The organism is Streptosporangium sp. 'caverna' (assembly GCF_003203775.1).
In the GTDB taxonomy this organism is placed as follows: Bacteria; Actinomycetota; Actinomycetes; order Streptosporangiales; family Streptosporangiaceae; genus Streptosporangium; species Streptosporangium subroseum.
The window spans coordinates 10,694,756-10,752,426 of record NZ_CP029711.1; the positions used below are offsets into that span (position 1 = coordinate 10,694,756).

A 57,671-nucleotide genomic window follows, 5' to 3' on the forward strand; every position below is an offset into this window, starting at 1 on the left:
GGTGGCCGCGGTCAGACCGAGGAGGTTGCGGATCGTGCGACGCATGGGGGGTCTCCTTGATGGGGCGGATATGGCACCTTTTTCACCGGGGCCACGGCTTATTGATAGGTCCGCCCACCTTCACTTCACTTACGACGCCTTTATCAACTCCTGCAACCCGCCGACATGTCGGGCATGGCCGCCCCCGTATGGGGCCATGCCCGACATGCCCAGCATCATCGTTATGACTCAACACCCGATTAGTGTCCGATCAACGCTTACGTTGGCGAGCAAGCCTCTACCTACGAGGTAAGCGGCGAAGGACCTATCATTTGGCCATAAAACTTTCCGTTAGGGCGGAGATTCGGGAAATGGCTGTTCAGGGCAGCGAAGGCGGGTTGTGCTTCGCCGTGCTCGGCCCTGTCCAGGCTTGGCGTGACGGAACCGAGCTCGACCTGGGTACTCCGCTGCAACGGTCCATTCTGGCGATGCTGCTGCTGCGCGAGGGCCGGGCGGTGACGCCGGCCGAGATGATCGACGCGATCTGGGGCGAGGACGCTCCGCCCCGGGCGCTCGGCGCGCTGCGCACCTACGTCTCCAGGCTGCGGTCCGTGCTTGAGCCGGGCAGGTCCCCGCGCACCCGCCCCGAGCTGCTCACCTCGGTGGGCCGGGGATACGCGCTGCGCCTGAACGACAGCACGCTCGACCTGGTCCTCTTCGACCGGGGCGTCCAGGAGGCCGAGACCGCACGTCGCACCGGGGATGTCGGAGGGGCCGCCGAGAGCCTGCGCGCGAGCCTGGCGCTGTGGGCCGGGGAGCCGCTCGCCGGGGCCGTCGGACCCTATGCCGAGCACCAGCGCGACCGGCTCGTGGAGCGCCGGATGAGCGTGCTGGAAGTCCTGATGGACCTGGATCTGGAGCTGGGAAGGCACGCGGACGTCGTCTCAGAGCTGATCGCGCTGACCGCCGACCATCCGCTTCGCGAGCGGCTCCGTGCCCAGCTGATGCTGGCCTACTACCGGTGCGGCCGCAAAGCGGAGGCGCTCACCGCCTTCGCCGACACCCGTACGGCCCTGATCGAGGAGCTCGGCATCGATCCGGGCTCCGACCTGACCGCCCTGCACCAGCGCATCCTCATCGACGATCCGAGCCTCGCGCCCGCCTCCGTCACCCATCCCGTACGGCCCGCGCCCGCCGCCCCGGAACCCGCCGCGAAGGCGGAGAGCACGGAGCTCAACCAACACAGCCAACACAGCCAACACGGCCAGTACGAGCAGCACGGAACGCACAACGCACCCGAGCTGCCGCGTCCGGCACAGCTCCCGGCGGCGGTGAACGATTTCACCGGCCGCCGCCAGATCGTCGCGCGGCTGCGCACCCTGCTGTCCGCTGAGAGCGGCTCCGAGGGCGTGCCGGTGGCGGCCATCTCCGGGATAGGCGGCGTCGGCAAGACGACCCTCGCGGTGCATGTCGCCCATGCCATGCAGGACCTGTTCCCCGACGGCCAGCTCTACGCCGACCTGCGCGGATACGGCGAGGAGCCGACCGACCCCGAGTCCGTGCTGGCGGCGTTCCTCCGCGGGCTGGGCCTGCCCGCCGACGTCATCCCCGACGGGCTGGCCGAGCGGTCCGCGCTCTTCCGCTCGCTCCTGGCGGAGCGGCAGATGCTGGTGCTGCTCGACAACGCCAGGGACGCCGCCCAGGTCCGCCATCTGCTTCCCGGCTCGCCCGGTTGCGCGGCCATCGTGACCAGCCGCGGCAAACTCGCCGATCTGGCCGCGGCCCGGCTGATCGACCTGGACGTCATGGAGCCCGACGAGGCGCTGGCCCTGTTCGGCACCGTCGCCGGCACCGAGAGGGTGGCCGCGGAGCGCGCCGCCGCCATGGACGTGGTCGCCGCCTGCGGGTTCCTGCCGCTCGCGGTGCGGATCGTGGCGGCCCGCCTGGCCGCCCGGCCCTCCTGGACCGTCGCCTCGCTGGTGCCCCGGCTGGCCGACGAACGCCGTCGCCTGGACGAGATGCGCGTGGGCAACCTCGCCGTGGAGGCGACCTTCGCCCTCGGGTACGGCCAGCTCAGCCCGGCCCAGGCCCGCGCGTTCCGGCTGCTCTCCCTGCCCGGGGGGCCCGCCATCTCGATCGGGGCCGCCTCCGCGGTGCTCGCGCTGAGCCCGATGGACACCGAGGACATCCTGGAGTCCCTGGTGGACGCCAGCCTGCTGGAGGCTCCCGCCCCCGGCCGCTACCGCTTCCACGACCTGCTCAAGCTTTTCGCCCGCCGTACGGCGGAGCGCGCCGAGGAGCAGGAGGGGCGGCGCGCCGGATCCGGGAGCGGGGACGGCGGGACGGAGCAGGCGGACCGGCGTGGGTCCGACGTGAGCGTGGTCGCCGGTGGGGAGGGAAGCGCGGCTCTGCGCCGGCTGCTCGACTTCTACCTGGCGTCCGCGCAGTCGGCGCACCGGCTCGCCTACGAGGGCAGCACGATCGCCGACCAGCTCGGGGTCACCGGGCAGGGTCACACTTTCGCCTCCGCCGACGAGGCCGTGGCCTGGCTGTCGGTCGAGGCGGAGGCGCTGTTCGCGTCGATCGCCCAGGCGACCGGCACCGACGACGCCGAGGCGCTGCTGCCCGGCGCCGATCTGCTGCTCGCCATGGAGCCACTGCTGGAGTCGGGGAGCCACGTCCGCGACTTCGACAACCAGGCGCGGGAGCTGCTCGCCACCGCCCAGCGGCTCGGCGCCACGTCCAGCGAGTTGCGCTGCCGCTACGTCCTCGGCCGGGTGCTGTTCTCCGCCAACCGGCTGACCGAGGCGGAGGAGGAGTTACGGGCCTCGTTGGAGTTGTCCGCGGGGGGCGACCGCATCGTCATCGGCGAGGTGCTCAACGCGCTGGCCGTCGTGTCCGGGCGCCAGCGCCGCCACGTGGAGGCACTGGCCTGGTACGACGCCGCGCGCAAGGTGTTCAGGGAGTTCGGCGCGCGGGGCGGCGAGGCCATCTCGCTCAGTTACTCCGCCCGCGACCACCTGTTCCTGGGACAGCCCGAGGAGGCGATCGCCGCCGCCGAGCAGGGCCTGGCCATCCTGATCGAGCTCGGTTCCAGCCCGGCCATCGCCAGGGCCCGCTACCACCTGGGGATGGTGCTGTCGCGGGTGGGACGGCTGAACGAGGCGGTCCATCACCACGCCGAGTGCCTGGCCTTCTTCCGGGCCAGTAACCAGCGGGTGTGGGAGCAGCGGGTCTGCTCCCGGCTGGCCGAGACGTTCATCGCCGCGGGCCGGTTCTCCGACGCGACCCGCCACGCGGAGCAGGCGTTGACGGTGAGCCGCGAGATCGGGCACCCGTACGGCGAGGCGCAGGCTCTGGGAGTGTTAGGCAGGGCGCTCGCGGGTCTCGGCGAGGCCGAGCGCAGCCGTGACTGCCTGGAACGGGCCCACGTCATCTTCACCAGACTCGGGGCACCCGAGGCCGGCGACCTGCGGACCCTGCTCGACCGGGACCGGGCCGAGGCAGACCGGGCCGAACGGGACCACGCCGGCCTGGGACGGCTCGAACGGGACCAGGCCGACAGCTGACTCGAGACCGTCGTACCAGTCGTCGTCGAGACGCGTCATCCAAACATGGTTGATCACTGGGATTCCCGTCGGTCTGGGACCTGAAGGTGGATGCGGGGTGCCCGGCCGACCGTCGGACCTCCGGAGTGACGCGTAGGGGGCCCGGGTCATCCGGTACGTCACCCAGAGGTCGGCCGCCTCACTGTGACGGCCGGCCGGACTCGACACGGACCCATTCCCCCCGGGTCCGTGCTCCCACAACCAGAGCTTCCCCTCCAGCGTTTGACATCGGATTGACAAGCAATAGCGCCGATATCCACAGGCTGTGGAGAACTAGCCTGTGGATATGTGGAAAAACCCTTCGGCGATCAGCGAACGGAGCCCCTCGGGGGCCTTCGCCCGCAGGTCATCGGGGTCCTCGCCGGTGAGCTCCGCGATCGCCGCGAGCAGCGGATCCAGTGGATACTGACCGTCGCAGACTCCGGCGAGGGCCGCTTCCACGGTCCCCACCTGTGCACTGCGGCGCAGCCCTCTCGTCTGCCTGAGCACGATCCTCGACGGGTCCTCGGCGCCGGGCGGGCCGATCCGCTCCTCCAGCATCCCGTCGGCCGGCGCGAGCCGGGCTCCCAGCAGCTCCGCGTCGGTCAGCCGGTGCGCCCCGGTGATCGAGCCGAGCACCTCGTCCACGTATCCGCCCACCGGGAGCTCCACCCGATGGCCGAGCTCCTCCACCCGCACGACCGGGTCGAGGCTGCCTGAGTCGTTCAGGGTGATCCAGCCGAAGCCGATCCCGGTGACGTTCGCGGACTCGAACCAGCCCAGCCAGTCCTCGTAGAGCTCGCGGTAACGCGGGGTGCCCTGCTCCGCGGCGTCCCTCAGCCAGAGCTCGACGTATTCGGCCGGATCCTGGACGTCGCGCTGGACCGCCCAGCCGTCGCACCCGGTCTCGGCCAGCCAGCCGCCCACCCGGTCCTGCCAGTCCTCGCCGCCGACGTGCAACCAGTTGGCCAGAAGCTGGCAGGTGCCGCCGGGGGCCAGGTGTCGGGGCGCCAGCCGTACGAGATCGCGGCAGAAGTCGTCAGCCTGGAAACCGGACTCGCGGTAGGAGAACCGTCCGGCAGGGGAGATCACGAACGGCGGGTTGGAGACGATCAGGTCGAAGCGCTCGCCGGGGACGGGGTCGAACAGGGAGCCCTGCCGGGCGTCCACCTCCCGGATACCGGACAGGCCCCAGCTCAGCCGGGCCAGGTCCAGCGCGCGGGGATTGACGTCGGTGGCCACGATCTCCTCGGCCCGGCCGTCCAGATGCAGCACCTGGACCCCGCATCCGGTGCCGAGATCGAGGGCGCGTCCCACCGGCCGGCGGGACACCAGCTGGGCCAGGTTCGCCGAGGCCCCGCCCGCCCCGACGACGTGGTCCGCGCGCAGCGCCGGATCGCCCGGCCTGACCTTGCGGTCGGAGACGACGTAGCCGCCGGTCTCCCAGGGCTGCAGATGGACCGTGGAGGTGATCCGGCCGCCCTCGACGGTCACCAGGCCCGCGGCGGCCAGCTCTTCCACCGGAAGGCCCCGGGGCGCCCTCCGCACGTCCACGGCGGCGCCGAGCCACCACAGGCGGATCAGCGTGCCGAGCGGGTCGTCCCCTTCGGTGGCGCGCAGGGCGGGCACCGGCTCCTCGCGGGAGAGCGCGGTGGCGGCGACGTCGCCGAGGCACTCGCGGACGCCGTCGATGGTGTAGCCGGTGTCGAGAAACAGCTCTCTGAGCCGGTCCAGCAGATCGTTCACCAGGACATCCTCGCACCGGCGACCTCCTCGCACGCCAGGCGGTGCGACGGCCTGCGGCGGACCGCGCGACGCGAGCGGCGGATCCTCCCGCCGGGGAGCATCTATCACTCCAAGTGATGAGATCGTTACCCACCGTCGCAAGCGTTCTGCAAGCGGGCCTCAAGCGGCGAGCGGTACTTCTTGGGAGCCGCACCATCCGTTCCAAAGGATCCAGGATGTTGATCCCGTGCTTCGCCTGTGAGTCTCGTTTCCGGCCTGATGAGTATTTCCTCGCCTGCCACGACTATCGCCGGGGCATGGATCTGGTCGCCTGGACCTGTCCTCGCTGTGGAAATCAGGACGAGTTACGGGTTCTTCCCGGTGAGCTCGGGTTCGGCTATTCCCAGCGTGGCAGGTTCGCCGTCTGCGACCGGGTGCGCGTGCCCGGTCTGCGGCGCCGGCGTCAGGACCTGTGGCTGGACATCTCGCTGGACAGCAAGGTCTGGCGAGTCTCCTCCCGGCCGCGCCAGCTGGTGGGAGCCCACTGAAACCGCTCCGGCCCGGAGAAGCCCCCGTGATCCGGGCCGGAGCACTCGGAAGGGCCCGGCGCCGGACGGCGCGGGTGCCAGACCCCGGGGACGGTACGGCCCCAAGAGGCACGAGTGCCAGGCAGCGCGATCTCAGGCGGTATGGACCGGCCGGGCAGTGCCATCTCAGGCGGTACGGGACCGCCAAGAGGCACGCGTGTCAGGCGGCGATCAGGAGCCCTGCTGCCGCAGGCTCTGCCAGGCCGCCTCACAGAGGCCGGCGATCTCCTCCTGGGTGGGCTGGTGCGCCCCGGCGAACCACAGGCGGCACATCTCGGTGGCCGGTCCCAGCCAGAGCACGTAACACATCGTCGGATGGACGGGCTGGAGCAGGCCGTCCTTCATGTGGGGCCGCCACCACTCGGAGACCTTCCTGAAGAACACGCGGCGCGACTCCGACACCTCGGGGCCGCCCGGCTCCTCACGCCGGGGCGGTCGCTCACTGATCAGCAGGTGGGCTCGCTCGCGATGTTCGCCGTTCCAGGACATGTGCAGGGCGACGATCGCCTCGATGCCCTCTCTCGCGCCCTCGTGCCTCCGCAGCTCGGCGAGGAACGCCTCCTGGTACATCCGCAGGGTCTCCGCGTAGAGAACGCCGAAGACGTGTTCCTTGCTGGCGAAGTGATGGTAGAAACTGCCGACGCTGACGCCGCTCTCCGCGCGGAGGCTGGCCAGCGTGGTGGCCGAGACACCATCCTGACTGAATCGGCGCAGGGCACCCTCGACGATCCGGGTGCGGCCGTCGCGTCCGTTCTTGGCAGTCTTCACAACCCAATGGTGAGGCACCAGAACCTTGTTCCGCAAATGGCGGGGACACGCCTCGGGCCGAGTTCATCATAGTTGCTTGATCACGGCGGTTCTCACCGGCTCCGGACGGCGGGTGTGACGGCGACGGCACCGGATCGGAGCGACGTCGTCGCGGCCACCTGGACCGTCCCCGAGGAGACCTTCATGGTCGCTTCCGGCCATGCCCTGCGGATCATCGCGAGCACCCTGCGGTTGTCCCCGAGCACGTCCATTCCCAACGTTCTGGCCCCACCGGCCGACGCCCGGTGGAGCAGCCTGCGGACGAGCCGGGCCCCGACCCCCCGCCCCTGCCACTCGTCACCCACCACGACGGCTATCTCGACGTCGGTCCCCTCTCCCCGGTAGCTCATCGCGTGGCCGACCAGGAGTTCTCCCCGTACGGCGAGCAGCGCGTCGCGCCGCTCGTCCACCGCGAGCAGCGTCCGGACCATGCTCGCGCTCGGGCGATTCACCCCGGTGAAGAACCGCTGCGTCTGCGTGCGCGGGGACAGTGCCGCCAGAAAGCAGCGGATCCGCTCCTCGTCGTCCATCCGCGCCGGACGGATCTCGATGACGCCCCCAAGGTCTCCGGCGCTTTCACGGTCCCCGATGCCCCCGAGATCTCCGAGGCCCTCCAGGGTTGTGACGCCTCCGATGCCCTCGCGGCCCCCGACGTCCTCCAAGCCCCCGACGATCCCGAGGCTTTCGCGGTCTCCGACGTTCTCCAAGGCTCCGACATCTGCGAAGTCTTCAAGGTTTTCGAGCTCTCCGGTCACGGTCCGCGCCGGATCGTGGTGCGCCGCCAGCTGAGTTCGCCTCATGGACTCAGATTCTCGCGAGAGAGCTGAGTCTGTCAACTAGACTTAGATGACGTTGGAGGTAACACGATGGCGACTTACGATGCCAACATGAGTGAGGCGACCCTCGGCCCCATGCACGTACGAGTGGACAACTGCTCCATCGAGCGCGCCCTCGCCGTCGTCGGCGAGAAATGGACGCTCCTGGTGCTGCGTGAGGCGTTCAACGGGGTGCGGCGCTTCGCCGACATGCAGGCCTCGACGGGAGCGCCCAGGCAGGTGCTGAGCGCCCGGCTGACCCGCCTGGTGGAGGAGGGGATCCTGCGCAAGGTCCCCTACCGCGAGCCCGGCCAGCGGCAGCGGGACGAATACCGGCTGACGCAGATGGGGCTGGACCTCTATCCGACCCTGATGGCGCTGATGCAGTGGGGCGACCGATATCTCGCCGACCCGGACGGCCCTCCCGCGCTCATCACCCATCGCGGCTGCGGAGCCCTGGTCGAGCAGCATTTCCGCTGCGCCGACGGCCATGAGGTCGCCGGCCCCCGGGAGGTCACGCCGATCCCGGGCCCCGGGTTGGCGGTCAGCGCGCCAGCGCGCGCAGGCAGCGCCGCAGGCTGAGCACCGAGATCAGCCCGACTCCGCCGAGCAGCACCGCGACCGCCGAGGTCCTGACGACGAGATAGGCCTCCGTGGTCAGGCTGAACAGCAGCCACAGGCTCAGCACCGCGTTGACCAGCTGCGCACAGCCCCACAGGACCGACTGCCGCATGAAGAAGCGACGCATCAGCGAATGCTCCAGCAGGTGCTCGGGCAGCGGTATCAGGTCGCTCGCCACCCGCTGGGCCAGCGGCCGCCGCAGCGGCGCGGTCAGCAGGAACCCCATGCTCGCGCAGAACACCCCGAGGCAGGACGGCAGAAAGAAGAAGATCGAGCTCTCCGTCACCCCGGCCAGCACCGCCCTGACCGTGACCGCGCCCGCCGCCAGCAACAGCGTGCCGGGGACCCCTCTGCGCTTGACCAGCCGCCAGACGACCCCGCCGTAGACCCAGGCCACCGCCACGGCCAGGGCGCCGTACAGCCCCAGTGCGGCCAGTGCGGCGTAGAAGACGGCGACCGGAAGGATCATGCCCTCCAGCACCCGGGGTGCCGCGTGCCGCAGCAGCGCCCCCAGACGGGGCAGCGCGATCGGGGCCACGGGGGTCGGCATGAGCACAGTCATCAGGTGCGCGCTCCGGAGGTGCTGGGACGTTCCGGGGGGTGAGCTCATCCGACCGTACGCGAAGCCCGTGGACTCCGGCAGTCTTTCAACGACTTCGGCAACTTAGACGAATCCGACAAATCCAGCGATCGAACGGTCCCGACTGCCTCGACATGGTGAATCAAACGGTCCGGCCGCCCCACCACAATGAATCGAACGGTCCCGGCCGCCTCGGCACGATGGATCGAACGGCCCCAGACGCCTCGATATGGTGAATCAGGCGGTTCCGGGCACCCCACCACGGTGAACCGAACGGTCCCGGCCGCCTCGGCACGATGGATCGAACGGCCCCAGACGCCTCATCACGATGAACCAAGCCGTTCCGGGCACCCCACCACGGTGAACCGAGCGATCCCATCACGGTGAACCGAACGGTCTCAGACGCCTCGTCGCGGTGAATCGAGCGATCCCAGGCGTCCACCACGGTGAAAGGCGCACTCGAAGGACGAGGCGACGCACACGGTGCCTAACCTTGAGTGCGTGTACCGGTTCCTGCTGACTCCTCGCTGGCTCGCCTTCCACGTCCTGGTGCTGCTGATCATCCCCTCCTTCGTGCTGCTGGGGCGATGGCAGTTCGGGCGTTATGAGGAGCGGTCCGGGACCAGCCACCAGACCGCCGGCAACCTCGCCGCCGCACCCGTCCCCGTGGAGAGGCTCACCACCCCGGGCGGCACCGTCCGTGTCCAGGACAAATACCGCTCCGTCACGGCCACCGGAACGTTCGACGCGGGGGCTCAGCTCGTGGTCCGCCGCCGCGTCCAGGACGGGGTGGTCGGCTTCTACGTTCTCACCCCGCTGACCACGGCGAGCGGGACGGGCGTGCTGGTGAACAGGGGCTGGGTCAAGGCGGGCGCCACCCCCGACTCCCTCCCCGAGGTTCCCCCGCCGGTCTCGGGTGAGGTGACTGTCACCGGACGGCTACGTCCCACCGAGACCGAGGACTCCACCGGCATCCGGGACCGGGCAGGGCTCCCCAAGGGGCAGGTCCTATTGATCAACACCGAGGCGATCGGGCGCGGCCTGCCGTACCGGCTCCTCGGCGGATACGTGGACCTGATCGAGCAGTCGCCCAAGGCCACCGCCGCGCCCGTACCGCTGCCCGAGCCGGACATCGGCGAGGGTGGCGGGCTCAACCTGGCGTACGGCGTGCAGTGGTGGCTGTTCATCGGCATCGCGATCGGCGGCTGGATCCTGCTGATCCGCCGTGAGGCCGCCGATCTCCAGGCCGCGGCCGCAGGCGGGGTGCCCGGCAAGCGCTCGGGAGACACGGGGCCCTCCGAGGACGGCGAACCCGCCGGGCCCTCGCAGTCAACCGGCCCTGCACAACCAGCCGAACTCGCACAATCGGCTGAGCCCGCACAGCCAACCGAGCCCGCGCAATCGACCGGGCCTGCGCAAGCAGCCGAATCCACACCATCGCCGGAGCCCGCCCGACCGACCGAACTCGCACAATCGGCTGAGCCCGTACGGCCGGCCGAGCCGACGCTGCCAGCCGAACCCGGCACGCCCTCGTCTTCCGGTCGATCCTCGCAGTCCGAAGAGTCCGAGGAGTCCCCGCGGTCCGAGGAGTCCGCCGAGCCCGTACGGTCCGCCAAGCGGGCCGGAACCTAGCCGACGGCGAGGTTCACGAGCTGCCCGAGGGCGAAGGTGACCCATGCGGTGATCATGCCGAACCCGATCGCCGTGAGGAAGCCGAAGCCCCCCTCCAGCCGCTTTCGCGGGGCCGGATGTTCTCCCGCCCGGAACCAGAGCGGGCGGGGTTCGAGCAGCAGGAACAGGATCGCGCCGACCTGCCCGATGCCGAACATCCAGAACCAGGCCCACCGATTGCCCAGCCGGGGCGTCGAGCCGAGCATGATCAGGATAGTGAGCACCCAGGCCACGGCGACCCAGCCGGCGGTCGGCCCCCGCACCTGGAAGGGCCAGCTGGGCAGGAACGTCCCCCCGCCCGTGTCACCCCTGATATTGATCGTCCTGACGGAGTCGTCGCCCAGGTCCCGCCTGAGGTCCGTGACGGTATAGGCACCCGAGTTCTCCACGAGCGGCCGCGGACTGATCCAACGCCAGACCAGCGGGCCCTCGGTCCACCGCACGTAGGAGAGGTCGCCGTTCTGCTCCCTGAACTCGACGGCAGTGATCCTGCCGGCCGCCGCGGCGGCGCGGAACTCCCCCTGCGTCCGGGGCACGGGGTTGAGACTCAGCAAGGTGACCAGCCCGCCCCAGAGCAGGACAACCAGCAACACGCACCGGACGACCAAGCCGACGATTCGCCAGCCTTGACGCACTTCGAGCGCATCGGAAGCCATGATTTATTTACTACCTCATGGCCGTGCGTTGTCCATGGCCATACCAAAAGAGGTGCCGCGGCGATCGCGAGCCCCTCGCACCCCGCCGGATTCGGCCCACACCTCGTACGGCTCGCACCGTAAGAGGCGCCTTTCGGCGGAACGTGGATCGGAAACCACCGTTCGCGCCCTCCGGTCCCCTGAAGCACTTCCCGCGGCCAGAGCCCAGGCTCCATCTCCGGAAAAATCTCCGATCGCGCGAGGCCCGCCGCTGGATAGGTTGGAACGCGTGATCCGGCATATCGAGTTCGCACGACTGCACAATTTCCGGGACGTGGGCGGCTACGCCACCGACGGCGGGCGGGAGGTGCGCTGGCAACGGCTCTACCGGGCCGACTCGCTGCACTGGCTCGCCGGCGACGATCTCGCCCGCTTTCACGCCCTCGGCGTCCGGACCGTGATCGACCTCCGCCATCCGGAGGAGATCAAGCGCCGCGGCCGAGCACCGCAGGGGCCGAATTATCACAATTTTTCGGTCGAACACAGATTCTGGAACATCAAGGATGACTTCCACCCCGAGAAGGGGGTCGCCAGGTTCTTCGCCGACCGCTACCACGAGGTCGCCCAGGACGGCGTGGTCGAGCTCAGGAGCGCGCTGGAGGTGATCGCCGAGGAGGAGAACGCCCCCGTGGTGATCCACTGCGCGGCGGGCAAGGATCGCACGGGTGTGCTCGCCGCGCTGGTCCTGCGGCTGCTCGGGGTGGCGGAGGAGGATGTGATCGCCGACTACGCGCTGACCGGGCTGGCGACGCCTCGGTTCATCGCGTACTGGGAGGAGGAGCATCCGGGCGAGCCGGTGCCGTGGCCGGGGCTCGGCCAGGCGCCCGCCGACGCGATGAGGATGTTCCTGGCCGAACTCGGCCCGGTGCGCGACTACTGCGTCAAAATGCTGGGCGTAGACGAACAGGTCATATCCGCCCTCCAGAATCACCTTCTAAAAAATCCCGATACTTAGAAGATCCCTGGGTAGGTGCACGTTTCAGGGCCCGCCAAGAGCAGCACCCTCCTGGCGGGCCCGCCCCGGGGCCGCCGTGTTGTCCCTCTCCAGCGGTCCCGGGGCCCTCCGAAGAGGGACAGAGATACCAAGCGGAGACCTTGCAGCTTGATGAGCGTTATGCCAGCGTCGTACGGTTTACCGCGTGACTACGCCGCTGCTGCCCGACCCCGAGCCAAGGCGGCGGGACTATGTGATTATCTCAGCCGACGACCACCTGATCGAACCGCCCGACATGTTCGATGATCGGCTCCCCGAGAAATACGCGGACCTCGCCCCCAAGGTGGTGGAGACCGATTCGGGCCACCAGGTGTGGCGGTACGGCGGAGCCACCTATCCGTGTGCCGGGATCGACGTGGGCGCCGGCCTGCCCCGCGAGCAGTGGACACTCGACCCGGTTCGGTTCGAGCACATGCGTCCGGGTTGCCACGACATCGAGGCCCGGATCGAGGACATGGACCGGGCCGGGGTCTGGGGCGCGCTCTGCTTCCCCGGCATGCTGGCCGGGCAGTCGGGGATGGTCTTCGCCAAGACCCGCGACCAGGAGCTGGGCCTGTCGGTCCTGCGCGCGTGGAACGACTGGCACGTGGACGTCTGGGCGGGCACCTACCCGGAGCGGATCATCGCCCTGCAGCTCCCCTGGCTGACCGATCCGGAGACCGCGGCCAAGGAGATCCGGGACAACGCCGCGCGGGGTTTCAAGGCGGTGCTCTTCCCCGAGTTCCCCACCCGCCTGCGCCTGCCGTCCATCCACACCGAGCACTGGGACCCGTTCTTCCAGGCCTGCGAGGAGACCGGCACCGTCGTCTGCCTGCACACCGGCGCCGCCTCCTGGGCCCCGGTGCCGTCGCCGGACACGCCCATCGAGGCGATCACCACGCTGATGCCGGCGAGCGCCATGTTCGCCTGCGCCGACTGGCTCTGGTCGGGCATCCCGCTGCGCTTTCCCGCGCTGCGGATCCTGATCGTGGAGGGTGGCGTGGGCTGGCTGCCGATGCTGGCCGAGCGGGCCGACTACGCGCTGGACCACCCGGTCGCCGGCGAGGCGTCCTGGGAGGGCGGTCTGAAGCCCAGCGAGGTCCTGCGCCGGAACTTCTTCTTCGGCACGCTCAACGACCACGCCCTGTCAGGGGTGCGCCTCGCCGTCGGCCTGGAGCACGTCCTGCTGGAGAGCGGTTATCCGCACTCCGACTCGACCTGGCCCGACACCCAGCAGGCCGTCTCGACGAACCTGGGCAGCCTGCCGCCCGCCGACATCGCCAGGGTGGCCTACGGCAACGCCGCCCGCCTGTTCGGCCACCCGCTGCCCTCCCGCGCCTGGCTCAGGATGGAACAGCTCTGACGTGCTTGCGCTCCCACTCGACGTAGCGCCCGCCCTCTCCGAGAAGGGAGCTCATCAGCCACAGGAAGACGCCGAAGTCGTCGACCACTCCGATGACCAGCAGGAATTCGGGGATGACGTCGAGGGGCGACAGCATGTAGAGCACGCCGAGCCCCATCATGGTCAGCTTGCCCTTGCCCATGCCGGGATACTGCCCGCGCGCCGTCGCGCCGATCAACCTGGGGATGGCACGCAGGCGGGCGCCGAGGCCGGGGGTGCCCGGCTTCTTCACATCCTTGTAGGTCCGCCAGACCTGTGCCGCACGCGCTGCCTTCGCCATGGGGGATCCTCCTTGGAAGCACGTTCGAATGGCGGCGTTCTACTACCCCGCCGCATCACGATATAACGCGTGATTTTCGTCCCGGGTTCCCTCGGGTCATCAGCGCGTGCAGAAGAGCTGCCCCGTCTCGTCCCGGAGGAGCCGCTCCGGCGAGCGGATCCCCACGTGGGCGCGTCCGGGGCCTCGGAAAGCCCGTCCACACTTACTCCCGGGCCAGAGACTCGTCCGCCCTCACCGACCGGGAGCCCGTCCACACCCACCCGGCGCCGGAGACCGGTCCGCAACTCTCGGGACGTCCAGGTCTCTCGGGACAGAGGCCGGTCCGCACTCGCTCCCGGTCCGAGCCGGATCGCATTCACTCCCGGAACAGAGCCCCGCCCGCATTCACTCCCGGGCCGGAGGCCGGTCCGCACTCGCTCCCGGTCCGAGCCGGATCGCATTCACTCCCGGAACAGAGCCCCGCCCGCATTCACTCCCGGGCCGGAGGCCGGTCCGCACTCGCTCCCGGTCCGAGCCGGATCACATTCACTCCCGGAACAGAGCCCCGCCCGCATTCACTCCCGGGCCGGAGACCTGTCCATGCTCACTCCCGGTTCGGGGCCAGATCGCGTACGGCCTGCGCGATCGGGACCTCACCGCCGGGGATCGGGGCGAGGACGGGAGTGTCCAGCCCGTTGTCCACATACTGCTGGATCCTGGCCCGGCACGTCGCCGCGTCGCCGTGCACGATGAGATCGTCCACGACCTCGTCGGGAATGGCCTTGAGCGCCGCCTGCCGGTCGCCGGCCGCCCACGCCTCGTGCATCGGCCGCAGCACCTCACCACGTCCCAGCCAGTCGTGGAAGGCCGCGTAGACCGGAACGGTCAGGTAACTGGCGAGCATCCACCGGCCGAGCTCACGCACCTTCTCCGTATCGGTGCTGACGCACACGAACAGCCGGGCGATCAGCTCGGTGTCGGACCCGATCTCGGCCCTGACCTTGGGCACGTCCTGCGGCGAGAGCCAGTTGGTGATCGCACCGTCGGCCTCCTCCGCGGCCAGGCGCAACATGCGGGGGCGCAGCGCGGCCAGGACGATCTTCGGCGAGACCTTGGGGGCGCGCTCCAGCTTGAAGCCCTTGATCTCGAAGGTCTCGTACTTCTCGGTGACCTTCTCCCCGGCGAGTGCCTTCTTCAGGAAGCGCAGCGTGTCTCTGGTCCTGGCGAACGGCTTGACGAACTCACCGGCGTTCCAGCGCTCGACGATGGCCGGGGAGGAGGCTCCGATGCCCAGCACGAACCTTCCGGGGGCGAGGTCGGCGAGCGTGGCGGCGGACATGGCCAGCAGGCCGGGCCCCCGGGTGGAGACCGGGACGATCGCGCTGCCGAGCCGTACTCCCGGAGCCCATTCGGCGGCCATCGCCAGAGGCACGAAGCCGTCGACGCCGTTGACCTCCGCGGACCAGGCGTCGGTGTAGCCGAGCCCGGGGAGCTCAGCGATCAGATCCCTGGAATCGGCCAGTGAACGGTCGTAAAAGGGGATCGTCATTCCCCAGCGTGCGCCCGTAGCCATCGTGTCGCCTCCGTGTCCGTGGTCGCCGCTCCGTCGATGTCCTTTAGAACGATGTTCTGATGTAGCTTGCCGCACCCGCACGGGAGCATCAACGGGTCGGCCGTACCAACCGGACGGTATGTTACCGGATAAGGATCTACGCTACCCGTCCACTTACACCTTCATCACTGTGCGTTAGGTGTTAGAACCTTTACGTGATGATTAATCGGCGGAGGAAACAACGACGGGGGCTACTGGGTGCGGCGGTCCTGGCAAGCTGTATGACGGCATCCGTGCTGGCCGGAGCGGTCGGCATCGCGAGATCCACGTACGACCGGCCGGACGCCCGCGGCGACTGCCCCGAGGCCGAGAGGGGCGCGGGCGCCTCGCCCGACGGTCTCTCCCGAGCGGAGTGCGCGAGTGCGGCCAAGCTCCACACCGAAGAACGCGTGCTGCACCCCCGGGCCATGCGGGCCGACGGGAAGCCGCTCGCCGGGACGCACCCGGACTCGGGGCAGTCTCCTCCTGAAAGCGGGCCGTCCGGAGGGTCCCGGCTACTGAAGCCGGCGGGCCGGTCGGGTTCGCCTTCCCATGACCGCTCCCCCTCCCACAGGATCACGTCGTCCTCCTCCGGCGACGCGCTTCCGGTCAAGCCCGGCTCTCGCTCCTCCCGCGATGCGCTTCCGTCCAACGGCAGGGCCGCCTTCTCCGGCGATGCGCTTCCGGCCAAGGCCGGCTCGCCCATTCCCGGCGACCTGCTTCCGGCCGGGGACGACTCGCCCTCCTCCGACGGCCTCCTCTCACTCCAGGTAGGGGAGAACAACCCACAGCCCTCTGACGATCTCCTCTCACTCCAGGTCGGAAAGAACAACCGGCCCTCCGACGGTCTCCTCTCGGTCCACGTCGGGAAAGACAACCCACCGTCCTCCGACGACCTCCTCTCACTCCGGGTCGGAAAGAACAGGCCACCCTCCGACGCCCCCCTCCCAGTCCAAGACAGCCCACCCCCCGACGACCTCCTCTCGGTCCGAGCCGGAAAGAACAACCCACCCTCCGACGGTCTCCTCTCGGTCCGGGTCGGGGAGAACAACCCAACGCCTTCCGACGGTCTCCTCTCGGTCCGGGTCGGAGAGAACAACCCAACGCCCCCCGACGACCTCCTCTCGGTCCAGGTCGGGGAGAACAGTCCACCGTCCTCCGATGACCTCCTCTCACTTCGGGTCGGAAGGAACGGACCACCCTCCGGCGGTCTCCTCCCTCTCGGGATCGGTCTCTGTCTGGATCTCTCCTTGCCCGGAGTCGCGGCACTGCACCTGGAGGCGCTGGCGCACTGCGCCCCGTTCGTGTCTCCGCCCCAGCCGCCCGTTCCGGCTCCGGCCCCGATCCCGGAGCCGTCTCTCCCGCAGCCCGCCGCGCCTCCACCGGCGACGCCTCCCGGACCGCCTCCTGGGCCGCCGGTGGCGCTGCCACCCGTACCCCCGCCCCCCGCGACCCAGCCCGTCCAGCCGCCCGCGACCCAGCCGGCCCAGCCCCCCGCGACCCAGGCCGTCCAACCACCCGTGGTCCAGCCCGTCCAACCGCCCCCGCCGGCCGTCCAGCGCCCCAGGGCGGCCGTCACACCGCCCCGCGTCCCGCAGCCTGAGCCGAAGCCGAAGCCCATGCCGGTCGTGCCGTCCAGCTCGCCTCCCGCCGTGAAAAGGCAGATGGTGCTCGACCGCTTCGCCGACCGGCGGCGAGGCACCGACCGCAGGCTGGTCCTTGTGGTGATGTTCACCGGCGTGATCTCGGTCAGCGCGGTCGCCGCGTTGAAGGGCAGGTTCCGCCGGTAGCGGCCCGCGTGAGAGGCCGCCGACGCACAACGAGAAAAGCCCGCCGGTAGAGGAGATCTCTACCGGCGGGCTTTCATCTGTCCGGGCACACCCGGCCACGGCTTTTCTCTGCCCGGGCACACCCGGCCACAGCCCCGAGCACGCACCTGGCCACGGCTGTGCCTGAGCACGCAGCCGGCCACAGCCCCGGGCACGTCCGGCCATGGCTGACCACGGCCCGGCGTGTTCGGGCGTGCCCGGCTACGGCTGCGACGGGAACTGACTGTCGATCTGGTCGTAATGCTGCTCCGCGGTCCTGAGCGCGTCAGGCTTGACCGCGCCGAGTCCGCTGAAAGGATGGCTGATCAGGATGATGAAACAGACGCCGATGACGACCACCGCCACCCGGACCAGGTCGGCGAACATCGACGCGGGCGTGGGCTTCACCCCGAGCGTCCAGGGCAGCGCGATCACCAACAGCCCGGAGAGGATCATCGAGATCACGAAGATGCTCTCCAGGCCCGCGCTCGCGTCGCTCGAACGGATGGTGCGCGCGTGGGAGACCTCGGAGGCCCGGGTGAGGGCGTCCTGCTGGAGGGTCTTGCTCTCCTCGCCGACCGGCCGGAGCCGGATCGTCGCGGAACGCAGGTCTTCGAGCGTCTTCGTGGCGACCGGCGACACCTCACCCCTGGCCATCAGCGGCCAGTCGAGATGGATGGTCTCCGCGGTGTACCGGCGGATCTGAGACCGGACCGGTGCCGCCTCGGGAATCGGGGCCACCGACCAGTACATCTCGGTGAGGGTCTCCGCCTCGGCCTTGACGTCTGTCTCGGTGACCGAGAGCCCGTCCCTGCAGAGCACCGCGGCGTAGGCCAGCACCAGCAGGTAGACGGCGAGGGCGAGGTTGGCGGAGAAGTCGACCGACGCCGATCCGCGATCCTCGCTCTCCCGCCCCCTCCGCCTGAGCACGAGAAACGCGATCAACATGATCGCGATGGACACCGCCACCAGCATGATTACCCAACCCATGAGACTCCCTTGAATTCGCCACCAAAGTAACTACTTAGAGTAATCAGTTCGATACACAAATTCTTGAAGTTCGTGGGGAAGTCATGGCCGAAACCTGGGGCGAGGTTATGACCGAAGTTCGTGGACTCCGGCGATGAAGTCCCGGGCGACCCCGCGCAGGCCCGGAAGATGGGAGAGCCCGACCAGCCGGTCCACCAGCGGCACCGTGAGTTCGATGAACCGGTAGGTCCGATGGCAGCCCTCCGAGGTGTCGTGCACCCAGAACAGGACGACCCCCAACGACATCAGCCAGAGCAGCTCGGGCAGCTCGGCCCTGAGATCGGCGTCCATGCGGTCCGTCGAGCCGTCCACGACCTTCTGGTAGATCGCGATCGACGAATCCCGGGCGGGCGACGACTCGGCGCTGAACGGGCTGAGCGGGTTGCTCGGCTCGGCAGCGTGCTTGAAGAACTTCACCGCGAACTCGTGGTACGGCTCGGAGACCCGTACCCACTCCCGCAGCACCCCGCCCAGCCGTGCGGCGAAGGAACGCTCGGTGGCCAGCAGCTCCTCACACGCGGCCTCGTGCTCGGCCTGCGCCCGGTCGTAGTACGCCTGGATGAGGGCTTCCTTGGAGGCGAAGTAGTAGTAGGCGTTGCCCACCGAGACACCGGCCTCGGCGGCGATGGCCCGCATGGTGGTGGCTTCGTATCCTCTCTCGCGAAAAAGCCGCAGGGCCGTCTCCACGATGACCTCACGGGTCCTGTCTGATCCCCGGCTTCCCGGGCTTGGTTCAGCCACCTTCGTCACTGTACGACTCACGGCCCCCTTAGGTCATCGAGCCGCACGATGATCGCCACCATGGGGCAAAATTCGGCCTCTGGTAGGGATCATCCGGGTTCTGGTGTGGGATTGATCCCCTTGCTGCTGGAAGGGCTCCCGCGACAAGGGATAAATAATGGGGACACGTCCCTGTAAACAGAGAGCCGCCTGGCTTACCGCCGGAGCGTTGCTGGCTGTGCAGATATCGTTCATCGCCTGGACCCCGGATGGCACCGCCGTGGCCGAGAGCAGGCTCCCGGCCGCCACCGTCATGATCACGAACCGGCCGGCAACGGTCCGCACCCTCGCGCTGCCCCGGCCCGCGGTCTCCCGGCCCTACGGCGTCAACGTCCCGAACGTCGCTCTCCGCCCCAGCCGGCAGGCATACCGGCGGGCGGCCGCGCTCCAGAGCCGGGTGATGGTCCAGGCCCGGCACCGGCTCCACAGCCGGTCCCAGAGCCAGGCCCGGTCCGAACCCCAGAGTCGATCCCAGACCCGGAGCCGGCCCGAAAGCCAGGCCCAGAGCCAGAACCAGCCCAAGAACCGGTCCCAGAGCCGGAAACAGAGCCGGAAACAGGCCAAGGACCTGCCCCGGAGCCGGCCCGAGGATCGGCCAGCGGGCCAGGCCCAGCCTCAGAGCCTCCCCAAGAGCCAACCCGCGGCTCAGCCCAAGGCCGCCGTTCCCCCTCAACCCAAGGCCGCCGTCCCACCTCAGCCCAAGGCGGCCGTTCCCCCGCAGCCCAAGGCGGCCGTCCCACCTCAGCCCAAGGCCGCCGTCCCGCCCCAGGTCCAGCAACGCCTGCCGGTACGGCTCCAGCACCTGCAGGCCACAGAACGGCTGAAGCAGGCCGGCCTGAACTGGACCTCCTCCGGGAAATGCTCCAACCGTCACGTGGGGCACTGCACCTCGCTGCAGGCCGTACGGGCCGCCACCGTGGACGAAGTGATCGCGCTGAAGCAACGTAGCCAGTGCCCGATCGTCATCACCGGCGGCACCGAGGTCGGCCACGCTCCCGGCCCCTACAGTCACCACGCGGGCTACAAGTTGGACATCAAGCCCAACAAATGCATCAACGACTACATCAAGCAGCTGCCCCCGCAGGGGGTGCGAGGCGACGGGGCCCGCCTCTACGGGGATCCGCTAGGGATTCTCTACGCGCGCGAGTCGAACCACTGGGACATCCTCTTCATGTCATGACCCCGTGGCCGAAGCCGAGGGCTCCTGGCGAACGCCTGCCGACGTCCGCACGGACCCCCTGTCGCAGCCCGATCGTCGCCGTGCCGATGCGGTGAGCCGTACAAGCGAGGGCTGTACAAGCGAGGGCTGTACGGCGGCACCGGCTTACGGCGAACGGGCGAAGCCCCCCGTACGGCGTGAGCGGGTGGGGGGCCGTACGGCGGCGCCAGTGCCGCCGTACGGCGAACAGGTGGGGGTGTGGTTACGCGAACTCGGCCGCGACCAGTTCGGCGATCTCAGCCGCGTTCAGGGCCGCGCCCTTGCGGAGGTTGTCCCCGCAGACGAACAGGTCGAGGGCGTTCGGGAAGTCGAGCGCCTGTCGGATCCGGCCCACGTAGGTCGGGTCGGTGCCGACGACGTCCGCCGGGGTGGGGAAAACACCGTTGGCCGGGTCGTCCATGACGACCACGGTCGGGGCGGCCTCCAGGATCCGGTGCGCGTCGGCGACGGTGATCTCGCGCTCGAAGGTCGCGTGCACGGCCAGCGAGTGGGTCGTGATCACCGGAACGCGGACGCAGGTCGCCGAGACCTTGAGGTCGTGGATCCCGAGGATCTTCCGGGACTCGTTGCGGAGCTTGAGCTCCTCGGAGGTCCAGCCGTCGTCCTTGAGCGAGCCCGCCCACGGCACGACGTTGAACGCCACGGGCGCCGGGAAGGGCGACTCCGCGTCGCCCAGCTTGTTCTGCAGCGCCTTACGCACGTCGCCGGCGGTCTGCCCGATCGTCCGGTCGCCCGCGAGGGCCTCGATCTCGTCATAGAGGCGGGCGGAACCGGCCACGCCCGAACCGGAGACCGCCTGGTAGGAGGCGACCACCAGCTCGCGCAGGCCGTACTGCTCGTGGAGCGCGCCCATCGCGGCCATCATCGACAGCGTGGTGCAGTTGGGGGTCGAGATGATGCCCAGCGGCCGCTCACGCGCGGCCTCGGGGTTGACCTCCGGCACGACGAGCGGGACCTCGGGGTTCATCCGGAAGGTGCCCGACTTGTCGATGACGACCGCGCCGCGCTCGGCGGCGATCGGCACCCACGTCGCGGAGACCTCGTCCGGCACATCGAAGATCGCGATGTCGACGCCGTCGAAGACCTCGGGGGTCAGCTCCTGGACGACCAGGTCCTCCCCGCGGACCTGCAGGATCTTGCCTGCCGACCGGGCGGACGCGACGAGCTTGATCTCGCCGTAGACATCCTCCCGGGTGGAGATGATGTCGCGCATCACGGTGCCGACGGCACCGGTCGCGCCGATCAGGGCAAGGGTTGGCTTGCGGCTCATCGCCCGGTACCTCCATAGATCACGGCTTCAACCTGGTCGGCGTCGAGGTCGAACGCGCGGTGGGCGGCGTTGACCGCCGTGTCCACCTCGTCCTGCCCCACGATCACCGAGATGCGGATCTCCGAGGTGGAGATCATCTCGATGTTCACCCCCGCGTCGGCGAGGGCGGCGAAGAACGTCGCGGTGACGCCGGGGTGCGAGCGCATGCCCGCGCCGATCAGCGACACCTTTCCGATCTGGTCGTCGAAGAGCAGCGACTCGAAACCGATGCGCTCCTGGATCCTCTTCAGTGCGGTGAGCGCCGTGGAACCGTCGGTCGTGGGCAGCGTGAAGGAGATGTCCGTCCGGCCGGTCGTCGCCGCCGACACGTTCTGCACGATCATGTCGATGTTGACCTCGGCGTCGGCCAGCGTTTTGAAGATCGTGGCAGCCTCGCCGACCTTGTCGGGCACCCCGACAACGGTGATCTTGGCCTCACTCCGGTCGTGTGCGACGCCGGAGATGATCGGCTGCTCCATCTCTATTCCTTCGCTGTCGGGGGCGAAAACGACCCACGTGCCTTCTTTGGTACTGAACGAGCTTCTGACATGGATCGGCAGGCCGAAGCGGCGAGCGTACTCGACGCAGCGCAGGTGCAGGATCTTCGCACCACAGGCCGCCATCTCCATCATCTCCTCGTAGGAGATCTTGGGGATCTGGCGTGCGGTCGGGACGATGCGGGGGTCCGCGGTGAAGATGCCGTCCACGTCGGTGTAGATCTCACACACGTCGGCGTTGAGAGCGGCGGCGAGCGCGACCGCGGTCGTGTCCGAACCGCCGCGGCCGAGCGTGGTGATGTCCTTGGTGTCCTGGGAGACGCCCTGGAACCCGGCCACGATCGCGATCTGGCCGCCGTCGAGGGCCTCGCGGATCCGGCCGGGCGTCACGTCGATGATGCGCGCGCGGCCGTGGGACGAGTCGGTGATCACACCGGCCTGGGAGCCGGTGAACGAGCGCGCCTCGTGGCCCAGGTTGGCGATCGCCATCGCCAGCAGCGCCATCGAGATGCGCTCACCGGAGGTGAGCAGCATGTCGAGCTCGCGACCCGGCGGCAGCGGCGAGACCTGCTGGGCCAGGTCCAGCAACTCGTCGGTGGTGTCGCCCATCGCAGAAACGATCACCACGACGTCGTTGCCGGCTTTTTTCGTCGCGACGATACGCTGGGCGACCCGCTTGATGCGGGAGGCGTCGGCGACGGACGAACCACCATATTTCTGAACAACGAGCGCCACGAGATGTCTCCGAAGCAATCTAGGGCTGTGGAGCTCACAGTCTACTGGCGGCCCAGGAGAGGCCCTATGGTTCGGCCCAGTATGTGGACGATCACACCGTTGTGCGCTCTTCCGCCACGTCAAGACGCGTGCGGGCGACAAGCGCCTGAAGTGCCCGCATTGCCGCTCCGGCGTGGTTGCCCCAGGTGTTGAAGTAGGAGTACTGCCACCACCAGAGAGCCTCCAGCGGACGGTCCGCCTTGTAGTGCCGGAGACCGTGCAGGAGGTCCGCGGTCACGGCGGTCAGGTCGTCCGACAGCCGGTACGGGGTGACCACGGTGTCCTTGTAGGGGGCGAAGACCTCCGCGTAGTCGTCCACGGGGCCGAGCCGCTCGGCGAGGGCCATGCGCAGGGCGTCGACATCCGGATCCGCGCTCAGGTGCGGCTCCCAGTTGCCCGACAGGATCACGTCCTGACTGGCACCGAGCTGCGCGCCCGCCAGACTGACCTGCGCGACCTCCACCAGCAGCAGCGGCAGGATGGCGTCGCCGCCCTCGCCGCCCGCCAGCCGGGTCAGGCCGTCGATGTAGTTCTCCGCATGCTCCGCGATCCGTTCTGCCAGAGCGCTCCACGCATCAGACATCCAGCAGCCTCCTTCCTTCGAAAGCGCGGCCCAAGGTGACCTCGTCGGCGTACTCGAGGTCACCGCCTACCGGCAGACCGCTGGCCAGTCGTGTGACTCTCAGTCCCATCGGCTTTACCAGACGGGCAAGATAGGTCGCCGTCGCCTCCCCCTCGAGGTTGGGGTCGGTGGCGAGGATGAGCTCGGTCACCTGGCCGTCGGCCAGGCGCGTCATCAGCTCACGGATGCGCAGGTCGTCGGGACCGACCCCGTCGATCGGGCTGATCGCCCCACCGAGCACGTGGTAACGGCCTCGGAACTCGCGGGTCTTCTCGACCGCCACGACGTCCTTCGGCTCCTCGACGACACAGATCACATGGGGATCGCGCCTGACATCACGGCAGATCCGGCACTCTTCCTCTGCCGCGACGTTTCCACAGACCCGGCAGAAGCGGACCTTGTCCTTGACCTCCAGCAGCGCGTGCGCGAGCCGTTTCACGTCGGCCGGCTCCGCGGCCAGGAGGTGAAACGCGATGCGCTGCGCGCTCTTGGGACCGACGCCGGGCAGCATCCCCAGCTCGTCGATCAGATTCTGGACGACCCCTTCGTACATGATCAGAACCCGGGCAGCTGGCCGAGCCCGCTCCCGCCGCCCAGCCCCTGTGCGAGTGGACCGAGCTTCTCCTGCTGGAGGTCGGCTGCCGCGCGCACGGCGTCTCGGATCGCGGCGATGACCAGGTCGGCGATGGTGTCCGCCGTTTCCTGGGGGTCGCCGGGTTCGACGGCCTCGCCACTGATCTTCAGCTCGAGCAGTTCGCCCCCGCCGTTGACCGTGGCCACGACCAGACCACCTCCCGCCGAGCCCTCGACCTCCGCGTCGTTCAGCTCCTGCTGGGCGCTCACAAGCTGCTGCTGCATGAGCTGTGCCTGCTCCAGCAGCTGCTGCAGGTTGACATCCCCTGGGTTCACCGTCGTGTGCTCCTCGTCCGTGACGTCAGTCGTCACGAGCCTACGGGGTTCTTGCCAGGTCGTGTACTGGCGGCACCACGTGTTCCCCACATAAGGGGACCAAACCTTCAGTCGGGCCCCGGCCCCCCTCCAGACGTCCGGGACCCGACAGCACACGCGCCGGAACGGCCGTACACGGCGGCGTGTGATCAGAAGGTAACCGAACGCAGGTTGCACACACGTTGCGACCGTTCACTCACCCTTCGCACACCCTCTTTCGCCGAATGGGTTGCGTGGGGAGGTCCTTACCACCGATGCTTCGGCCATCAGTCCGATTCCAGAGGGGAGGGGGGTATGTGCGCGACAGCCATATGAGCGCTGTCCCCGTTTCCGAGCTGGACGCCTACTCGGTACGGCTGCGCCGCATGCACGAGGCCGTGACCGGTGGAGAGCGATCGGTGGACGAGGCGCCCAGAAATGTGATCTCCGCGTCGTGGCGGCGTTCTCTGGACGCCGGGATCGACCCCGAGACGAGCTCGGCGCCGCTCGCCTTCGAAGGCGAGGACATCCGGGAGATCCGCTCGGCCCATCCTCTGAACGAGTTGCTGCCGCTCGTCACCGAGACGCTCCTGGAGGCCACCAAGGAGAGCGCGCACATCCTGATGGTCGCCGATGCCGAGGGCCGGGTGCTCTGGCGCGACGGCAACCACCAGATCATGGACCGCGCCGACGAGGTGGGTCTGGCCGACGGGTTCCACTGGGGCGAGAGCGCGATCGGGACCAACGGCATGGGAACCGCCCTCGAGACCCGGCGACCGGTCCACATCTTCGCCGCCGAGCACCTGGTCAAGGTTCTGCACCTCTGGTCCTGCTCCGCCGCGCCGATCGTCGATCCGGACAGCGGCGACGTGCTCGGCTGCATCGACGTCAGCGGCCCCATGCGCACCCTGCATCCTGCGACCGTCGCCCTCGTCGAGGCCACCGCGCGCCTGGCCGAGAGCCACCTCACCCTGCGCATGATCGAGCGCGACGAGCGGCTCCGCGGCCGCCACGACAAGCACCTGCGGGCACTGCACGGCGAACCGGGCGCCCTGGTCACCATGACCGGGCGGATCATCTCCGGCGACCACACGCGGCAGTGGGGCCACCGCATCCGCCTGCCGGAGACGGGCGACCGGGTGATCCTGCCCGGCGGGCAGGCCGCCCTGCTCGAACCGCTCGGCGACAGCTTCCTGCTCCGCCTCCCCGGCCGGGCGCACGGCGGCCCCGTGCTCACCCTGTCCTTCCTCGGCGCAGAGCGCCCCTCGGCTCATCTCGACGGGGTCCGCCTGTCGCTCTCCCTGCGCCACGCCGAGATCCTCGCCCTGCTGGCGCTCAACCCCCAGGGCATGACCGCCGACCAGCTCTCCTTCCACCTGTACGGCGACGCCGGCAACCCGGTGACCATCCGTGCCGAGATCCACCGCCTGCGCGCCCAGCTCGGGCCCACCGTCGCCGCCAAGCCGTACCGCCTGGTCTGCACGGTCGAGGCCGACTTCCTCGACCTCAGGCGGCTGCTCGCCACGGAGGAGATCGCCCCGGTCGGCCGCGGCTACGGCGGCCCTCTGCTCCCCCGCTCCGAGGCCCCCACGCTCCGCCGCATCCGCGAGGAGCTGGAAGGGCAGGTCCGGGCCCGGCTGCTCCTCCGGGGCGGCCCTGACGACCTGTGGGCCTACGCCGAGACCGAATACGGCAAGAACGACATCAACGTCCTGGAACGCCTCGTCACCATGCTGCCCCGCGAGGACCACCGCGCCGTGGCCGCGCGGATCCGCCTCACCGGCATCAACCTGCCGTAGGCGCCGCCGGTCGCCTGCCCGCTACCACCGGGAGCGGGAAACGGCCTGACCCCGCACCTGACGTCGCCGGAACCGGCCCTCAGGCGTGATCGACGCACCGGCGGAACGGGCCCTCAGAGGCGGTCGACGCATCGGCGGAACCGGCCCTCAGGTGTGATCGGCAGAACGGACTCTCAGAGGCGGTCGACGCACCGGCCGAACCGGCCCTCAGGTGTGATCGGCAGAACGGACTCCCAGAGGTGGTCGACGCATCGGCGAAGCGGCCCTCAGAGGTGATCGACGCACCGGCGGAACCGGCCCTCAGGTGTGATCGGCAGAACGGACTCCCAGAGGCGGTCGACGCATCGGCGAAACGGGCCTCAGAGGTGGCCGGCATACCGGCCGAACGAGCCCTCAGGCGTGGTCGATCTCGCCGATGACCTGGCCGCCGAGCTCCCGCTGGATGAGGGCCATGCCGGTGAGCCCGTTGACGTCGGCACCCGCATCGTGCAGCCGGTCGACCTCGTCGGCCTCGGCGACGCCCTTGCGGCCGGGCACCGCGTCCGGCCAGGCCGGCTTGTTACCGGCCGGCTTGTTGTTGCCGGCCGCCTTGCTGCCCGTCGCCCTCGGGCCCGCCTGGGCCGCGGCCTTGGCTGCCGAGCGGGCGGCGGCCAGGCCGGGATTCGGGGAGGGGGGCGAGCCATGGTCCTCCGGCAGCGGCTCGTCCGGCCAGGACTCGTCCGTGGCGGGCGGAGCCTGCCGCATCGGGGCGGCGGGAACGGACGGGACGACCTGAGCGGACGGAGCCGCCGATGCCGATGCCGGTGATCCGGGGTCCTGCCGGGGAGCGGGTTCCTGACTCGCGGGAGCGGGCGCGGGCGGGCGAGGGGTCTGCTGTGGAGCCGGGTTGTGCGGGGGCGCGGCCGGAGGACGGCCTCCACCGGAGGGGACGGGCCCGCCGCCGACGACGGCCTCGACCTTCCAGGTGCCGCCCAGGACCTCCTGCAGCACCGACGCGACCACCGCGTCCTTGCCGCCGCCGATGAAGTTCTTCATCGCGCCGACCTGGGTGAAACCGAGGACGACGACCCTGCCCTCGACCCCCACGACCTGGGCGTTGGTGTTGACCTGCGCCCAGACGACGATGCTGCGCTGCTTGAGCGCGCTCAGCACCTGGGGCCATGCCTGCTGGACGGCGCCGGCCCCCGATCCGGAGGCCTGCGCGGGCACCGGTGCGCTGGAAGCCTGCGGTGCCTGTGCCTGTGCGGGTGCCTGCGGCGGGGAGGCGGGGGCACCGGGCTTGACCGCCACGGGCCAGTCGTCGCCCTGGGGGCTGGGGGCGGGCGCGGCGGAGGCGGGAGCCGTACCGGCGGCGGGCGGGGCGGCCGGGGTGGGCGGCGGAGCCTGGGGCGCGGGCGCCGCGTGGATCACCGGGGCGGGAGCGACTGCCGGGGCGGAATTGGCGTAGGTCACGGGAGCCGCCGCGACACCGCTTTTCTCCAGCCGCTCCAGCCGGGCGAGCAACGCCGCCTCCCCCTGTGCGGCTCCGGGAAGCAGGGTCCTGGCGCACATCAGCTCGAGCAGCAGCCGGGGCGAGGCCGCCCCGCGCATCTCGGTCAGACCGGCGTTGAAGATCTCCGCTGCGCGGGTCAGCTCGGCCGGGCCCATCGAGGCCGCCTGGCCCTGAAGCCGTTCTAGCTCGTCGGCGGGCCGGTCGAGCAGCCCGCTCTTGGCCGCCTCCGGCACGTTGGCCAGGATCACCAGGTCGCGGAAGCGCTCCAGCAGGTCCATCGCGAAGCGGCGGGGGTCATGGCCTCCGTCGATCACCCGGTTCACGGTGTGGAACACCTGCGCGCCGTCACGGCTCGCGAAGGCGGCGATCACGTCGTCGAGCAGGTCGCCGTCGGTGTAGCCCAGCAGCGAGACCGCACGCGCGTAGGTGATGCCCGCTTCGTCCGATCCGGCGAAAAGCTGGTCGAGGATCGACAGCGAGTCACGGGCCGAGCCCGCGCCCGCCCGGACCACCAGCGGCAGCGCGGCGGACTCGAATGCGATCTTCTCGGAGGTGAGGATCTCCTCCATGAGGGTGCGCAGCGCCGCGGGCGGGATCAGCCGGAACGGGTAGTGGTGGGTCCGGGACTTGATCGTCCCGATGACCTTCTCGGGCTCCGTGGTCGCGAAGACGAACTTCAGGTGCGGCGGAGGCTCCTCGACGAGTTTGAGCAGCGCGTTGAAACCCTCGCGGGTCACCATGTGCGCCTCGTCGATGATGTAGATCTTGAAGCGTGACGACACCGGTGCGAAGAAGGCTCGCTCACGCAGGTCGCGAGCATCGTCCACACCGCCGTGCGAGGCCGCGTCGATCTCGATGACGTCGAGGTGGCCGGGGCCGGTGGGGGCCAGCGCCACGCAGGAGTCGCACTCCCCGCACGGGTCGGGGGTCGGGCCCTTCTCACAGTTCAGTGAGCGGGCCAGGATCCGGGCGCTGGATGTCTTGCCACACCCTCGGGGCCCGCTGAAGAGGTAGGCGTGGTTGATCCGCCCGCTACGCAACGCCTGCCGCAGCGGCTCGGTGACGTGTTCCTGCCCTTTGACCTCGGCGAAGGTCCCGGGCCGGTACTTGCGGTAAAGCGCAAGACTCATGCGACGATCCCACCTGCGAGGGGTTGAAACGAAGAGACCCCTCGCACACCCGCCAGAGCCTGCTTATCCTTGCTGCCTTCCGGCCCTGGGGAGGTTCACAGGATGACGCCGCGCGAGGGGTCCTTCGTAAGTCTAGCCACAGATCAGAGTGATCGGGGCCGAGTCGGCCTCAGATCGGAATGATCGTGACCGAGAAAATTCATGGTCCACGCACTCCGGAAGTTAGGTAAGCTTCTCCACGGAGGATTCGCCTAGTTGGCCTAGGGCGCACGCTTGGAAAGCGTGTTGGGGGCAACCCCTCAGGAGTTCGAATCTCCTATCCTCCGCCACCTCAGAGGGGCCGGACCGCACACGCGGTCCGGCCCCTCTGGCGTTCGGGTCTCAGTCGACGAGTTGATCAAGCTCTCTGCGACGCACCTCACATCTGCTCGATCGGGAGTGGTCCGAACCACGAACGAGCCGATGATCATGTCTGGTCACGGCACCCGATGAAGCCGAACCGGCCGTTCACAGCCCTTGCTTGGCGTTGTGGGCCTCGCGCCACTGCTCGGCCGCCTGCAGCATCGCCTGGCCGACGTGGTCGAAGAAGTCTCCGACGTCTCGCAGCCGGCCCCCGGCGGGCGAGACGGTCCCGAGGGTTTCAGCCGCCCGGCGTGCGAAGTCGGCCAGCAGGGCGTTCTGGCGAGCGCCGGCCATCCAGGCGCGGAAGAGCGCGTCGGCGTCGATGATGTAGCGGTCGCGGCGTCTGCGCGGGTCGCGTTCGCGGCGGACCATCTCCTGCTGTTCGAGCTCGCCGATGGCCTTGGAGACGGAGGCCGGGCTGACCTGAAGGTGCCGGGTGAGTTCGGCGGCGGTAAGGCTGCCGCTGTCGGTGAGGTAGAGGCTGGCGAGCACGCGGGCGGTCATCCGCGACAGACCGGTACTGATCAAGATCTCGGTGAACTGCCCCTCCACGGCGTCGACCGCCTCGACGTCGCGTTCCCCCTGGGCGGGCTGGCTCCTCCTGGCGCGTTCCCGGGTTGCCTCGTGCGCCTGGTCGGCCCGGTAGCCCTCGGGTCCGCCGTTGCGGGCCACCTCGCGCGTGACGGTGGACAGCGGCCGGTCCAGGTGGGCGGCGATCTCGGTATAGGTGAGCCCTTCCGCCAGACCGTCGGCGATCTGCCGGCGGTCCTGGTGGGTCAGCCTGCCTCCGGGCATGGATGTGCCTTCCTGGTCGCGCCTGCACGGACGGGCAGTCTTGCATCCACCTCCATCTCATTGCAAGTTCACCACTTGCATTCATCCACACTCCATTGCAAGTATTTCATATTTGCCCACGCAACCAGCAGATTTATCGTTGACGAATATCTGAATGCAAGCTAGCTTTTCGCATATCGAAACGACAAGCTTGATCGGAGTTCCTGTGAAGTCCTGGCATCGTCCGCTGCTGATCTGCGCGGGCCTCATGTGCGCCCTGATGTTCGTCTGCCTTGCCGGTTTGCTGATCGACGACCGCACGCTGCTGGGTGAGTCGGTGTGGGTCAAACCGTTGAAGTTCGGCTTCGCCTTCGGCCTCTACGCCGGGACGCTCGCCTGGCTGCTGTCCAAACTGACGAGGGGCAGGCGGGTGGGCTGGTGGGTCGGCTGCGTGTTCGCCGTCGCCGCGACCGTCGAGGTCGGCGTCATCACCCTGCAGGCGGCCCGTGGCACCATCAGTCACTTCAACGCCGACCAGAGCGATCCCGTCACCCTGGCCCTGGTCCCGTTCCTCACCTACGGCGTGATGATCATTCTGATCGCGCAACTGATCATCGGGGTCATGGTGCTGATCCAGCGCACGGCCGGTCCCGCGCTCACCCGCGCGATCCGCGCCGGGCTGGGGCTGGCCACCGTGGGCATGCTCGTCCCGCTCTATTGGATGGTCACCGACATCCATCCCCGTACGGTCACCGACGCCAACGGCGCCCGGATCCCCATGTACCAGGGCCACGGCATCGGCGACCCCGACGGCCACGGCATGCCCCTCACCAACTGGAGCGTCACCGGCGGAGACTTCCGCGTCCCGCACTTCTTCGGCCTGCACGGCATCCAGGTGCTGCTCGTCCTCACCGCGGTCCTGGCCGCCCTGGCCACCCGGTACGCCTGGTTGCGGGACGAGCGAGTGCGCGCCCGTCTGGTGGGTGCCGCCGCCCTCGGCTACAGCGGCCTGGTCACCGTCGTGACCTGGCAGGCCGCACGCGGCCAGTCCCTGATCCACCCCGATGCGGCCACCCTCGCCGCCTTCGCCGCGACGGCGCTGGTCACCGCGCTCACCATCGCCTGGACGATCATCGCGGCCAGGCGAGCCGTACGGCAGGCCGCCGACGCGGGGCCCCGCCCGCTGATCGCCACCTCAGCCTGAAACGCCGCCCCGAGTCCACCCCCGACCTTCAAGGACCCGATCATGACCGACCCGGCGATCTTCGCCACCGGCCTGCGCAAGGTCTACAGCAAGCATCTCGTACTCGACGGCGTCGACCTGGACATCCCGGCCGGCACCATCTTCTCCCTCCTCGGCCCCAACGGCGCGGGCAAGACCACCGTGGTGAAGATCCTCTCCACGCTCATCTCCGCCGACGGCGGCGACGTCCGGGTGGCCGGCCACCACCTGACCAGGGAAGCCCAGGCCGTACGCGCCGCGATCGGCGTCACCGGCCAGTACTCCGCGGTGGACGGCCTGCTCACCGGTGAGGAGAACCTCCGCCTCATGGCCGACCTGCACCACCTGGGCCGATCCCGGGGCCGCGAGCGGGCGCGGGAACTGCTCGAGCAGTTCGACCTGGCCGAGGCCGCCGGCAAACCCGCCGCGAATTACTCCGGCGGCATGCGACGCCGCCTCGACCTCGCCATGACCCTCGTCGGCGCCCCCCGCATCATCTTCCTCGACGAGCCCACCACCGGCCTGGACCCGCGCAGCCGCAGCACCATGTGGCAGATCATCCGTGGCCTCGTCGCCGACCACGGCGTCACCATCTTCCTCACCACCCAGTACCTGGAAGAAGCCGACCGGCTCGCCGACCGGCTCGCCGTGCTCAACCACGGCAAGCTGGTCGCCCAAGGCACCGCGGAAGAGCTCAAACGCCTGGTCCCCGGCGGCCATGTCAGCCTGCGTTTCGCCGACCCACACGGCTTCGAGACGGCGTCTCAGGGGCTGCGCCCGATCTCCCGCGATGAGGAGACGCTCACCCTGCACGTCCCCAGCGACGGCGGCGTCAGATCGCTGCGAGCGCTGCTCGACTGGCTCGACGGCGTCTCCGTCACCGTCGACGAACTGGCCGTCCACACCCCCGACCTCGACGACGTCTTCCTCGCCCTCACCCAGGAAAGTGAACCCGCTCGATGAACGCGCTCCGCGACTCGGCCACGATGCTGCGCCGCAACCTGAGGCACATGCTCCGCTACCCCACTCTCACCCTCATGATCATCGGCATGCCGATCGTCTTCCTGCTGCTGTTCGTCTACGTCTTCGGCGGCACCCTCGGCGCGGGGCTCGGCCAGGCCGGTGGCCGCGCCGACTACCTCGCCTACGTCACCCCCGGCATCATCCTGATGACGGTCGCCTCGGCCGCCACCGCCACCGCGGTGACCGTCGCAACAGACATGACCGAGGGCATCGTCGCCCGCTTCCGGACCATGGCCATCACCCGCGCCTCCGTCCCGACCGGCCACGTGCTCGGCAGCATGATCCAGACCCTGCTCGGGGTCGCCGTCGTCGGCGGCGTCGCCGTACTTCTCGGATTCCGCTCGACCACCGGCCCCCTGCAGTGGCTCGCCGCGCTCGGCATCCTGACCCTGTTCGTCCTCGGCCTCACCTGGCTGTCGGCCGCGCTCGGCCTGCTCTCCCCCACCGTCGAGATCGCCAGCAACATTCCCATGCCGCTCATGTTCCTGCCGCTGTTCGGCAGCGGGTTCGTGCCCGCCGACTCCATGCCCGGCCCGCTGCGCTGGTTCGCCGAGCACCAGCCGTTCACCCCGCTCATCGAGACCCTGCGGTCCCTGCTGCTCGGCACCCCGATGGACGACAACGCGACCGTCGCCATCGCCTGGAGCGCCGGCATCGCCCTGGTCGGCTACCTGTGGGCCAGGAAGCTCTACAACCGCGACCCCGCCCGCTGAGTTCCGGCGAGCGTCCTGCTCGAACCGCAGGAGTCGAGTCTTCGCCCGTCTCGATCTCCGTCTCGGTTCAGCCCCGTACGCCGCCGTCCGCCTGGGTCCACGCACCTCGCCGAGGCCTGAGTCGCACCCCATGTGATCTCCGCTGAACGGAGATCGGCAGACTTGGAAAGCATGTCGGGGGCACCCCCTCGGGAGTTCGAATCTCCTGTCCTCCGCTTGCCGAACAGGCGAAATGCCGATCGCCTTGCGGAACGGAATCCTTGCCGGTGCGGGCAGCCGGGACTCAAGCGGCCCAGGTGCGCTTGGCAGAGCCACGGCGTAGAGCTTCGGCCAGCCAGTGCGGTGATTCCCAGCGCCGTGCCATCGAGGCCGCCATCGCGAAATGCTCGTCGGCCTCGGAGGATCGGCCCTGCAATTGGAAGAGCCTGCCGAGGGTCAGGGCGACCGGTTCGATGACGATTGTCGCGCCCGAGAGGCCCGCGAGCTGGTTGCGTACGGGGAGGAGGACGTCGATGACGGGTTGCGCCAAGTCTTTTCGCCCGAGCGCGACCAGAGCCCTGGCCCGGATGGCCAGCAGACCGGTCTGGAAGATGTCTTCGGGAGGGCAGGGATGGGTGCCGATCGGCACGGTGCGTGCCTCGTCGGTGCGGCCGGCATGCACGAGCACCAGCGCGAGCAGGTCGTCGAACATCGGCCCGTGCGACTCGCGGGCGAGGCGGGTCGCCTCGAGGTGCGACGCCAGGCCGCCCTGGCTGAGCAGGACGCTGCTGGTGCCCGCGAAATGGATGGAGTCGGCACCGATCGATCCCACTCGTCGCATCTGGGCGGAACAATCGTCGTAGAACCGCTTCGCCGCCGCGAAGTCTCCCCTGATGTGCGCCAGCGCGCCCTGGGATGCGAGGTTGATGGCCTGCGGTTCGGCCAGCTTGTAGGTGTCGGCGATGGTGCCTTGCCGCGCGATGCTGGCGCGCATCTCAGCGGGCTCGCCCAGTACGGCTGCGCTGTGACCTATCACCTGCTCGGCGTACCAGCGGTAGGCCACCAGGCCATGCTCCTCGGCGAGGAGGCGGAGCGACGTAGCGAGTTCGGCTCGCTCTCGGGCTTCCCGGTGGTGGCTCATCGTCCGCAGACGCGCCGTCTGGCCGAGCGCTTTCCACTCGGGGTCCGTGATGGTCACGGACAGAGCCAGTGCCTGGATGCCGGCCTCGACGCCGCGCGGATCCGGTTCGCCTTCCAGCTCGGCGGCCAGTACGGCGTTGAGCAGGAAGCGGTCGGCCGGTGCCAGGTCGTTGCGGCGCACCAGCATGGTGAGCAGGTCGACGATGCGATCGTCGACGAAGCGGTACGCCCGAGTCAGGCACGGCGTCGGCACCCGCCATGTGGCGAGTGCCGCGATCAGCAGGTCGTCACGCCCGGACTCGACGGCGGTGTCGACGGCCCGGACGAGACTCTCCCGGGCGGCGGACAGTGTGCCGGCGCGGACCTGCGCGCGCAGCAGGCGGCCGAGCACATCCACGCGCAACGCGTCCCGGTCGCCGGGCACCATGTCGACGGCGTCGAGCGCGTCGGTCAGCAGCCGGATCGCGGCGTCGTACGCATAGCGCCGCTCGGCGAGTTCCGCGGCCCGGACTGCGTGCTCGACGGCCAGTGACGCGGTGTCCGACGAGGCGGCGGCCCGATAGTGCCGGGCCAGCGCCGGATGATCGTCCGGCCGCAACCGCTCCGCTATTCGTGCGTGCATCCGAGCCCGCCGCAACAGTGGAACGTCGGTGTAGAAGGTGTCGTGGACCAGGCCATGCACGAATTGCACCCATCCTGGCCTGGGCTCGGTCAGCAACCCGGCGCCGAGACCGGTCTCCAGCGCATCCAGCACCGTCCCCTCGTCCGCGTCGGCCGCCCGGACCAGCGTTTCCACCTGGGCCTCCCTGCCGGCGACGGCGGCCAGGCGCAGCACGGCCACGGCTTCCTCCGGCAACCTCGCAAGCCGTGCGCGCAGCACATCCCGGACGCCTTCGGGCACTTCAGAGATCGCGACAGGGATACCCTCGGACGCCAGGAGACGAGCCAACTCCCGGACGAACAGGGGATTGCCCCCGGTTCGTCCCGCGAGGGTGGCGAGTGTCTCCGCATCGACCGGTGTCCGGGTGAACGCGCCGACCAGCCGTTGCACGTCCTCGACACTCAGCCCGTCGAGATGTACGCGAGTGGGCGAACGCCGGGCGAGGGCGGCCAGCGAGGCGGCCAGCCGCGGCGACTGCTCGGTGGGACGAAACGCGAGCACGAACAGCACGGTGGCGTCGATCTCGCTCATCGCGTTCAGCAGTCGCAGCGTTTCCGTGTCGCCGGCATGCAGATCGTCCAGCAAGATTGCGACGGGCCGGCGCGCTGACGCGGCAGCCAACCACTCGACGACAGCCTGGTGCAGCCGAAACCGTCCGTCCGTACCGTCGCGCGCGACACCGTCACGGGAGGTATCGGCCAGCAACGGCGCCAGCTCGGCCGCAAGTGACCCGGGCGATTCAGCGGCGGCGAGCTCGCGGAGCACCTCCACCCACGCCAGTGCGGGCGGCGCCCCCTCGACTTCGGGGCAGCGTCCGGCGGCGACCACCCATCCGCGGGTCTCCAGGTCGCGTCGCAGGTGGGTGAGCAGGGTGGTCTTTCCCGCTCCGGCGTCTCCGGTGACCAGGCTGAACCGGACGCCGTAGCGCGCCGCGTCCCGGGCCGTCCCTGCGAGGGTCGCGAGCTCCGCCTCCCGACCCACGAACGGTTCCGCCTCGCGGTCCACGGACGGCTCCGCTTCCTGCCGCACGGCCGCCACGTGTTGCTCGCCTGCCGGCGGTTCCTGTGGCGGTGCCGGAAGATCGTCGGGGCGTCGCGTGAGAATCGCGGACTCGAGAGCCACCAGCGCCGCCCCGGGGTCCAAGCCGAGCTCCTCGGCGAGCATCGTACGCGCGCGGCGCAACGCGGCCAGCGCATCTGCCTGCCGACCGGTGTGCCACAGGGCCAGGGCCAGCAGTCGCCACGGCTCCTCCCGCAACGGCGCCTCGCGGGTCAGCGCCTCCGCCTCGCCGACCGCCTCCACGGCTTCGCCCGTACGCAGGGAAACCGTGACCCGCAGCTCCCGGGCGGCCCATCGCAGGTCCTCCAGCCGGATCACCTCCGGCCGCGCCCACAGCTCGTCGCTGAACTCGGCAAACGCGGCGCCACGCCACAGTCCCAACCCGGAGACGAGCAGTTGCCGAGCCTGGTCCGGGTCGGTGCCGGCGACCGAGCGCGCCGCGGTGAACGCCTGCTCGAATCGCCAGGCGTCGACCACCGAGGACGGCAGCCGCAGCGCGTAGCCAGGTGCGGCGGAGACCAGCAGCTCGGTACGCATGCGAGACGGCCGGCCCGGCTCAAGGACGCGCCGCAGGTTGGAGACGTATGCCCTGAGCGACGCGATCGCGCGCGGAGGCGCCCCGCCGCTCCAGACATCCTCGATCAACCGGTCGACCGAGACTACGGAGCCGCGCGCGACGACGAGCCGGGCGAGCACCGCACGCTGGCGGGACCCGCCGAGATCGGCCTCATCGAGCCCGAGCGGTCCCAGAACCCGTAGCAACATAATCGGTAGACTAGTTGAGCTCCAAGTAGGCACCAAGGAACGCACCCCAGAGGAAGTTGATATCTCAACGACTTTGTGGTAAGCGCTGGTGCCGACTGGGTCGGTTGTGGTGCGGCGGCAACGACGCCGACGATTCGGCGGAGAGCCGAGAGAGCTTGTCGTTACAGGTGTCCAACCGGGCTCCAACCCGGTTCCAATGGACGCGGCGCACAGTCGCCACATGACTTATCCGCCACCCCTGTATCGCGGCGACAACGGCGAGTTGACCACCACGTTGCGCCGGAACAACAGCGAACCCGACTTTGTGTACCCGAACGGCTCGCGCGTGCATTACCTGTCAACGGGTAAAACGACCGACGGGCTGTTCGGCCTGCACCGTTACGAATTCGGGCCCGAACTGACCGGTCCCGATCCGCATTATCATCGGACGACGACCGAGTCGTGGTACATCCTGTCCGGCAGCATGCGCGTCTACGACGGCCGGCAATGGCTGACCACAGAGCCGGGCGAATACGTGCACGTCCCTCCCGGCGGCATTCATGCCTTCAAGAACGAGTCGGGCGAGCCGGTATCGATGCTGCTGCTCTTCACTCCCGGTGCACCGCGCGAGAAATTCTTCGAGGACGTGGTCGGGCTGGCAGAGATGACCGACCAGGAAAGGGTCGAATTCTTCATTTACCACGACACCTTCGGAATACGCGACAACTTCACCGTCGAGGGGTAGGGCCGAGCCGGACCGGAGTTTCCGGGTTCGGCCGGCCTCGATCTACCGATGGACGACGAGTCGGCGACGCCTCGAATGAGAAGACGCCCTGTCGGGTGCTCGGAGGGAGCCTCACCCCCCGACCACCACAGAGCCCGGTGAGCCTCTTGGCTCACCGGGCTCCCGTCATCCTGATCACCGGTCGGGGTACGTCTCCAACGGGCGAACGGTCCCCGCCGCGACGCGGCGGTTCCTCGTCCGATGCCGGGAGGCCCTCTTGGTTCCGCAGCCGGCCCGGGAACGAAGAGGTGTCGTCGCGGCCCGGCGGTAGAGGTTCGAGTGTCCGTTGACCCTGACCACCCTGAAGCAGAAGTCTCCCGTGTTCCCGGGGCCGGGTAGAGCACGGAGAGAGCTCACTCTGAAAGCAGGCGTGCCTGATGCGGCTTCTCGGGCGGTTCACCGTTCAAGCGCTTCCAAGCCGTTGACTGACGCGCAGTGGTGATCGTGAAGCTGCCGCTTCGCCCGGCGAGCATCGCGTTCGGCCGCCATGAACGGGCCGGCGGGGGTCGATCGGTGGACGGCGGGTTTCTCAGGAGGAGGACACGGCGCCGTTGGGAGAGTCGCCGAGGGTACGCAGGCTGGTGCGGACCCGTTCGGCGTCGGGGTGGCCGAGGTCGTCGAGACTGGCCAGCGCCGTCTCCAGGGCGGTACGGGCCTCCTCGTGCCGTCCGGCCGCCAGGTGGGTGTCGCTGAGACGCGTGAGCGTGTCGGCTTCGCCGTAGCGGACGCCGAGCTGCCGGTACAGATCCAGGGCTCGCTGGTAGCTGATGGTGGCCTGCTCGTAGCGGCCGAGGTGGTGGTGGGCGTAGCCCAGGCTGTCCCAGGTGTCGGCCTGGCCGTAGCGGTCTCCGAGCTCCGCGAGCAGGCTGAGAGCCTCGCGGCAGTGGATGAGGGCCTGCTCGTGGCGGCCGAGCAGGGCGTGATACCAGCCGACCGCGTTGAGCGACGCGGCCTGCCCTGCCCTCCGGCCCCCGGCCCGGAACAGGTCGAGGGCCTGCTGGGCGTGGGTGAGCGCACCGTCGTATTTGGCCTGCTGTTCGAGCACCCAGCTGAACTGGCGGTGGGTGTGCGCCTGGGCGGTGCCGTCCCCGACCTCGCAGAACAGTGCCAGCGCCCGGCCGAGGTGGAGCTGGGCCTCCTCGTAGCGGCCCAAATCGGCCTCGGCGCGGGCGAGGCCGCGGTGGGCGTGTGCCATCCCGGTCCGGTCGGGGAGCCGCCGTGCCGCCTTCAGCGCGGTGCGCTGGGAGACTGCCAGGTCGTGCCAGTGCCCGCGGCGGTCCAGGAAGTGTTCCAGCGCCCAGGCCAGTTGCCAGGCCTGGTTGCTGAACCTGGCATCGGCGGCCAACTCGACGATGGCGAGCAGCACGGCGTGTTCGGCGGTGAGCCAGTCCGACGCCTGCTCGCGGTCGGCGAGGTTCTCCGGGAATGCCCCGGGAACGGGCACCTGCAGAAAGATCGCGTCCCGGTGCGGGGAGAACAGCAGGGCCGCTCGGCAGGCGGTCTGCAGGTAGTGGTCGATCAGGCGGTGGAGCGCCACGCGGCGGAAGCTGTCGGTGTCCTGGACGCGGCTGCGTTCGGCGGCGTACGCGCGCAGCAGATCGTGAAAGGTGTAGCGGCCGGGGGCGTACTCGGTGAGCAGGTGGGCGCGGGTCAGCTCGGCGAGCAGGGGACGCACCCGGTGAGCAGGAAGGGCTCCGAGGGCGGCGGCGGAGGAGGCGCTGAAGTAGGGGCCGGGGTGCAGGGCGAGGAGGCGGAACAGCCGGGCGGCAGGCGAGGTGAGGGCCCGGTACGACCAGGAGAAGACGGCGCCGACATCGATGCCGTCCGCACCGGTGAAGGCGTCGAGGCTGCCGTGGGCCGCCCGCAGCTCGGCGGCGATGGAGGCGAGGGAGAAATCCGGCTGGGTCACCGCCCGCGCGGCGGCGATCGACAGCGCGAGGGGCAGCCGGGCGCACAGGGTGGTGATCTCCCGTACCGCGAGCGGCTCGGCCGCCACCCGCTCCGCGTCGAGCCGCAGCGTCAGAAACTCGTGTGCCTCCGCGTCGGAGAGCAGGCTCAGGGTGAGCGAGCGGGCGCCCTCCGCGGCCACCAGGCCGGAGAGCCGGTGCCGGCTGGTGACGATGGCCAGGCAGCCGGGCGCGCCGGGGAGCAGCGGCCGTACCTGCTTGGTGTCGTGGGCGTTGTCCAGGAGGACCAGCACCCGCCGGTCGGCCAGCAGGCTGCGGTACAGCGCGGCCTGGTCGTCCAGACGGGCGGGGATGTCCCGCGGAGAGACGCCCAGCGCGTCCAGGAAGCCGCGGATCGCCTCGGCGGGGTCCAGGACCGCCCCATCGGCGTCGAATCCGCGCAGGTTGACGTAGAGCTGTCCGTCGGGGAACCGGTGGGCGATTCTGTGGGCCCAGTGCACCGCGAGGGTGGTCTTGCCGATCCCGGCCATGCCCCCGATCGCGCTGATCACCACGGCCGCCGTGGGATGCTCCCCGTCCGGGAGGAGGTCGAGCACCTGGGCGAGTTCCTCCCGCCGACCGGCGAAGGCGGGGAGGTCCGCGGGCAGCTGGGCCGGCCGTATCGCGCCCACGGTGACCCGCGCCGGAGGAGGTTCCTCGGGCGCCGTCTGCTGGAGCACCTGCTCGTGGGCGGAGCGCAGCTCAGGTCCGGGACCGATGCCCAGCTTCTCGACCAGTCGTGAGTACGCCGCCCGGTAGGTGTCGAGCGCCTCGGCTCGATGTCCGGTGGCCGCCAGGGCGAGCACCAGCCGGGTGTGGAGCGGCTCGTCGAACGGGTTGAGCTCCGCGGCCTGCTGGAGCATCGGCACCAGCCGGGTCACGGGACCGTCGCGAAGCGCCGTGTCGGCCGCCTCCTTCAGCACGGCGAGATACTCGTGATCCAGCGTGATGAACACCGGGTGCGCCCGCACTCCGGCGGCGATCCCCTCGGCGGCCGGCCCCCGCCACAGCTCCAGGGCGTCGATGAGCAGCTCCGCGGCCTGCGGCACGTCCTGCGCGGTCCGGCGGGCCTCCTCGACGAGGTGGCGGAACCGGAGCAGGTCCAGCGTGTCGGGGTCGACGTTCAGCCGGTAGCCGCCGCTGCTGCGCACCAGCCACTGCCCCACCGCCCTGCGCGGCAGCCCCGGCTCGAACAGCCGGCGCAGCTCCCCGACGTGCCGTTGGACCACGTTGACCGCGCTGTCCGGCGGATCCTCGCCCCACAGGACGTCGATGATCTCAGCCAGGCCCGTGGGACGGCCGCCGCGGGCGAGCAGCACAGCCAGCAGGGCCCGCTGCCGGGGAGGCCCCAGGTCCAGCTCCGCATCGGCCCTCCAGCCCAGTACGGGGCCCAGGACCGCGAACCGCACGGACTCCCGCATGGATTCTGTGGGCGTCATCCCAACTCCCAGGCACCGGATTTCTCTGACATCCGCGCTCGCTCACGGAGAATCCGGAGCGCGGTCACTTCCTCAACCGTGTCCAGTATGGGTGATTCATCCCTCTATGCGACTTGAGCCCCACGCTTCCACCGGAGAGAACGGGCGGAAGCGTGGGGGAATCAACAAAAACGAGAAAACAAGGAAAACGGGGGAAAGCCGCACGTCCGGGGCGCCGAAGGCAGGATACGTCGCCCCGGACGGCGGGCTACTGCGGTGCCGACTTGGCGCCGTCGGGCGCCACCGCGAACCATGTGCCGCCGACGCCCTGGCCGTTCTCGTCGCCGGGCTTCTCGTCACCGGAGAAGCGGTAGACGGGCCACCCGCCCACCGTCAGCTGCACCGCTCCGTCGTTCCTCCGGATCGCGCCGATCTGCGCCGGCTCGATACCGGCCACGTAGACCTTGCCGCCCTCCTTGATGGTCACCGGCGGCCAGGTGACGGCGCAGTCACCGTCGCAGTTCGACTGCGAGGGGTCGGCCGTGTCCTTGTCGAACCGGTAGAGCGTCGCCTGGTTGACGTTGATCAGATGGGGGCCGAGCGCGGGGGAGTTGACGGCCGAGAGCTGCACCCAGATCGGCGGCTGCTCCTGTACGGCCGCCCCGACCACCGAGCCGCCGTTGCCGTTCAGCCCGTTGTCCGCCGCCGAGCCGTTGACCAGCTGCAGGCCGCCGTTGCCGGCCGGGGCGGCGCCGTCGGCCGCCGGAGGCGAGGCGGCGGGGGGCGAAGCGGCCGGGGCCGCAGGAGCCGCCGGGGAGCTGGCAGCCGGCGCGGCGTCGCCGATCGTGAGGGTCTTGCCGCAGCCGGAGGCGCCCGCCAGGCCGCAGAGAAGAACGGTCGCGACCAGCGCGCGGACGTACGGCCTGCGCGCCGTGCTGCTGTTGCTTTCGAGTGTCACCTGCGGAACACGGAGAAACGGCCTATTTGGTTCAAGGGGACACGACCCTTTGTGAACCCCCGCGTCCCGCCTTACGTGTTTCGCAGGAGACGCTACGCATGACCGCACGGGGGAGGCACGATGGCCGACATCAATATTCCGGGATCGGATCTCGAGGAGGTGTCGCGATCGCTCGGGTTCGTACTCGACAACATCGACACCGACAAGTCCGGGATCGACCTGGACCGGGCGGTGGGATACCCGTTGATCGACCAGGGCGACAACTTCGAGCGCCGCTGGAACGACGGTCGCGAGCAGCTGCACCGGCAGTGTGACGCGATCAAGAAGGCCGTCGACCAGATCCTGGAGCAGTTCAAGGACACCGACGACAAGGCCGTGGCCCACCTGGAAGGCAACTGATGGCGATCGTCGACCGTTTTGTGCTCGACGTACCCGAGTCCTGGGCCGATCTCGACCTCTCCGGGAGCGTCCTCGCCGAGACCCGCGCCGCCGCCCTGGCTCTCACCGAAAGTCCGCGTGAGAAGGCGACGATCAACGACATGTTCCGGCAGGCCCGCGAGGTCAGCAGGGCCGCCCGCCGGCACGGCGCCCTGTTCGCCGCCGGTACGGCCACCATTTTCGAAGACGGGCTCTTCCTCGCCTACGCGATGGTCTTCGCCGTCACCGCTCCGCCGGGACGCGAGCTGACGCTGCCCGTGCTCGCGGCCCAGCTGTCGCCGGGCGGTACGGGGGGATCCAAGGCCGGCGCGGACCGGACCGTCTCCGCGGTGACCCTTCCGAACATCGGGCAGGTCGCCCGGATCACCGGCACCGAGGAGGCGCAGATCGCCGCCGACATCACGGTCCGGATGCTCACCATGCACACCGTGGTCCCCATCCCCGGGTCGACGGGCGACTACTTGATCGTCACCTGCGCGAGCCCCAACCTCCCGCTCGCGGCGGACGTCTACGAGCTGTTCGACGCGATCAGCGGCACCTTCCGCTTCCTCCCCGCCGAGCAACCCGCCGGGGCCTGAACGTCCCGGGCCTCGTGCGTGCCGGCGGCAACGGAATCCGCGCCGTTACACACCCGGCCCGAGCGGACCCGGGTCTCGTGCGCGCGGACCGCGGAATCCGCGCCGGCACGGATCGACCCGAACGGGCTCGACTCCCCCGCACGGATGGCGGCGAGGCCGTTCGGGAGATCGTCCCGGATACGGCAGGACCACCCTGGAGATCGTCCCGAATGACGACGGGGCCGACCGGAAGATCATCCCGGTCGGCCCCGCGGTCATTCATCAGGCGGTTCGCGCCGTTTTCACCCCGTGAGTGCCGTGTTCGGCACCTGCACGGTGGTCAGAGTCCCGTCACCGAGATGCATCAGGCCCCGGCCGGGCTGGGGGGCCTGACCGACCAGGCCACGGGAGACCTTGACGCCGATCACCTCTCCGTCGCTGAGGCTCTGCGGGGAGAGCAGCATCCCGGCGCGGTTCCGCTTGACCTGCCCGATCCAGCCGGCGAGCCCGAAGGAGAGCGCCTCGGCGTTTCCCGCGAGGACGAGGCCCCACCCGCTTCCGGCTCCGCCTCGGGCCAGCAGCGCGAGGTCGGCGTCGATCTCCGACTGCATGAACAGCTCCGCGTCGTCCACGACGATCACGGCGCTGTCCTGCGGCACGTTGCCGAGCGCGGCGCGGAACGCGCCGGCGGACACCTCGGAGTCGGTGAAGACGGCGGCCACCCCCGGCGCGCCCTCCAGGTCGCGCAGCGGCGACCGCCGCGGCGCCAGAACGATCAGCCCGGTGCCCTGCTCCAGCAGGGAGCGGGCCATCGTGACGAGCGCCGTACTGCGTCCCGTACGGGGCGGACCCGCGACGACGAACGTCGGCACGTCCGCCAGATCGGGACCCAGCGCGGTCAGGGTGTCGCCCCCGATGGCGACCAGGGGTCGCATCGGCCCGGGGTTCACCTGCAGCGCGACCGCGCCCTGGTACGAGATCTGGTTGGGAAGCACGTCCAGGCGCAGCGGCCGCCGCGCCGTCGGGACGTCGGCCTCGCGCACCGCCAGTTCCTCGCCCAGCGCGATGAGGACGGACGCCTGGGCCGTACCGGAGAGATCCGAGCCGAGGACCGCGATCTGCACCTCGCTCGTGTCCCGCACCCTGATGCCCCGCCCGGGCGACGGGTCGGACGGGGCCGACTTCTGGGTGAGGCCCACCGTCGAGTAGTCGGTGCGGTCGTTGAGCCGGAGCACGATCTTGTCCTCGGTGGTGCCCGCGAAACGGGCCGAGCCCAGGACGCGGTCGCCGGCCAGCACCAGGTGGATGCCGACCCCCGCCCCGTCCCGCAGCAGGCGCAGCAGGCGCTCCAGGTAGCTGCCGTTGTCGAAGCTGACGAACTCCCGCTCGAAGACCTCGAAGCGGTCCACCATGACGACGATGTGCGGCGGACGCTCGTCGACCGGCGCCATCCTGCGGAACTCGGCCAGGTCGGCGGTGCCGCGCGCGCCGAGCAGCGACTGGCGGGCGCTCAGCTCGGCGGTGAGACGGTCCAGCAGCCGCCCCAGGCGCTCCGTCTGGTTCCGGTCGATGACCGCGCCGCAGTGCGGGAGCGCGGTCAGCGCGTTGAGGGCTCCGTTGCCGCAGTCGATGCCGTAGAGGTGGACGTCCTCCACCGCGTGGGCGCGGGCGAGGGCCGCCGCCAGGGTTCGCAGGGTCTGGGACCGTCCGCTGCGCGGCGAGCCGATGATGTGCAGGTGGCCGGACCGGTCGAGATCGAGGACGAGGGCGGCGCGATCCTGGTCGGCGGGCAGGTCGACCAGGCCGTACTCCACGGCGGGCAGGGCCGCGTCCCGGTCCGCCGGCGGCTTGGGCCCGGCGGGCTCGGTCCACTGCAGGACGTCCGGGAGGGCCGGCAGCCACGGACTGGGCTGCCGGGGCACGCCGGCCGTCCGCGCGGCGTCCGCGACGGCCTCGACCAGGACCGCCAGGTCCGTGACGGCCTCCTGCGTACTCGCGACGCTGCCGGTCCTGGCGCTACGCAGCACCGGTCCGCCCAGCTCCCGCCAGCTGACGCCGTGGGCCCGTACGGGCGTCTCCGTCGACGCCGCGACCGCGCCGGCCGGTCGGCGGCCACCGACGCGGGCGGCCTGGAAGGGCAGCAACACCGCCGGGCCCAGCCTCGCGTACGCCCGTCCCGGGGTGCCCGAGGAGATGCTCCCGGAGTCGGGTGCGTCGATGATGTCGCGGCTCTCGCCGGCGTCGGTCGTGCGCAGCGCGATCCGCAGGTTGGTGTTGGCGCGGATGTCCGCCGTCACCGCGCCGGTGGGCCGCTGGGTCGCCAGCACCAGATGGATGCCGAGCGAGCGGCCCCGCTGGGCGATGTTGACCAGGCCGGCGATGAAGTCGGGGAGTTCGCGGGCCATCGAGGCGAACTCGTCGATCACCAGCAGGAGCCGGGGCAGCGGGCCGAGCACATCGCCGCCCCGCGTCCGCTTGTCCAGGTAGTCCTCGATGTCCTTCGCGCCCGCCTCCGCCAGGACCTGCTCGCGGCGGCGCAGCTCGGCCCCGAGGGAGACCAGGGCGCGCTCCACCAGGTGGGTGTCCAGGTCGGTGACCAGGCCGACGGTGTGCGGAAGGTCCGCGCACTCGGCGAAGGCGCTGCCGCCCTTGTAGTCGACCAGGACGAACGTCATCTCGTCGGGCCGGTTCACCACGGCGAGCGTGGCGACCAGGGTCTGCAGCAGCTCCGACTTGCCGGAGCCCGTCGTCCCCGCCACCAGCGCGTGGGGCCCGTCACGGACCAGGTCCACGGAGAACTCGCCGTCATATCCGGCGCCCAGGACCGCCCGGGTGCTGCGACCGGTCAACGCCCAGCCGGCGGCGACGGCGCCGGCCGTGGGCGGCTCCACGCCCAGCAGGTCCAGCAGCCGCACCGATCCGGGGAGCGCGCTCTCGTCGCTGTCCCCGACGCCTCGCAGCGGTGCGATGGCCCGGGCCAGGTTCTCGTACCAGCCGGGCTCGGGAGAGTCCACGCGGACGTTCTCCGGCGGCGCTCCCGGGCCGGTGCGCACCCGGACGCCCTCCGGACCGGTGGCCACCACCGCGGTGCACTCCTCCGGCAGCAACCGCTCCTCGCGGTCCAGGCAGATCGTGTAGACGCCCACCGACGGGCCGTCCCTCAGCAGCGCGACCACTCCCGGCAGCGACCGCGCCCGGCGAGCCTGGTCGAGCACCACCAGGATGTCCGGGGAGCCCGCGGTGCCGCCCCGGGGCACCCCGGGACCCGCCGCCACGCGGTTGGCCACCAGCTGCCCCAGCTCGCCGATCCGGCGGGCCATCGAGTCGGCGGTGCTGCCGACCAGCGCGTAGGCGTCCTCGTTCTGGGGCTGGCAGTGCGGCAGCCAGCGCACCCACGACCAGTCCTTCTCACCGTCGGGACCCGCCAGCACCAGGATCCGCAGGTCGGCGGGGCTGTGCAGGGCCGCGGCCTGGGCCGCCATCCACCCGGCCAGGTTCGCGGCGTCCTGACCCGCGACACCCGTCACCCCGGCGCCGCGCAGCGGGATCGACACGGGAACCTGGGTCAGCCACGGCACCGTGATGCGACGGTGCTCGTCCAGCGCGGGATCCTCGACGGTCAGCGAGGAGGGCAGATCGGCGGTGCCCACCCGTACCTCGAGGAAGTCGGGATCCTGCCATCGGCGCTCCCACAGCCGTTCCGAGGGCGCCGAAGCCGTCTGCAGCAGGGAGGCCGGGTCGGGATGGGAGAGCCGGAGCAGGTTCTGCTCCCGCAGTACGGCGGCGTCCGCGTCGGCGCGGACCCGCGCCAGGGAGTCCTCGTACTCGCGGACTTTCTGTTCGTAGCTGACCTGCGCCTGCTTGCGGCTGCCGAACTGGGTCGCCAGCGCGCCGATCGGTGACAGCAGCGCGAGGAAGATGAACGTCCAGTTGCCCGTCACCAGGATGGAGACCAGGGCGCCGCCCGCCGGGACCAGCAGGATCGGCAGCAGCGGGATGGCCCGCTTCTCCGGCTTGATCGGCGCGCTCGGCAGCCGGAAGCGGGCGCTGCCGCGGTCGGCGCGGAAGCGGGGCGGCCGGTTGAACTCCAGGCCCAGCCCGTCCGCCGCGGGGGTGAGAGGCACCCGGACGGTCGTCGGGAGGGCCAGCTCCAGCAGGGTGTCACCGGCGGCGAGCTGACTGCCCTCAAGCCAGTCGGCGGTGCCGGACAGCTCCTTGCCGTCCAGCAGGACGTGATCGAGCGCCGTCACCTCCACGGTGTGGTCGACCCGGACGCGCGCCCGGGCGGCGATCGCCGGCGCCCCGGGAGACAGCGGGATCCGGCAGGTGGCGGCACTGCCGATCTCGTACTCGCCGGGCAGCAGCCGGAAGGACGTTCCGGCTCCCGGTCCGCTGACCACCCTCAGCTCCGCCGACCCCTCGGGCTCGGGCTCCCTGTGCACGGGGGCGCCGAGCCCGAGATCCAGGCCGTCGCGCACGCCGGCGGCGTACAGGGTGGCCTCCGGGTCGATCGGATCGGAACCGATGTAGAGGACCGGCCCGGTGCCCGAGGTGCTCCCGGCTCCGCCGAGATCCACGGCCCGTGCCAGTTCCACGGCCAACCGTCCCACCTGCGCGGAGGGTTCGGTGTCCACGGCGACGGCCGTGGAGGTCCCTTCGTCCTGCGGGTCCCGGACGCTGACGTTCAAACGCACGGCAATCGATTCCCTCGTATGTGAGTGGTGTGGTGGCGCGTTGTGGGTGGTGCGGTGGTGCGTTGCATGTGGCGTTTGCGACTGGTGCGGCGGTGTGTTGCATGCGGTGCGATTGCGAGCGATGCGGTGACGCATTGCACGTGGTGCGGTTGTGGGTGGAGCGGTGGCACGGACGCGGTGACGATACGCGGGCGGCCGGTGGCGCCTTCCGGGACTCAGCCGTGGCGCCTCCCGGGGCCCAGGAGCCCCGGGAGCACAGCGGCGGTTCCGCTAGGACAGGTTGGAACCCAGCTGCTCGTCGGTCTGCGAGAACGCGTCACCGACGGCCTTGACGTACTGGCCGATGCCCTGCAGCGACTGGTTCACCTGGTCGAAGCCCCGGGCGAACTCGTCGAAGAAGGGCTGGAACTTCTGCTGGGCGGCCGGGGTGCTGTACCCCTGGGCCAGCAGGGTCTGGATCTTGCCGCGCACCTCGGTGAGCTTGTCCTGCAACGTGGAGAAGTCGTTGAGCAGCGCCGCGGAGGTCGAGGCGGTCTCGTCGGAGTTGACTGCGAAGTTGGGCATGGGGTTTCTCCTTGCTGTCCATCCGTCCACCGGCGGTGGCGGTATTTGGGGCCCGGACCGGGATGGCCAGGCTGGGGTGAAAGCTCAGGTAGCGGTCGGTGAGGGGGGAAGGGGGATGTTCTGCGGCTCGGTGACCGCCGGGGAGACCTGGCCGGTCGCCGACGAGGCCGGTGCCGGTGTCTGCGAGGACGACCCCGACGTCGGTGCCGGAATCTTCGGGGCCGATACCGAGGCTGACGTCGGTGTTGGCGGGGAGGGGACCGGTGCCGATGAAGCCGCTTCCTGCGCCGGAGCCGGGCTCGGAGTGGAATCCGGGGTTGGAGCCGGAGTGGGTCTCGCGGACGGAGTGGAGTCCGGGACGGAATCCGAGGTCGCGGACGAATCCGAGGTGGAGTCCGGGGTCGCGGACGCGGCCGGGGTGGAGTCCGGGGTCGCGGACGAATCCAAGGCCGGACTCGCAGACGGAGTGGAGTCTGAGGTCGCGGACGAATCTGAAGTCGTGGACGGAGTCGGGCTCGCGGACGGAGTGGAGTCCGGCGTGGAATCCGGGGTCGCGGACGAACCCGGGGTGGAGTCCGGGGTCGCGGACGAATCCGGAGTCGTGGACGGAGTCGGGCTCGCGGGCGGGGTGGAGTTCGGGGTCGTGGACGCGGGCGGGGTGGAGTCCGGGGTCGTGGAGGCGGCCGGGGTGGAGTCCGGAGTTGTGTTCGGGGTCACAACCGGGGCCGGGCTCGCGGCCGGAGTGAGGTCCGGGGTCGCCGACGGAGTGAGGTCCGGGGTCGCGGCCGGGGCGGGAGAACCGCTGATCCCGGGCGGTGGGGTGCCCTTGATCGGGATGAACGAGTCCAGCCCCTGCGAGGCGCCGCGCTTGCCCACCGAGCCGACCGCCCCCGGGAGGAAGTTGCTCGCCTCGCTGAGGAGCGCGTCCTTGGGATCCGCTCCCTCCGAGACCGCGACGCCGACCTTGGTACCGGCGGAGGCCCCCTCCTGGATCAGGCCGGTCCCCTGATCGACGGCCTTGTCACGCAGACTGGTCGGCGGCGGCGCGTCGGGCTTCGCCGCGGCACCGGCGGGAGGGCGGGGCGGAGGGGTGAAGGCTCCTCCGGAGAACTCGCCCTTCCTCGCGGCGCCTGCTCCCTTGAAGCCCGCGCCGACCACGGCGCCGGCGGCGGCGCCGGCCAGCAGGTTCCCAGCGGTGATCTCGTCGCCGTTGAGCTTCTTGACGACCGCCTCTTCGGCGACCTTCTGCCCGAACTCGCCGACCGCCCCGGTGGCCACGCTTCCGGCCGGACTCTTGAAAACGACCGATACGGCCTTGGAGTTAGTGATCGTCTCCGTGAACTTGGTGATGCTCCCGGAGGCCGTACTGATGAAACCGCCCGACTCCGAGGCCCCCTTGACCAGGGTGGGAGCGATCTTGGAGCCGACGACGGTGGCCGCCCTGCCGCCCAGCTTGATGAGGGAGCCACCCGGGACGAGGGCGAACAGCCCGGCCGCGAAGTCGCCGAGTTTGAAGTCCCCGGTGGCTATCTGTTGAGCTGTCTGGAAGGCGAATAACGCCGCGCCGAGGATGAAACCGGCCACCGGGAAGAAGACGGCGACCACGGCGATCAGGATGTCGAGGAGGATCTTGACGAACGGGAAGTCCGCGAAGAAGTCCGCGATCTTCTGAAAGAAGCCGCGCTCGGGGATCGCCTTCGACGCCGCGTCGTCAAGCTCCTGTCCCGCCCGCTGGGACGCCTGCTCGCGAAGGTTCCTGGCGTCCTCCGCCAGGCGCTTGGCGGCCGACATGGTCTGCTGGGCGGCGTCGATGCCGTCCTGCTGACGGCCCGCGTCGGCCTTCTGCTCCGCGGTGGCGTCCGGCGCGAGCGTGGGGGCGGTCTGGCCGGCCGTACCCGCCACGGGCCCGGCCTGGTCCATCGCCCGGTCCACGGTGGACTGCGCGTCCTCCAGCTGCTTGGCATAGGTCTCGTACGCGGAGGCGGCCTCGGAGAAGGACTGCGCCGTCTTGCCCAGCTTGTCGGGCAGGGACTTCAGCTGCTTGCGCAGCGCGTCTATGGCCTTTCCGCTTCCCTGCTCCACGGCGCCGCCGCTTCCCAGGATCTTGTTGGCGGTCTCGGCCTGCTGACCGATCTGCCGGTAACGGTCCGCGAGGCGCCGGATCTCCTCAGGGTCCCCGGGCGTGGGGTCCTGCGACATTCCGAGCACGTCAAAGCCTGAGTTGTGTCGTCTCGGCACCTGGCCCCCCGGGTGATGGGTCCGTGCTGCTCTCAATATGCGGAGCAACCAACCTGCCCTCATACACGGAGCATTCGAAGCAAAAGGTTCATCCTCACTTCGCAGTCGATTCCGACGAGATCGCCTCGACCTCCGCGGCGCTGCTCAACGACTTCTCCGCGTTGCGGGACAGGCTCAGGCGGGCGTGAAATCGGGTCGAACCCTTTTCACGTTCGCCACGTGTGCTCTGGTGAGATGCGGCCGGGGTTGTCCGGCTCCCTCGGCGGCGGAACGGAGCCCGGCGGGCTCCGGGAGATGGGTGGAACCACATGTTGAGGAGCGGCGCCCGCGCGATCCCCCAGTCCCTGCCGGGACTCGGGCGGACGCGACCGGGTTGGCAGGCCTTGCGGCGGACGGCCGTCGTCGTGCTGCTGGCCGTATGGTCCGCCCTGTACCTCGGCGGGGCGGCGCTCGCCGCGGACGGCGGTGACGCCGCCGGCGCCGCCGATGTCGTCAAGGTGTACGTGGTGAGGACGGCGGAGCAGAACGGCGGCACGCCGGACAACCTGGCCCTCATCGCCGCGCGCACCCTGGGCGACGGGAACCGGGCAGGCGAGATCTTCGATCTCAACCGCGGACGGGCCCAGGCCGACGGAACCGCCCTGACGGACCCGGGCGACCTGCGGCCCGGCTGGATCCTGCGGCTCCCGGAGGACGCGAACGGCCCCGACGTGCAGCTGGCCCAGGAGTCCGGCGGCGACGGCGCGGCACAGCCGGACGGCACCGCGAGCACGGCACCGGACGGGGCCGGAACCCAGCCCTTCGTGCAGGGCTCCCAGCCACCCACGCAGCAGGGCTCCCAGGCTCCCACGCAGCAGGCCTCCAACACGATCGTGCTCCCGCTCGGGGCCGTGCTCGCGGGGCTGGGGGCGTTCCTGCTGGCACTGCTGACCGCCGCGATCGTGGCCAGGCAGCAGGTGCGGCGCCTGTTCGCCGCGATGGCGCGTGCGATCCGGCGCCTCGGGGACCCGGTCCGCCGGGCACGCAGGCTGCGGTTCCGCACGTCGCTGGCGGCGGCCTTCGCCGGGGACGGGGAGTCGCTGCGAACGGCCCACGGGGCGGTGGCCGAACTGACCGCCCGGAAGGGGCACGCCGTCCACGCGGTCTCCGTCGACGACGCGGGTGTCACCGCCTGGGTGGCGACCGCGGACGCCCCGCCGGCGCCCTGGCAGGATCTGGGCGAGGCGCGCTGGCGCCGTCCGGCCGGCGCCTTCGCGCCGCCCGCCCAGCCCGCGTACGGCACCGGCCCGCAGCTCCCCTCGCCGTCCCTGGTGGCGGTGGGCGTGGACGAGCAGGGTGGAAAGGTCTTCGTGGACCTCAGCCGGCTGGACGGGGTGCTGAGCGTCACCGGCGACCCCGGGGTGGCCCGCGACGTGGTGCAGGGGCTGCTGGCCGAGGTCGCGCGCAGCAAGCCCGCGGTACCGGTCGCCGTACTCCAGACGACGGGCGGTCCCGCCGTCGCCCTTCCCGGCGCCATGCGGCGGATCGAACGCTTCGACCCGCGCCCGGCCGGCGCCTCGGCCACCGCACGCGAGGCCGGCACGTTGCGGGCGGCGGCCCGCCTCCATCCGCTGGAGGCGCTGCTGGTCGCCTCCGGTACGCCGACGGCGCAGGAGGCGGCGGACCTCCTCGCCCTGTGCGGCCCCGGAGGAGCCGGCTGGACCGCCCTGGTGTGCGGAGACGCCCAGGGCGCCCACTGGCGCTGGCGGGCCGCTCCGGACGGCTCCGTGGAGATCCCGCTCCTGCGCCTGACGGTGACGGTCCCGGCGTGACCTGCGGCGACCGGCACCGATGGGGGCGATCCCGGCATGACCCGCGCCCGACGGTCCGGGATGACCCACGGCGACGGCGACCGGCACCGATGGGGACGGCCCCGGCATGACCCGCGCCCGACGGTTCCGGCCCCGGCGACCCGACGGCGATGGTCCCGGCGTGACCTGCGCCTGATGGTTCCGGCCCTGGACGATCCGTGTCGACGGTCCCGGCATGGCCACCGAGCGCGGGCGGCCCGGTGGGGTCAGGCGCGGACCGCCGTCGGCGACCGCTTGTACCTCTCGGACTTGCGGAGGTAGTTCAGCGCGTAGTGCTGGCGGGACTTCGCCGTACCGACCGGTATGCCGAGGACCTCGGCCGCCTCGCGGACGGTGCGCCCCCACAGATATGTGTGGACGAGCACCTCGCGGTGCTCCGTCGAGAGCGAGTCGAGCATCTCGGTGACCGTCACCGCGGCCACCACCGCGTCCGCGTGGTCACGTTGCACGACGTCCAGGGTGTCGGATCCGATCACCTCGTAGCGGTGGAAACCGCCTCGGGAGCGATCGATCACGAGGTTGCGGGCCACCGTGAGCAACCAGCCGCGCACCGAGCCCTCGGAGTCGTACAGCCGGTCCGCGTGGTGCCACGCGCGGACCAGGGTCTCCTGCACGATGTCCTCGGCCAGGTGGTGGTCGTTCAGCAGCTTCTCGGTGTACGCCAGCAACGCCTTCTCATGCTCCCGTACGAGGGTGCCGAGGTGATGCTCCCGCGGCGTGTCCGGCGGCGGGGTCGCCGGTGGGTCGGCAGGCGGCAGGCACGGTGGGGACGTCTTCATCTTCTCTTCCGGGTAGGCCACAGGTCAGGCCATGGCGGGCGATCGTGCCGCGTGAGTGTGGTGCGCGGCAGGAGAATCCCTGAGCCGCGCAGAACATAGGCCAACCCCAGTGCCGATAAAGTGCCGAAACGTCGGAAGTTCCCGAACCACCCTCAGAACCCGCTCTGAGCACTGCGATTGCCACGTCACGGCGTAGACGGAAGCCGTTCGGGGAATACCTGAGGGAGCCAACGCGGAGGGAACCGTCCGGTCATGACCGGACGGGCGGGACGGTGCCGGACACGCCGTCCGCCGACGGCCGTCGGGCCCACGAGCCAGGACGCTGTGACGTCTCCTCCGGAGGTATCCGAACCCATCGGCATGTACCGCTCTCCTGAGGGCAGTCGGAGGGTCCTAGCGGATCGAAGGGACGTCGGCGATGGATTTCAAGGATGATGTCCAGTTAGACAGCTCACAGACCGAAAGTCGCGGTCGTGGAATCCCCGGTGGCGGTCTCGCGGTCGGTGGCGGTGCGGCTGGAATCGTGGCGCTCATCGTGGCGCTGATATTCGGGATCAACCCTGGAGACATAACCGGCGGCGGCGAGCCGGCCGCGGTGGGGCCCACCTCCGACCTCAGCGCGCAGTGCAAGACCGGCAAGGACGCCGACCAGAACGAGGAGTGCCGGGTGGTCGGCGTGGTCAACAGCATCCAGGACTACTGGCCCAAGGTCGTTCAGGGATATGAGCCGGCCAAGACCGTCATGTTCTCCGGCCAGGTGGACACCGCCTGCGGCGCCGCCGACGCCTCGGTCGGCCCGTTCTACTGTCCGGCCGATCGCCAGGTCTACCTGGACCTGAGCTTCTTCAAGCAGCTCGAAAGCCAGTTCGGGGCCAAGGGCGGACCGTTCGCCCAGGCCTACGTCATCGGGCACGAGTACGGTCACCACATACAGAACCTGCTCGGCACCAGCGCGAAGGCCCAGAGCGGCGAACAGCAGGGCCCGGAGAGCGGTTCCGTCAGGCTGGAGTTGCAGGCCGACTGCTACTCGGGAGCCTGGGCCAAGAACGCCTACGAGACCGGCGTGTTCGAGAAGCCGTTCACCAAGGCGGACATCGAGGAGGCGCTCAGCGCGGCCTCGGCGGTGGGCGACGACAGCATCCAGGAGCGCACCCAGGGCCGGGTGAACCCGGACGGCTTCACCCATGGGACGTCGGCGCAGCGTGTCAAGTGGTTCACCACCGGCTACGAGACCGGCGACCCCGCCAAGTGTGACACCTTCGCTGGAAGCATCTGAAGAAGTCCATGACCTGCGACAGGGGAGGGCGATCAGGCATAGGGCGGGAATCTCTCCTAAACTACGTACTGTGATCTTCAAGCTGGTCGGCGATGGACGGCCCTACCCCGAACACGGTCTCTCGCATCGCGAGTGGGCGCAGATACCGCCGCGACAGGTCCGGCTCGACACGCTGATCACCACGAAAGCGGTGCTCGACCTGCACTCTTTGCTCGCCAAGGACTCCACGTTCTACGGCGACCTGTTCCCCCACGTGGTCCAGTGGCGCGGCGAGTTCTACCTGGAGGACGGCCTGCACCGCGCGTTGCGCTCGGCCCTGCACCAGCGCTCGGTCCTGCACGCCCGGGTCCTGGACCTGCCCTCCGAGGGCTGAGACACGGTGAGAGCGCCCCCGCCCGCCATCGCGGATCGGTGGTCCTCTCAATGATGGAAGTGGGATTCGAACCCACCCGGCTCGCCGAACATGATCTAACAAGATTTGAATCATCGCCGGTAAGAGCGACGGTCCAGGCCCGGCCGAACGGCTCCGGCCCAGGGCTCCCAACGGGAGATCCGCTGAAGGCGCCCCTCGGGGGCGCCTTCAGCACGGTCGCCGGACTCCCGCCTCGACGACCACGCACTCTCTGCGTCGTCAGGCGGTCACGGCTTCGATGACCACCATGTTCCCCGCCTCGGCCACCCGGGTCCGGCGAAGCCCTGCCTGAGTGAAGAGCGCGTCGTACTCGGCGAGGTCGCGCTCGCGTCCTCCCGTCATGACGAGCATGTTGGCGTCCATCACCGGCGCGAGCCCGGGGGTGCCGATCGGCCCGACCAGGAGTTCCACGACGGTCACCCGGCCACCCTCGTTGAGTGACCTCCTGCAGTTCGCAAGGATGCGGACGGCCTGCTCGTCGTTCCAGTCGTGGATGATGTATCGCAGCAGGTAGAGGTCGGCGGCGGGAACCTCCTGGAAGAAGTCGCCGCCCACGACGTCGAACCGGTCGGCGAGGCCGTCCGCCTTGGCCGCCGCCAGCGCGGCCGGGACCACGTCCGGACGGTCGAGCACCACGCCTCGCATGGTGGGGTGGTTCCGCAGGAGTTCGCGGATCAGGGAGCCGTCCGCGCCGCCCACGTCCACGGTCAGACCGGCCCCACCGATCTGGCGGGCCACCTCGGCGTTGGTCATCGCGGTGATGTTCGCCAGCGACCGGGTGAAGTAGTGGGCCTCGTCCGGGTTGTTGACCAGGTAGTCCCAGACCTCGCTTCCGTAGGCGGCCGGTCCCTGCGTCGCTCCGGTACGGACGGCGTCGGGGAACCGGCCCCAGGGCTGCCAGTGGCCGGGGGCCGCCTGGGAGAGGGCGAGGTGGTGCAGGGAGTGCGGGGTGTCCGGGTGCAGGGTGGCCAGGAGGCTCGTGCTCGCGAAGTGCACACCGTCTTCGGAGGAGAGCAGCCCCAGCGACGCCCAGCTGCGCAGCAGTCGCCGGAGGGCGTCCAGGTCGGCGGACTCCGCCTTGGCGATCTCCTCGGCGGTCGTCCGCCCGTCGGCCACGTGCGCGGCGATGTTGAACACCGCCGCGGCGCGTATCACCTGGCTCACCCAGAAACCGGTGACCATGGACATCATCCGCTCGTAGTCCGCCATCACGGGAGCCGGTTTGGGCGTCTGCGTTGTCGTCATCATCTTCTCCTCATCGTGTCTTCCGGCGTCGCGAAGAGGGGGACCGGGCGTTCGAGCACGTCCGAAGGCGTCGTCGGGCCGGCCTGGGGGTTCCGCGTGCGGCGGAGAAGATCTTTTGTGAGCGTGTGGCGATGCCGCGGCCGACGTTCATGGCCGTAGACGGCAGCTCTGACCGATCTCGCCGTCCTCCGTGTTCCGCCACGGCGAAAGCACGGCCACCCCGTCCTCGGTTGGACCGGAACTGCAATTCCGGTTGGACGCTAACAGCCGCACATGCGAGACATAAGTGGACTTTTTTGTCATAGAGCTGCGACACCCTGGGGGCGGCCGTTCGCTCCCGCCGACGGTCGCCCGCACCGAGCAGCGGGGCGGGGAAGCCGTCCCTGCCGTTCACCCGCCCGCTGTAACCTGGCGAAATGCGTGATGGGCGACAGCTGGGCGCGTTCCTTACCGCGCGCAGGAAGGTGACACCCCCCAAACGGACAGGGCTCCAGCCGGACGGCCGGCGGCGCGCGTCGGGGCTGAGTCGCCAAGAGACCGCCCAGCTGGCCGGGATCAGTCGCGACTACTACATCCGGATCGAACAGGGCCGGGTGCCGCACCCCTCCCACCGTGTACTCGAGGCTCTGGCACAGGTCTTTCAACTCGATGCGGAAGCCACCCAATACCTGCACCGCCTCGCCAACCCCTCCACCGGCCGGCAAACGGCCGCGGATCCCACGGAGGCGAGGGCCCTGCAGCTCGTCCAGAAGCTGCACTGGCCGGCGATCGCGCTCAACCGCCGTATGGACGTGCTGGCCAGAAACCACCTGGGCACCCTCCTCCATGGAGGGCTGCAGCACGGCGACAACTTCCTGCGCATGCTCTTTCTCAACCCCGTGGCACGCGAGGGCATCCTGGAGTGGGAGCAGGAAGCCGCCATCCATGTGGCTCACCTTCGCGCCGCGACCGGAGTCTCCGGCCACTCCTTCGCCTCCGAGCTGGTCGAGGAGCTTTCGAGCGAGAGCAGGCACTTCCACGAGCTGTGGACGCGTCACGACGTGCGACTGAAAAGGCCCGGCCCCCTGCACCTGCGCTACAGCGGAGCGGGAGATTTGACCCTGCAGTGCGAGACGTTGTTCGTCGTCGACGCCGACCTGTACATCTTCACGTGCGAACCCGAGGTCGGCACCCCGTCGGAAAAGGCGCTGTCCTTGATGGCCTCCGGCTGGATCTGACGGGGGTCAAGACCGACGTCCTCAGCCCGCGGTAGATCACGCGCCCGTTCGCATCGGCTCTCTTTCTGAGAGATGCCGCGTTCTGCCTTCCGTACGGAAGGTGACACCGCCGGAACCGCATTCCATGATCGAGTCCGGGGCCCGTTTCCCCGTGATCGTGAAATGCGAAGAACCCCTGACCCATTCGTGCAGGTCAGAGGCTCTTTTTTTTAGTGGCGGTGGAGGTGGGATTTGAACCCACGGATAGGTTGCCCCATCACACGCTTTCGAGGCGTGCGCCCTCGGCCACTAGGCGACTCCACCGCGGAGCAGCTTACCGGATAACCGCTATAGCTCGCGCATCCGGCGAACAGCGAAGAACTCGGTGAGGATCTCCGCGCACTCGTCGGCCAGCACGCCCATGACGACCTCGGGGCGGTGGTTGAGACGGCGGTCCCTGACCACGTCCCAGAGCGAGCCCACGGCCCCGCCCTTGGCGTCGACGGCGCCGTAGACGATGCGGTCGACCCTGGCCAGCACGGAGGCCCCCGCGCACATGGTGCAGGGCTCCAGGGTGACCACCAGCGTGCAGCCGGTCAGCCGCCACCGCCCGAGCGCTCTCGCGGCCTCCCGCAGGGCGAGCACCTCGGCGTGCGCGGTGGGATCGACCGAGGACTCCCGGTCGTTTCCCGCCTGTGCCAGCACGGATCCGCCCGCGTCGAGGACGATCGCGCCGACCGGCACCTCACCGCGGAGACCGGCCGCCGCGGCCTGCGCCAGAGCCAGCCGCATCGCCGGGACGTAGTCCGTCACCGCGGTGTCACCGCAGCGTCCGTCACCGCGACGCCTGTCACCGCAGCCGGTCGAGCTCGTCCGCGAAGGCCAGGCGCTCGGCGATCACCGAGAGGGTGTCCCCCGGGA

Annotated in this window: 46 protein-coding genes, 2 tRNA genes and 1 other RNA gene (2 of these 49 running past the window's edge); 20 read left to right on the top strand and 29 right to left on the bottom strand. The window is 70.0% G+C overall.

The genetic code is table 11. From position 1 onward, the window contains the following. Positions 1-45: the beginning of a hypothetical protein gene (locus tag DKM19_RS50360; RefSeq protein WP_162642285.1), read on the bottom strand. It extends 468 nt beyond the left edge of the window; 45 of the gene's 513 nt are visible here — the first part of the coding sequence; it begins with the start codon at positions 43-45; its stop codon lies beyond the left edge, outside the window. Between the two features lie 305 nt (positions 46-350). Between DKM19_RS50360 and DKM19_RS46205 the strand changes: the two genes are divergently transcribed. Beyond that, positions 351-3,548, top strand: coding sequence for a BTAD domain-containing putative transcriptional regulator (locus DKM19_RS46205; RefSeq protein ID WP_110704941.1), 3,198 nt, complete (start codon positions 351-353; stop codon positions 3,546-3,548). 312 nt (positions 3,549-3,860) lie between these two features. Here the strand turns inward: DKM19_RS46205 and DKM19_RS46210 are convergent, their stop codons facing one another. Continuing rightward, positions 3,861-5,312 carry a methyltransferase gene (locus DKM19_RS46210; protein ID WP_110704942.1) on the bottom strand — a complete coding sequence of 484 codons (1,452 nt, stop codon included), beginning with the start codon at positions 5,310-5,312 and terminating at the stop codon, positions 3,861-3,863. A 215-nt stretch (positions 5,313-5,527) separates the two neighbouring features. Between DKM19_RS46210 and DKM19_RS46215 the strand changes: the two genes are divergently transcribed. Continuing rightward, positions 5,528-5,839 carry a hypothetical protein gene (locus DKM19_RS46215; protein WP_110704943.1) on the top strand — a complete coding sequence of 104 codons (312 nt, stop codon included), beginning with the start codon at positions 5,528-5,530 and terminating at the stop codon, positions 5,837-5,839. 210 nt (positions 5,840-6,049) lie between these two features. On the opposite strand, the gene DKM19_RS46220 is transcribed toward DKM19_RS46215, so the two are convergent. Beyond that, entirely contained in the window at positions 6,050-6,646 is a 597-nt protein-coding gene (locus tag DKM19_RS46220) for a TetR/AcrR family transcriptional regulator (protein WP_110704944.1), read from the bottom strand. A gap of 92 nt (positions 6,647-6,738) precedes the next feature. Beyond that, positions 6,739-7,485 (bottom strand): GNAT family N-acetyltransferase, encoded by a 747-nt coding sequence (locus DKM19_RS52380; RefSeq protein WP_239513958.1) that lies wholly within the window; start codon positions 7,483-7,485, stop codon positions 6,739-6,741. Positions 7,486-7,551: 66 nt separating this feature from the next. On the opposite strand from DKM19_RS52380, the gene DKM19_RS46230 reads away from it, so the two are divergent. Beyond that, the gene (locus tag DKM19_RS46230) at positions 7,552-8,082 is read left to right on the top strand and encodes a helix-turn-helix domain-containing protein (RefSeq protein WP_204358534.1); all 531 of its coding nucleotides are present in this window, start codon (positions 7,552-7,554) and stop codon (positions 8,080-8,082) included. Here the strand turns inward: DKM19_RS46230 and DKM19_RS46235 are convergent. Beyond that, positions 8,045-8,671 carry a DUF3159 domain-containing protein gene (locus DKM19_RS46235; RefSeq protein WP_239513959.1) on the bottom strand — a complete coding sequence of 209 codons (627 nt, stop codon included), beginning with the start codon at positions 8,669-8,671 and terminating at the stop codon, positions 8,045-8,047. The genes DKM19_RS46230 and DKM19_RS46235 overlap by 38 nt on opposite strands. A gap of 513 nt (positions 8,672-9,184) precedes the next feature. Between DKM19_RS46235 and DKM19_RS46240 the strand changes: the two genes are divergently transcribed. Beyond that, complete coding sequence (locus tag DKM19_RS46240; protein ID WP_239513960.1) at positions 9,185-10,333, top strand: SURF1 family protein; 1,149 nt, start codon at positions 9,185-9,187, stop codon at positions 10,331-10,333. On the opposite strand, the gene DKM19_RS46245 is transcribed toward DKM19_RS46240, so the two are convergent. Beyond that, positions 10,330-11,028 (bottom strand): hypothetical protein, encoded by a 699-nt coding sequence (locus DKM19_RS46245; protein ID WP_110704947.1) that lies wholly within the window; start codon positions 11,026-11,028, stop codon positions 10,330-10,332. The genes DKM19_RS46240 and DKM19_RS46245 overlap by 4 nt on opposite strands. A gap of 268 nt (positions 11,029-11,296) precedes the next feature. Here DKM19_RS46245 and DKM19_RS46250 point away from each other — a divergent pair, with 268 nt between their 5' ends. Next, the gene (locus tag DKM19_RS46250) at positions 11,297-12,022 is read left to right on the top strand and encodes a tyrosine-protein phosphatase (protein WP_110704948.1); all 726 of its coding nucleotides are present in this window, start codon (positions 11,297-11,299) and stop codon (positions 12,020-12,022) included. A 184-nt stretch (positions 12,023-12,206) separates the two neighbouring features. After that, positions 12,207-13,403 carry an amidohydrolase family protein gene (locus DKM19_RS46255; protein ID WP_089209074.1) on the top strand — a complete coding sequence of 399 codons (1,197 nt, stop codon included), beginning with the start codon at positions 12,207-12,209 and terminating at the stop codon, positions 13,401-13,403. Here the strand turns inward: DKM19_RS46255 and DKM19_RS46260 are convergent. Together DKM19_RS46260 and DKM19_RS46265 are read right to left on the bottom strand one after the other, a co-directional pair. Continuing rightward, positions 13,384-13,722 (bottom strand): YkvA family protein, encoded by a 339-nt coding sequence (locus DKM19_RS46260; protein ID WP_110704949.1) that lies wholly within the window; start codon positions 13,720-13,722, stop codon positions 13,384-13,386. The genes DKM19_RS46255 and DKM19_RS46260 overlap by 20 nt on opposite strands. Before the next feature lie 583 nt (positions 13,723-14,305). Next, a complete protein-coding gene (locus tag DKM19_RS46265; protein WP_110704950.1) occupies positions 14,306-15,274 on the bottom strand; it encodes an LLM class F420-dependent oxidoreductase in 969 nt (322 codons plus the stop codon). Positions 15,275-15,534: 260 nt separating this feature from the next. Here DKM19_RS46265 and DKM19_RS46270 point away from each other — a divergent pair, with 260 nt between their 5' ends. Continuing rightward, positions 15,535-17,082: a hypothetical protein gene (locus DKM19_RS46270; protein WP_162642287.1), complete on the top strand. Its 1,548-nt coding sequence runs from the start codon at positions 15,535-15,537 to the stop codon at positions 17,080-17,082. Positions 17,083-17,322: 240 nt separating this feature from the next. On the opposite strand, the gene DKM19_RS46275 is transcribed toward DKM19_RS46270, so the two are convergent. Continuing rightward, a complete protein-coding gene (locus DKM19_RS46275) occupies positions 17,323-18,090 on the bottom strand; it encodes a DUF4239 domain-containing protein (RefSeq protein ID WP_110704952.1) in 768 nt (255 codons plus the stop codon). A gap of 105 nt (positions 18,091-18,195) precedes the next feature. Further along, positions 18,196-18,891, bottom strand: coding sequence for a TetR family transcriptional regulator (locus DKM19_RS46280; protein ID WP_204358535.1), 696 nt, complete (start codon positions 18,889-18,891; stop codon positions 18,196-18,198). A 196-nt stretch (positions 18,892-19,087) separates the two neighbouring features. Here DKM19_RS46280 and DKM19_RS51415 point away from each other — a divergent pair, with 196 nt between their 5' ends. Further along, positions 19,088-20,089, top strand: a complete 1,002-nt coding sequence (locus DKM19_RS51415) for a hypothetical protein (RefSeq protein WP_204358536.1) — start codon at positions 19,088-19,090, stop codon at positions 20,087-20,089. A 241-nt stretch (positions 20,090-20,330) separates the two neighbouring features. On the opposite strand, the gene DKM19_RS46290 is transcribed toward DKM19_RS51415, so the two are convergent. The 5 genes from DKM19_RS46290 to DKM19_RS46310 form a co-directional block, all read right to left on the bottom strand. After that, a complete protein-coding gene (locus tag DKM19_RS46290; protein WP_110704954.1) occupies positions 20,331-21,398 on the bottom strand; it encodes an aspartate-semialdehyde dehydrogenase in 1,068 nt (355 codons plus the stop codon). Further along, positions 21,395-22,669: an aspartate kinase gene (locus DKM19_RS46295; RefSeq protein WP_110704955.1), complete on the bottom strand. Its 1,275-nt coding sequence runs from the start codon at positions 22,667-22,669 to the stop codon at positions 21,395-21,397. The genes DKM19_RS46290 and DKM19_RS46295 overlap by 4 nt, the downstream gene beginning before the upstream one ends. Before the next feature lie 91 nt (positions 22,670-22,760). Further along, entirely contained in the window at positions 22,761-23,291 is a 531-nt protein-coding gene (locus DKM19_RS46300; protein WP_089209082.1) for a DUF5063 domain-containing protein, read from the bottom strand. Next, positions 23,284-23,883, bottom strand: coding sequence for a recombination mediator RecR (gene recR, locus DKM19_RS46305; RefSeq protein ID WP_110704956.1), 600 nt, complete (start codon positions 23,881-23,883; stop codon positions 23,284-23,286). The genes DKM19_RS46300 and recR overlap by 8 nt, the downstream gene beginning before the upstream one ends. 2 nt (positions 23,884-23,885) lie before the next feature. Then, the gene (locus tag DKM19_RS46310) at positions 23,886-24,239 is read right to left on the bottom strand and encodes a YbaB/EbfC family nucleoid-associated protein (protein WP_089209133.1); all 354 of its coding nucleotides are present in this window, start codon (positions 24,237-24,239) and stop codon (positions 23,886-23,888) included. Between the two features lie 350 nt (positions 24,240-24,589). On the opposite strand from DKM19_RS46310, the gene DKM19_RS46315 reads away from it, so the two are divergent. Next, a complete protein-coding gene (locus DKM19_RS46315; RefSeq protein ID WP_162642288.1) occupies positions 24,590-26,056 on the top strand; it encodes a GAF domain-containing protein in 1,467 nt (488 codons plus the stop codon). A gap of 393 nt (positions 26,057-26,449) precedes the next feature. On the opposite strand, the gene DKM19_RS46320 is transcribed toward DKM19_RS46315, so the two are convergent. Both DKM19_RS46320 and ffs read right to left on the bottom strand, forming a co-directional pair. Further along, positions 26,450-28,678, bottom strand: coding sequence for a DNA polymerase III subunit gamma and tau (locus tag DKM19_RS46320; RefSeq protein ID WP_110704958.1), 2,229 nt, complete (start codon positions 28,676-28,678; stop codon positions 26,450-26,452). 29 nt (positions 28,679-28,707) lie between these two features. Then, an RNA gene (gene ffs, locus DKM19_RS46325) (signal recognition particle sRNA small type) lies at positions 28,708-28,803 on the bottom strand. Positions 28,804-28,918: 115 nt separating this feature from the next. Here ffs and DKM19_RS46330 point away from each other — a divergent pair. After that, positions 28,919-29,007, top strand: a tRNA-Ser gene (locus DKM19_RS46330). A 178-nt stretch (positions 29,008-29,185) separates the two neighbouring features. Here DKM19_RS46330 and DKM19_RS46335 read toward each other — a convergent pair. Then, entirely contained in the window at positions 29,186-29,875 is a 690-nt protein-coding gene (locus DKM19_RS46335) for a helix-turn-helix domain-containing protein (RefSeq protein WP_110704959.1), read from the bottom strand. Positions 29,876-30,080: 205 nt separating this feature from the next. On the opposite strand from DKM19_RS46335, the gene DKM19_RS46340 reads away from it, so the two are divergent. Genes DKM19_RS46340 through DKM19_RS46350 form a run of 3 tightly spaced genes read left to right on the top strand, consistent with a single transcriptional unit; the run spans position 30,081 to position 32,812 of the window. After that, complete coding sequence (locus DKM19_RS46340; RefSeq protein WP_204358537.1) at positions 30,081-31,058, top strand: hypothetical protein; 978 nt, start codon at positions 30,081-30,083, stop codon at positions 31,056-31,058. A gap of 42 nt (positions 31,059-31,100) precedes the next feature. After that, positions 31,101-32,039: an ATP-binding cassette domain-containing protein gene (locus tag DKM19_RS46345; protein ID WP_110704960.1), complete on the top strand. Its 939-nt coding sequence runs from the start codon at positions 31,101-31,103 to the stop codon at positions 32,037-32,039. Further along, on the top strand, positions 32,036-32,812 hold the full coding sequence (locus DKM19_RS46350) for an ABC transporter permease (protein WP_110704961.1): 777 nt from the start codon (positions 32,036-32,038) through the stop codon (positions 32,810-32,812). The genes DKM19_RS46345 and DKM19_RS46350 overlap by 4 nt, the downstream gene beginning before the upstream one ends. A 283-nt stretch (positions 32,813-33,095) precedes the next feature. Here DKM19_RS46350 and DKM19_RS46355 read toward each other — a convergent pair whose 3' ends face one another. Next, positions 33,096-36,416 (bottom strand): BTAD domain-containing putative transcriptional regulator, encoded by a 3,321-nt coding sequence (locus DKM19_RS46355; RefSeq protein ID WP_204358538.1) that lies wholly within the window; start codon positions 36,414-36,416, stop codon positions 33,096-33,098. Between the two features lie 196 nt (positions 36,417-36,612). Here DKM19_RS46355 and DKM19_RS46360 point away from each other — a divergent pair, with 196 nt between their 5' ends. After that, positions 36,613-37,140, top strand: a complete 528-nt coding sequence (locus DKM19_RS46360) for a cupin domain-containing protein (protein WP_239513962.1) — start codon at positions 36,613-36,615, stop codon at positions 37,138-37,140. Positions 37,141-37,708: 568 nt separating this feature from the next. Here the strand turns inward: DKM19_RS46360 and DKM19_RS46365 are convergent. Beyond that, positions 37,709-40,564, bottom strand: coding sequence for a BTAD domain-containing putative transcriptional regulator (locus DKM19_RS46365; RefSeq protein ID WP_204358539.1), 2,856 nt, complete (start codon positions 40,562-40,564; stop codon positions 37,709-37,711). A gap of 247 nt (positions 40,565-40,811) precedes the next feature. Then, entirely contained in the window at positions 40,812-41,501 is a 690-nt protein-coding gene (locus tag DKM19_RS46370) for a hypothetical protein (protein ID WP_110704964.1), read from the bottom strand. A 120-nt stretch (positions 41,502-41,621) separates the two neighbouring features. Between DKM19_RS46370 and DKM19_RS46375 the strand changes: the two genes are divergently transcribed. Continuing rightward, positions 41,622-41,900 (top strand): hypothetical protein, encoded by a 279-nt coding sequence (locus DKM19_RS46375; RefSeq protein WP_089209087.1) that lies wholly within the window; start codon positions 41,622-41,624, stop codon positions 41,898-41,900. Further along, complete coding sequence (locus DKM19_RS46380) at positions 41,900-42,517, top strand: hypothetical protein (RefSeq protein WP_110704965.1); 618 nt, start codon at positions 41,900-41,902, stop codon at positions 42,515-42,517. Before DKM19_RS46375 ends, DKM19_RS46380 begins: the two co-directional genes overlap by 1 nt. Before the next feature lie 281 nt (positions 42,518-42,798). Here DKM19_RS46380 and DKM19_RS46385 read toward each other — a convergent pair whose 3' ends face one another. The 3 genes from DKM19_RS46385 to DKM19_RS46395 form a co-directional block, all read right to left on the bottom strand. Further along, positions 42,799-47,190: an FtsK/SpoIIIE domain-containing protein gene (locus tag DKM19_RS46385; RefSeq protein WP_204358540.1), complete on the bottom strand. Its 4,392-nt coding sequence runs from the start codon at positions 47,188-47,190 to the stop codon at positions 42,799-42,801. Between the two features lie 270 nt (positions 47,191-47,460). Beyond that, positions 47,461-47,754 (bottom strand): WXG100 family type VII secretion target, encoded by a 294-nt coding sequence (locus DKM19_RS46390; RefSeq protein ID WP_089209091.1) that lies wholly within the window; start codon positions 47,752-47,754, stop codon positions 47,461-47,463. Between the two features lie 84 nt (positions 47,755-47,838). Beyond that, positions 47,839-49,953 (bottom strand): putative T7SS-secreted protein, encoded by a 2,115-nt coding sequence (locus tag DKM19_RS46395; protein ID WP_110704967.1) that lies wholly within the window; start codon positions 49,951-49,953, stop codon positions 47,839-47,841. Positions 49,954-50,300: 347 nt separating this feature from the next. On the opposite strand from DKM19_RS46395, the gene DKM19_RS46400 reads away from it, so the two are divergent. After that, positions 50,301-51,803 carry a hypothetical protein gene (locus tag DKM19_RS46400; protein ID WP_162642290.1) on the top strand — a complete coding sequence of 501 codons (1,503 nt, stop codon included), beginning with the start codon at positions 50,301-50,303 and terminating at the stop codon, positions 51,801-51,803. Positions 51,804-52,048: 245 nt separating this feature from the next. Here DKM19_RS46400 and DKM19_RS46405 read toward each other — a convergent pair whose 3' ends face one another. Then, positions 52,049-52,621, bottom strand: coding sequence for a sigma-70 family RNA polymerase sigma factor (locus tag DKM19_RS46405; RefSeq protein WP_110706470.1), 573 nt, complete (start codon positions 52,619-52,621; stop codon positions 52,049-52,051). 418 nt (positions 52,622-53,039) lie between these two features. Here DKM19_RS46405 and DKM19_RS46410 point away from each other — a divergent pair, with 418 nt between their 5' ends. Both DKM19_RS46410 and DKM19_RS46415 read left to right on the top strand, forming a co-directional pair. Next, a complete protein-coding gene (locus tag DKM19_RS46410) occupies positions 53,040-53,897 on the top strand; it encodes a neutral zinc metallopeptidase (RefSeq protein WP_110704969.1) in 858 nt (285 codons plus the stop codon). A 70-nt stretch (positions 53,898-53,967) separates the two neighbouring features. Further along, positions 53,968-54,270, top strand: coding sequence for a type II toxin-antitoxin system VapB family antitoxin (locus tag DKM19_RS46415; RefSeq protein ID WP_089209095.1), 303 nt, complete (start codon positions 53,968-53,970; stop codon positions 54,268-54,270). Between the two features lie 258 nt (positions 54,271-54,528). Here the strand turns inward: DKM19_RS46415 and DKM19_RS46420 are convergent, their stop codons facing one another. Then, positions 54,529-55,554, bottom strand: a complete 1,026-nt coding sequence (locus DKM19_RS46420) for a methyltransferase (protein WP_204358541.1) — start codon at positions 55,552-55,554, stop codon at positions 54,529-54,531. A gap of 416 nt (positions 55,555-55,970) precedes the next feature. Here DKM19_RS46420 and DKM19_RS46425 point away from each other — a divergent pair, with 416 nt between their 5' ends. Next, the gene (locus tag DKM19_RS46425) at positions 55,971-56,771 is read left to right on the top strand and encodes a helix-turn-helix transcriptional regulator (RefSeq protein WP_110704970.1); all 801 of its coding nucleotides are present in this window, start codon (positions 55,971-55,973) and stop codon (positions 56,769-56,771) included. A 213-nt stretch (positions 56,772-56,984) separates the two neighbouring features. Here DKM19_RS46425 and DKM19_RS46430 read toward each other — a convergent pair. The 3 genes from DKM19_RS46430 to DKM19_RS46440 all read right to left on the bottom strand — a co-directional run. Continuing rightward, positions 56,985-57,074, bottom strand: a tRNA-Ser gene (locus DKM19_RS46430). Positions 57,075-57,098: 24 nt separating this feature from the next. Beyond that, on the bottom strand, positions 57,099-57,542 hold the full coding sequence (tadA, locus tag DKM19_RS46435; RefSeq protein WP_110706472.1) for a tRNA adenosine(34) deaminase TadA: 444 nt from the start codon (positions 57,540-57,542) through the stop codon (positions 57,099-57,101). A gap of 58 nt (positions 57,543-57,600) precedes the next feature. After that, a protein-coding gene (locus tag DKM19_RS46440; RefSeq protein WP_110704971.1) for a tRNA adenosine deaminase-associated protein crosses the window boundary here: on the bottom strand, positions 57,601-57,671 show its end. Its footprint extends 421 nt past the window's final position; only the last 71 of its 492 coding nucleotides appear in the window; the start codon falls outside the window, past its right edge; it ends in the stop codon at positions 57,601-57,603.

Coding starts and splice junctions, on each gene's coding strand:
- DKM19_RS46205 (WP_110704941.1), top strand. CDS start 351: ATGGCTGTTCAGGGCAGCGAAGGCGGGTTGTGCTTCGCCGTGCTCGGC.
- DKM19_RS46215 (WP_110704943.1), top strand. CDS start 5,528: ATGTTGATCCCGTGCTTCGCCTGTGAGTCTCGTTTCCGGCCTGATGAG.
- DKM19_RS52380 (WP_239513958.1), bottom strand. CDS start 7,485: ATGAGGCGAACTCAGCTGGCGGCGCACCACGATCCGGCGCGGACCGTG.
- DKM19_RS46230 (WP_204358534.1), top strand. CDS start 7,552: ATGGCGACTTACGATGCCAACATGAGTGAGGCGACCCTCGGCCCCATG.
- DKM19_RS46235 (WP_239513959.1), bottom strand. CDS start 8,671: ATGCCGACCCCCGTGGCCCCGATCGCGCTGCCCCGTCTGGGGGCGCTG.
- DKM19_RS46245 (WP_110704947.1), bottom strand. CDS start 11,028: ATGGCTTCCGATGCGCTCGAAGTGCGTCAAGGCTGGCGAATCGTCGGC.
- DKM19_RS46260 (WP_110704949.1), bottom strand. CDS start 13,722: ATGGCGAAGGCAGCGCGTGCGGCACAGGTCTGGCGGACCTACAAGGAT.
- DKM19_RS46265 (WP_110704950.1), bottom strand. CDS start 15,274: ATGGCTACGGGCGCACGCTGGGGAATGACGATCCCCTTTTACGACCGT.
- DKM19_RS46270 (WP_162642287.1), top strand. CDS start 15,535: ATGACGGCATCCGTGCTGGCCGGAGCGGTCGGCATCGCGAGATCCACG.
- DKM19_RS46275 (WP_110704952.1), bottom strand. CDS start 18,090: ATGGGTTGGGTAATCATGCTGGTGGCGGTGTCCATCGCGATCATGTTG.
- DKM19_RS46290 (WP_110704954.1), bottom strand. CDS start 21,398: ATGAGCCGCAAGCCAACCCTTGCCCTGATCGGCGCGACCGGTGCCGTC.
- DKM19_RS46300 (WP_089209082.1), bottom strand. CDS start 23,291: ATGTCTGATGCGTGGAGCGCTCTGGCAGAACGGATCGCGGAGCATGCG.
- recR (WP_110704956.1), bottom strand. CDS start 23,883: ATGTACGAAGGGGTCGTCCAGAATCTGATCGACGAGCTGGGGATGCTG.
- DKM19_RS46315 (WP_162642288.1), top strand. CDS start 24,590: ATGAGCGCTGTCCCCGTTTCCGAGCTGGACGCCTACTCGGTACGGCTG.
- DKM19_RS46320 (WP_110704958.1), bottom strand. CDS start 28,678: ATGAGTCTTGCGCTTTACCGCAAGTACCGGCCCGGGACCTTCGCCGAG.
- DKM19_RS46335 (WP_110704959.1), bottom strand. CDS start 29,875: ATGCCCGGAGGCAGGCTGACCCACCAGGACCGCCGGCAGATCGCCGAC.
- DKM19_RS46345 (WP_110704960.1), top strand. CDS start 31,101: ATGACCGACCCGGCGATCTTCGCCACCGGCCTGCGCAAGGTCTACAGC.
- DKM19_RS46350 (WP_110704961.1), top strand. CDS start 32,036: ATGAACGCGCTCCGCGACTCGGCCACGATGCTGCGCCGCAACCTGAGG.
- DKM19_RS46355 (WP_204358538.1), bottom strand. CDS start 36,416: ATGTTGCTACGGGTTCTGGGACCGCTCGGGCTCGATGAGGCCGATCTC.
- DKM19_RS46360 (WP_239513962.1), top strand. CDS start 36,613: ATGGACGCGGCGCACAGTCGCCACATGACTTATCCGCCACCCCTGTAT.
- DKM19_RS46365 (WP_204358539.1), bottom strand. CDS start 40,564: ATGACGCCCACAGAATCCATGCGGGAGTCCGTGCGGTTCGCGGTCCTG.
- DKM19_RS46375 (WP_089209087.1), top strand. CDS start 41,622: ATGGCCGACATCAATATTCCGGGATCGGATCTCGAGGAGGTGTCGCGA.
- DKM19_RS46380 (WP_110704965.1), top strand. CDS start 41,900: ATGGCGATCGTCGACCGTTTTGTGCTCGACGTACCCGAGTCCTGGGCC.
- DKM19_RS46390 (WP_089209091.1), bottom strand. CDS start 47,754: ATGCCCAACTTCGCAGTCAACTCCGACGAGACCGCCTCGACCTCCGCG.
- DKM19_RS46395 (WP_110704967.1), bottom strand. CDS start 49,953: ATGTCGCAGGACCCCACGCCCGGGGACCCTGAGGAGATCCGGCGCCTC.
- DKM19_RS46400 (WP_162642290.1), top strand. CDS start 50,301: ATGTTGAGGAGCGGCGCCCGCGCGATCCCCCAGTCCCTGCCGGGACTC.
- DKM19_RS46405 (WP_110706470.1), bottom strand. CDS start 52,621: ATGAAGACGTCCCCACCGTGCCTGCCGCCTGCCGACCCACCGGCGACC.
- DKM19_RS46410 (WP_110704969.1), top strand. CDS start 53,040: ATGGATTTCAAGGATGATGTCCAGTTAGACAGCTCACAGACCGAAAGT.
- DKM19_RS46420 (WP_204358541.1), bottom strand. CDS start 55,554: ATGACGACAACGCAGACGCCCAAACCGGCTCCCGTGATGGCGGACTAC.
- DKM19_RS46425 (WP_110704970.1), top strand. CDS start 55,971: ATGCGTGATGGGCGACAGCTGGGCGCGTTCCTTACCGCGCGCAGGAAG.
- tadA (WP_110706472.1), bottom strand. CDS start 57,542: ATGCGGCTGGCTCTGGCGCAGGCCGCGGCGGCCGGTCTCCGCGGTGAG.